Here is a 57671-nt window from a genome sequence, read left to right on the forward strand (position 1 = left end):
GCCGGAGGCCGCGGCCGCGGCCAGCAGCAGCGACCACAGCACGGTGGGAAGGCCGGCCGAGGGGCGGGCCCATTCGGACCAGAAGCCCATCAGGTCGGCGGTGAGACTCGTCAGATTCATGCGGGTAGGAAGAAGCTCATGGGCCGGCTGCGCCAGCGCGCCCGCAGCGCGCCGCGGATGCGGGCGCGGTCGGCGAGGCTCACGCTGTGCGCGCGCAGCGCCAGCCGGAATGCGAAATAGAAGCTCACGCTCACATTGAGCGCACCGATCACCGGGATCGCCGCCACCGCCCACCACAGCAGCGGCTGCTGCAGCACCGGCAGGCCGAGCGACACCACGGCCGCGCCGATCTGGCCGGCCGACAGCGTCACGTGGCGCACGTCGAGGCCGAGCCCGAAGAAGCCCGCGACCGCTGGCAGCAGTCCGAGCATCAGGCCCAGCGAAATGTTGGCGGCGAAACCGGAGATGTGGGTGCGCATGAAGTCGGCCCATCGACGGGCCCGGGCGGCGCCCAGGACGGCGCCGATGCGGGGGTTGTACCGCATGGCGGAGTCCAGCCGATGCAGGACAAAGGCGTTTTCTGCCCAGCCCGCGATCAGGCTGGAGGCGAACAGCAGCACGCCGGTGAAGGCCGCGAACAGCGCCGTGGGGCCCGCGAGCGACAGCGACTGCAGCACGGCGGCCGCATGCGCGGCATCGAGCAGCGGCTGGTGCAGCGCGAGCCGCCAGGCGATGGCGAGCGCGGCCACCGCCGGCACCACCACCAGCACGTTGCCCAGCACCGCCGCCACCTGCGAGCGCACCAGGTTGGCGACCTCGTCGACGAATTCGTCGAGGCCGCTGTCGGCGCGGATCTCGCGCAGCCGCGCGGCCAGCGCCGGCGCCGTCATGGCCGGCTGCTTGGTGGCGAGCGTGAGGTGCAGCAGCTGGATCGCGACGAAGCTGGCGGCATACATCACGCCCGAGCCCAGGCCGCTCCAGAAGGCCGACAGGCCCAGCGCGTAGATACCGAACTTCGCGAGCACCGTGAGCGAGGTCAGCGCGCCGCCGCCCGCGGCCTTGCGCACCATCTGCCGGTAGCTCGCGCGGTCGCGCGTGATGTAGTGCTCGCCGGTCTCGGCGCTGCGCTCGGTGACCTTGGCCGCGAGCATCGACGAGTTCGAGGCGATCAGCGCGCGGATGCTGTTGCGCTCGCTGCCGGCCTGCACCAGCCGGCCGACCAGCCGCGCGATGCTGACCGCGGGCGTGGGCGACATCAGGCCGTCGAGCAGCTCGCGGATGCGCAGCACCCGCTCGCGCATCTGCCGCACGCGGAACACCAGGCCGACCGAGATGCCGTTGTCTTCCAGGTGCGCGTAGACCGAGGCGGCGCTTGCGCGGCAGGCATCGAGCCGGTCGCGGAACGCGACGAAGGCCGCCTGCACCGCGGCCTCGTCGCGCGGGCGGTCCTCGAACAGCCGCTCGCGCAGTTCGTCGAGCTCGGCCATCAGCGCATGGAAGGGCCGGCTCTCCTCGGTGCTGCGCATGCGCAGCCGCAGTTCGGACGAGAAGCCCGCGGCCACCAGCTGGCTCGCGCAGTAGGTGATGGCATCCATCAGCGTGGCGCGCCAGCGCGGCACGGTGGTGCCGTCGTCGGCCGTTTCATCGGCCAGCAGCGCGCCGATGCGCACCAGCTGCGGCGCTTCCAGCAGCGCGATCCAGCGTGCATCGAAGTCGCCCGGCAGCACCATGCGGAACAGCTCCGAGGCGTCGGTGGTCTCGGGCGTGCCCGGCAGGATCTTGCGGCGCAGCCGCTCGTTGAACTCGCTGAGGAAGGCGGTGCGCGGCGCGAAGCCGTAGTCGGCCAGCAGCGTCGACAGGTCGACGTCGCGCGTGAAGGCACGCCACCAGGCGCGCACGCGCTCGCGCAGCTCGGGCCGCGCCTCGATGGCGTCGAGCAGCAGCTGCACGCGGCCCATGGCCGCCTGCGGCGAGGCACGGTCGCCGCGCAGCCAGTCGAACAGGTCGATGAGCCAGATGTGGCGCCGAGCCACGTCGGCGGAAGGATCGAGGCCGGCGAGCAGCCCCTGCAGGTCGCGCGAAGCGGCAGCCATGGGAGGAGGGAATCGAGAAGGGAAGAGGAGGGCGATGCCGCAGCGGGAGAAATTCCGTGCGGGTGCCCGAGCGGGAAAGGCTAGTGCAGCACGCGCGAGACCGGCGCGCCGCCGATGTCGGCCTCGAGCACGAACATCGGGATCGGCACGTCGAAGCGCTCGCCGTCCTCGGTCACCACGAGGTAGCTGCCATGCATGGTGCCGCTCGCGGCCTGCAGCCGGCAGCCGCTGGTGTAGCGGAAGCTCTCGCCCGGCGCCAGCAGCGGCTGCTGGCCGATCACGCCCAGGCCCTTGACCTCCTGCGCATGCCCCGAGGCGTCGTTGATCAGCCAGTGCCGCGCGATCACCTGGGCGCCGGTCGAGCCGGTGTTGGTGATCGTGATGGTGTAGGCGAAGGTGTAGATGCCTTCCTTCGGCGAGGACTGGTCGGCGAGGTAGCGCGGCTCGACCTCGATGGAAAGGGGGCTGTGTGACATGCGCGCGATGGTAACTGCTGGTTTTTGGCGCGGGGAGAGCTTCCCGGTGCCGGGCCGGCTTTCTTGCGGAAATGGCGATGAAGGGATATTCTGGTCGGTATGACCAGAATATCCCTTCCAGGCCATTGGCCGCTGCAGGACGCCAAGGCGCGCTTCAGCGAACTGGTGCGTCGTGTCCACAGCGAGGGGCCGCAGCACGTCACGGTCCATGGGCGCGACGAGGTCGTGGTGATCGCGGCCGAGGACTTCCAGCGCCTGCAGGGCGCGCGCACGGGCCAGGCGCTGGTCGACGTGCTGCAGGCCTCGCCGCATCGGGACATCGAGCTGTCGGTCGGCGCCTCCGAAGCCTCGCCGGTGCGCAGCGTCGAGCTGTGAATGCCGTGAGCGCCATGAGCGCCATGAGCGGCTTCCTGCTCGACACCAACGTGCTGTCCGAGCTGCGGCGCCCGCGCCCCGAGCCCCGGGTGGTCGCCTTCGTCGGCGCGCAGCCGCTCGAAAGCCTGTTCGTCAGCACCGTCACCTTCGCGGAGATCCGTTTCGGCATCGAGCTGGTGGCCGACATCCACAAGCGCGCCCAGCTCAACGACTGGCTGCAGCTGCAGCTGCAGCTGCGGCCGATGTTCGGCTACCGCGTGCTGCCGGTCAGCGAGGACGTGATGTTCAAGTGGCGGCTGATGGTCGAGCAGGGCCGCAAGGCCGGGCGCACCTTCTCGCAGCCCGACCTGATCATCGCCGCCACCGCCGCGCAGCACGGCCTCGCGGTGGTCTCGCGCGACGCGGCCGGCTATGCCGGCACCGGCGTGGCGCTGGTCGATCCCTGGCAGGCGTAGAAGTCCGGGAGCTCCGCTGCGCCTTTGGCCGGCTGCGACAATCGCCGCCCATGACCTTCCGCATCGCCCCCTCCATCCTTTCCGCCGACTTCGCCCAGCTCGGCCAAGAGCTCTCGGACGTGATCGCCGCGGGCGCGGACTGGATCCATTTCGACGTGATGGACAACCACTACGTGCCGAACCTGACCTTCGGTCCGATGATCTGCCAGGCGCTCAAGCCGCATGCGAAGACGGCCGACGGCACGCCGGTGCCGATCGACGTGCACCTGATGGTGCAGCCGGTCGACGCGCTCGCGGCCTCGTTCGCGCAGGCCGGGGCCGACTACATCAGCTTCCATCCCGACGCCACGCCGCACGTGCACCGCAGCATCCAGGCGATCCGCGCGGCCGGCTGCAAGCCGGGGCTGGTGTTCAACCCGGCGCGCGGGCTCGAGGTGCTCGACTGGGTGATCGACGACATCGACCTGATCCTGATCATGAGCGTCAACCCCGGCTTCGGCGGCCAGAGCTTCATCGACTCGGCGCTGCGCAAGATCGAGCAGGCGCGCAAGCGCATCGAGCAGAGCGGGCGCGACATCCGCCTCGAGGTCGACGGCGGCATCAAGGCCGACAACATCGCGCGCGTGGCCTCGGCCGGCGCCGACACCTTCGTGGCCGGCAGCGCGATCTTCAACGCCAAGGACTATGGCGCCGTGATCGCGCAGATGCGCACGCAGCTCGCGGGCGTGGCCGCCGCCTGAGCGGCAGCGGGCCTTCGAATCAGCGCCTGGCCTGCTCGCCGACCTTGTCGGCGCGCAGCCCCTGGTCGGTGTCGACCAAGCCGCGTTCCACATCGTCATGCGCGCGACGGCCACGTTCGGTCGGCTTGCCGTCGCGGGTCTGCTGGCTGTCCGAGGACTGGTCGCGTTCGTGCGGCAGCCGCGGCGACGATTCGCCGCCCTGTTCGATCTTGGTCTTGCCGCCGCCCGCGTCCTTCTGCGGATCGGCGGGCTGCTTTGGGGTCGGGGTGTTGTCCTTGGCCATGGGGGCTCCTTCGATCGTTGGTGGCCACCAGCTTGCGTGGCCGCCCGCGCGGGGCCGGTAGGACAGCCCAGGGCGCGGCTGTAGGCTGCGTGTCGATCGCGGGCGTGGCCTCGTGGCCGCGAGGATCGGTGCTATGAAAAGCGAAGCATCTTTGCACCTGTCAAGAGGCCTCCTCATAATCCCCGCATGGCTTCCTCTCCCTTCGACGCCGTCGCGCACGACAGCATTCGCCTCCACGCCTTCGCCTCCCTGAACCCCGGCCCCCGGCTGCTCGTGATGGGCGGCGTGCATGGCGACGAGACCAGCGGCACCGCCGGCATCGAGCGGGTGCTGGCCGAGTTCGCGGCGGGCGAGCTCGCGCTGCTGCGCGGCGAGCTCACGCTGGTGCCGGTGGCCAATCCGCTCGCGCGCCGGCGCCTGCAGCGCGAGGGCGAGCGCAACCTCAACCGGCTGTTCAAGCCCGCGGCCGAGCCGGCCGACTACGAGGCCCGCGTGACCAACGTGCTGGCGCCCGTGATCGCGCGCCACGAGGTGCTGCTCGACCTGCATTCGTTCCAGAGCGCGGGCGAGGCCTTCGCGATGATCGGCCCGCGCGACAACACCGGCACGCTCGAGCCCTTCGCGCGCGCCGCCGAGGAAGGCCAGCTCGCGCTGCACCTGGGCACGCCGATCGTGGTCGAGGGCTGGCTCGACATCTATGCCGCGGGCCTCGCGCAGCGCGGCGCCGCGGTCGACGAGGCCGCCATCGACTTCGGCCGCGGCACCAACGAATACATCCGCAGCTGCGGCGGCTACGGCGTCACGCTCGAATGCGGCCAGCACCAGGATCCGCAGGCGCCCGAGGTGGCCTGGCGCGCGATCCGCCGCACGCTGGCGCTGCTGGGCATGGCGGCGCTGCCGTCGGGCCTGTCGGCCGGCCCCGACGTGCCGCCGCGCCTGTTGCGCCTGGCCAGCGTGACCGACCGGCTGCACGCCGACGACCGCTTCGCGCGCGACTGGGCCACCTTCGATCCGGTGCGCCGCGGCGAGCTCATCGGCACGCGGCACGACGGCACGCCCGTGACCGCGCCCGACGACGGCTGCATCGTGTTCCCCAACGCGCTCGCGCTGCCGGACACCGAGTGGTTCTATTTCGCGCGGCCCAGCGAACGGCGGCTCGACGGCACGGCCTGAGCGCCAGGAATACACGGCGCGCCGTCGCGTTCCTACATCCGCGGCCCCGGGCGGGCACGACCATGGCGGACCAAGGAAACGAACCATGGCCGCCGACCGCAAGCAATCCACGCCGCGCATCACCCATGCCGACCGCCTCGTCGACGCGAAGAGCGGCATCACCAAGGGCGAGCTCGCCGCCTACTACGCGCGCGTCGCGCCGCTGATGCTGCCCCACCTGCGCGGCCGGCCGGTGGCGCTGGTGCGCGCGCCCGACGGCATCGCGGGCGAGCTGTTCTTCCAGAAGCATGCGCAGCACGGCGAGATGGCCGGCGTGGGCCTGCTCGACCCGGCGCTCGATCCCGGCCACGAGCCGCTGCTGCAAATCGACGTGGCCGAGGGCCTGCTCGGCGCGGCGCAGTTCAACGTGGTGGAGTTCCACACCTGGAACGCGCTCTCGCGCGCCTTCGCCCAGCCCGACCGCATGACCTTCGACCTCGACCCCGGCGAGGGCGTGGAATGGCCGCGCATGCAGGAAGCCGCGCTGCTGGTGCGCACCCTGCTCGACGAGCTCGGGCTGCCATCCTTCCTCAAGACCAGCGGCGGCAAGGGCCTGCACGTGGTGGTGCCGATCCGGCGCGCGCACGGCTGGGACGAGGTCAAGGGCTTCTCGCAGGCCATCGTGCAGCAGCTCGCGCGCAGCGTGCCCGAGCGCATCGTCGCCAAGAGCGGGCCGCGCAACCGCGTCGGCAAGATCTTTGCCGACTACCTGCGCAACGGTTTCGGCGCCACCACCATCAGCGCCTGGTCGGCGCGCGCGCGGCAGGGGCTGGGCGTGTCGGTGCCGCTGGACTGGGACGAGCTGTTCGAGGTCGACAGTTCCGACCACTGGACCGTGGCGACCATCGCCGAGCGGCTCGAGATCGGCAACGCGCCCTGGGCCGCGATGGAGCGCAGCCGCAAGGGGCTCGGCGACGCGATGCGCAGGCTCGGCTACCTGGTGAACTGAGCGCTGCCGCCCCGCGCAGGCGGCCGGTTCCCATTGCGCGACGTCACATCGAATTCATCGATGTGTAACTCCGATTCCATCGATTGGGCAAATGAACAGGTACTCCTAAAGTCCCCGTCCACGAGCCACCCACGATGAAATGCGGCGCTTCCCGCGGCGCCGGCCGGAGACAAAGAACACCATGGAGCGATCCTTCGCCGAAGAAGTCAAGCGCCTCTCGCTGGGCGCGAACGAGGAATTCCACGGCGAGGGCATCCTGGCCGTCACCAAGGCCCTGCTGCAATCGGGCGTGAGCTATATCGGCGGCTACCAGGGCGCGCCGGTCTCGCACCTGATCGACGTGCTCGGCGATGCGCGCGAGCTGCTCGACGAGCTCGGCATCTACTTCGAGAACAGTGCCTCCGAGGCCGGCGCGGCCGCGATGCTCGGCGCCTCCATCAACTACCCGGTGCGTGGCGCCGTCACGTGGAAGTCCACGGTGGGCACCAACGTCGCGTCCGATGCGCTGTCCAACCTCGCCTCGGCCGGCGTGCAGGGCGGCGCGCTGGTGATCCTCGGCGAGGACTACGGCGAGGGCTCGAGCATCATCCAGGAGCGCACCCACGCCTTCGCGATGAAGTCGCAGATGTGGCTGCTCGATCCGCGGCCCAACCTGGGCTCGATCGTCGACGCGGTGGAGCACGGCTTCGAGCTCTCCGAGGCGAGCCAGACGCCCGTCATGCTGCAGTTGCGCATCCGCGCTTGCCACGTGCACGGCAGCTTCATCTGCAAGGACAACCGCGCGCCGGCCATCTCCACGCGCGAGGCCATTTCGCAGCCGCGCTTCGACTTCGCCAACATCAACCTGCCGCCCTCGATCTACGCGCAGGAGCGCATGAAGATCGAGTCGCGCTGGCCGGCCGCGCTGGCCTACATCCGCGACGCGCGGCTCAACGAGCGCTTCGACGGCGACTGCGCCGACGTCGGCCTGGTGCTGCCGGGCGGCCTCTACAACGGCACCCTGCGCGCGCTGCAGCAGCTGGGCCTGGCCGATGCCTTCGGCAACAGCCGCATTCCGCTGCAGGTGCTCAACGTGGTCTACCCGATGGTGCCCGACGAGCTCATCGAATTCTGCCGCGGCAAGCGCGCGGTGCTGATGGTGGAAGAGGGGCAGCCCAACTACATGGAGGACGCGCTGCACGCGATGCTGCGCAAGGCCGGCTGCGACACGCGGCTGCACGGCAAGGACATCTTCCCGATGGCCGGCGAATACACCGGCGAGGTGCTGGTGCGCGGCCTGGCCGAGTTCATCCGCCAGGCGCGGCCCGAAGCGCTCGGCGACCAGGGCGCCGTGCGGGTGGCCGACAGCGCCGCGCCGCTGGCCGCGCTCAAGCCGCGCGCGGTCGAGGCGCTGGGCGTGCCCGTGCCGAGCCGGCCGCCGGGCTTCTGCATCGGCTGCCCCGAGCGCCCGGTGTTCGCCGCCATCAAGCTGATGCAGAAGGAACTCGGCAGCGTGCACGTCAGCGCCGACATCGGCTGCCACACCTTCGGCACCCTGCCGCCGTTCAACACCGGCAGCACGGTGCTCGGCTACGGCCTGGGCCTCGCGAGCTCCTCGGGGATCGCGCCGCTGATGGGCAACCGGGTCGTCAGCATCATGGGCGACGGTGGCTTCTGGCACAACGGCTTCACCAGCGGCGTGGTCAACGCGGTCTACAACGGCCAGGACTCGGTGCTCGTGATCCTGAAGAACGGCTACACCTCGGCCACCGGCACGCAGGCCATTCCCTCCTCGCCCACGCAGCCCGCGGCCAGGCCGCTGACCTTGGACATCGAGGCCGCGCTCAAGGGCGTGGGCGTGGGCTGGGTGCGCAAGGTGCGCAGCTACAGCGTGGCCGAGATGCGCGACACGCTGCAGGAGGCGATGACCACCGAGGAGGGCGGCCTCAAGGTCATCATCGCCGACGGCGAATGCCAGCTCGAGCGCCAGCGCCGCATCAAGCCCGTCACGGCCGCGAAGCTCAAGCGCGGCGAGCGCGTGGTGCGCACGCGCTTCGGCATCGACGACGACGTCTGCACCGGCGACCACTCGTGCATCCGGCTGTCGGGCTGCCCGTCGCTCACCATCAAGCCCAACCCGAGCGCGCTGCGCACCGATCCCGTGGCCACCGTCAACCAGGGCTGCGTGGGCTGCGGCCTGTGCGGCGAGAACGCGCACGCCGCGATCCTCTGCCCCTCGTTCTACAAGGCCGAGATCGTGCAGAACGCCGGCACCTGGGAGCGCCTGCTGCACCGGCTGCGCAGCGGCGTCATCGGCCTCATGGCCGGCAAGGCGCGCGACCGCGCGGAGGCGCTGGCGGCATGAACCACGACGCCTTCGAAGACGCACCGCGCATCGTGACCGTGCTGGTCGCCGCCATGGGCGGCGAGGGCGGCGGCGTGCTGGCCGACTGGCTGATCGCCGCGGCCACGGCCCAGGGCTTCCCGGTGCAGAGCACCTCGGTGCCCGGCGTGGCGCAGCGCACCGGCGCCACCAACTACTACATCGAGATCTACCCGGTCGAGGCCGCGCGGCTCGGCGGCGCGCGCCCGGTGTTCTCGCTGACGCCGAGCCCGGGCGACGTCGACATCGTCGCTGCCTCCGAGCTGATGGAGGCGGGGCGCGTGCTGCAGGGCGGCTTCGTGCATCCGCGGCGCACCACGTTGGTGGCATCGACGCACCGCGAGTTCGCGGTGGCCGAGAAGTCCGCCATGGGCGACGGCCGCTACGACGGCCGGCGCGTGAGCGAGGCCGCGCGCGAGCTCGCGCGGCACAGCCATCTGTTCGACATGCGCGCGCTGGCCTGGCGCCACGGCACGGTGATCAACACCGTGATGTTCGGCGCCATGGCCGGCAGCGGCGCGCTGCCGTTCTCGCGCGAGGCCTGCGAGCAGGCGATCCGCGCCTCGGGCAAGGCGGTGGAGGCCAGTCTCAAGGGCTTCGCGGCGGGCTTCGAGCAGGTGGCGCATCCCGCGCCGGAGGCCACCGCCAGTGCCGCCGCGGCGTCGCCGCGCACGCCCATCGAACCACGCATCGCCGCCATGCCCGAGCCGCTGCACGAGCTGCTGGGCCACGGCCTGCAGCAGGTGCTCGACTACCAGGACGCGCGCTACGGCGCGCTCTACCTGCAGCGCGTCGACGCGGTGCTCGCGCTCGAGCGGCCCTTCGGCGGCGAGCTGCCCGTGACGCGCGAGACCGCGCGCCATCTCGCGCTGTGGATGAGCTACGAGGACGTGATCCGCGTGGCCGACCTCAAGACGCGCGGCGAACGGTTGCAACGCGTGCGCGAGGAGGTGGGCGCGCGCCAGGGCGAGCCGCTGCGGCTGACCGAATACCTGAAGCCCGGTCTCGACGAGGTCTGCTCGCTGCTGCCGCCGCGCGCCTCGGCCTGGCTGCGCCGGCGCCTGGCCCACAAGGCGCACCGGCTCAACGTGGGCCTGCACATGCGCACCGACACCGTGCTGGGCTTCGCCATGCTGTGCGGCCTGCGCTCGCTGCGCGTGCTGCGTCGTGCCGGCGCGCGCTATGCGATCGAGCAGGCCATGATCGCGCGCTGGCTCGACACCGTGCGCGCCGCGCTCGCGCTGAGCCCGCGGCTGGCCTACGAGATCGCGCTGTGCGGCAACCTGGTCAAGGGCTACGGCGAGACCAGCGAGCGCGGCCACCGCAACCTCGGCGCGGTGCTCGACGACATGCAGGCCCAGTTCGCCGCGCCGCCCGGCGATGCCGCCGCGCTCGCGCAGGCGGCCGAGCGCGTGCGCGCCGCGCGCGAAGCCGCGCTGGCCGACCCCGAGGGCCGCACCCTGGCGCGCGCGCTGGGCCTGCCGCCGCCCGCGCCGCGCGTCCACCCCATCCACATCGTGCGGCGAAAGCCGGCGCGCTGAGGGCCCGCATCCCTTCCCCCAAAGAGAACGACGACAGGAGACAAGACGATGAGAAACAGCAAGACCTCCACCTCCCTCGGCCGCCGCGCCGTCAACGCGCTGCTGGCCGGCGCGCTGCTGCTGCCGCTGGCCGCGCAGGTCCATGCGGCCGGGCCGATCAAGATCGGCGCCGTGGTCTCGGCCACCGGCCCGGCCTCCTTCCTCGGCGATCCGCAGCAGAAGACGCTCGAGATGTACGTGCGCAAGATCAACGCGGCCGGCGGCGTGCTCGGCCGCAAGCTCGAGCTGGTGCTCTACGACGACGCCAGCGACGCGAACAAGGCCAACGCCTTCACGCGCCGCCTGATCATGCAGGACGAGGTCGACGCGATCCTCGGCGCCTCCACCACCGGCTCGACCATGGCGATGGTGCCGCAGGCCGAGGCCGCGAAGATGCCGCTGATCTCGCTGGCCGCCGCCTCGGTCATCGTCGAGCCGGTCAAGCCCTACGTGTTCAAGATGCCGCACTCCGACCGCATGGCGGCCGAGAAGGTGCTCGGCGAGATGAAGAAGCGCGGCTTCACGCAGTTCGCGCTGCTGTCGGACACCGGCGGCTTCGGCAAGTCGGGCCGCACCGAGACGCTCAAGCTCGCCGAGTCGCTGGGCCTGAAGGTGGTGGAGGACCAGACCTACGGCGAGAAGGACACCGACGTCACGCCGCAGCTCACGCGCATCAAGTCCTCGGGCGCGCAGGCCGTGTTCGTGTTCGGCACCGGCCAGGCGCCGGCCATCATCGCGCGCAACCACCAGCAGCTCGCGATGAAGCAGCCGCTCTACACCTCGCACGGCCAGGCCTCGACCGAGTTCATCCGCATCGCGGGCAAGTCCTCCGAAGGCATTCGCATGCCTTCGCCCGCGCTGCTGATCGCCCAGGCGTTGCCCGATGCCGATCCGCAGAAGAAGGTCAGCGTGTCGTATGCGAAGGACTACGAGTCGACCGCGAAGATGGACGTGTCGACCTTCGGCGGCTACGCGCACGACGCGCTGTACCTGCTGATCGACGCGATCCAGCGCGCCGGCGGCACCGACAAGCAGAAGCTGCGCGACGCCATCGAGGCCACGAAGGACTTCGTCGGCGTGAGCGGCATCTACCGCATGTCGGCCACCGACCACATGGGCCTGGACGTCTCCGCGTTCCGCATGGTCGAGATCAAGGACGGCAAGTTCGTGGAAGTCCGCTGAGTTCGCGCGCGTCACCGGAGAGCGCATGAAGCTCAATGCGAACGATCACCGCCGGAATGCCCGCCGGCGGCTGCCGCGCTTCGTCTTCGACTATGTCGACGGCGGCGCGGAGACCGAGGACTGCCTGCGGCGCAACGAGGCCGACCTGGCCGCGCTGCACCTGGTGCCGACCGCGCTGCGCGACACCCGCCATGCCGACCCCGGCATCACGGTGTTCGGCCGGCGCTGGGCCGCACCGCTGGGCGTGGCGCCCGTGGGCTTCTCGGGCCTGGTGCGCCCGCATGGCGACACCCTGCTGGCCTGCGCGGCCGCCGCCACCGGCGTGCCGCACGTGCTGTCGACGCCGTCGAACGACCGGCTCGAGGCGGTGCGCGAGGCCGCGCTGCGGCGCGACCCCGAGGCGCTGCAATGGATGCAGCTCTACGTGATGGGCGATCGCGCCATCGCCGAGCAGCTGGTGCGCCGCGCGCGCGCCGCCGGCTATTCGGCGCTGGTGCTGACGGTCGACGCGGCCGTGAGCGGCTATCGCGAGCGCGATGTGCGCAACGGCTTTCGGCTGCCGTTCCGCTTCACGCCCTCGACCCTGCTCGACCTCGCGCTGCATCCGCGCTGGTCGCTCGCGATGGCGATGCAGGGCCGCTCGCCCTCGTTCGTCAACCTGGCCGAAGCCGACGACGGCGCCACCTCGGCCCAGCTGCAGGCCGCGCTGCTGTCGCGCACCATGGACCGCACGCTGGCCTGGGAACACCTGGCCTGGCTGCGCCGGCTGTGGGACGGCCCGCTGCTGGTCAAGGGCCTGCTGCATCCGGGCGATGCCGCGCTGGCCGTGCGCCATGGCGCCGACGGCATCGTGGTGTCGAACCACGGCGGGCGCCAGCTCGACGCGGCGCCCTCGACCATCTCGGTGCTGCCGCGCATGGTCGATGCCGTGGCCGGGCGCATCCCGGTGTTCGTCGACGGCGGTTTCCGCCGCGGCAGCGACGTGGTCAAGGCGCTGGCCGCCGGCGCCACCGCGGCCTTCGTCGGCCGCGCCGCGGTCTGGGGCATGGCCTGCGACGGCGAGGCGGGCGCGCGCGGCGTGCTGGCCGGCCTGGTCGACGACATCGCCCGCACCCTGGTGCTGCTGGGCGCCGACCGCGTGGACGAGGTCGCGCCCCACCACCTGCTCGCCAACCTTCCCTTCCCCGGCACAGCCGGGCTTTCCCACGCCGGAGCACGCCATGGCTGACTTCATGCAATTCGTCTTCTCGGGACTCACCACCGGCGCGATCTACGCGCTGGCCGCGCTGGGCTTCTCGCTGATCTACAACGCCAGCGGCGTCATCAACTTCGCGCAGGGCGACTTCCTCATGCTCGGCGCCATGATCACGGCCGCGCTGCTCGGCGCCAGCCTGCCCTACGGCGTGGCCGTGGCCGGCGGCGTGCTGGCCACGGTGGTGGCGGGCCTGCTGCTGTACCGGCTGGCGATCAAGCCCGCGGGCGAGGCCAGCGTGGTGTCGCTGATCATCATCACCATCGGCGCCTCGATCTTCATCCAGGGCGTGGTGCAGATCGTGCTCGGCAAGAACCAGCAGACCCTGCCGGCCTTCAGCGGCGACGCGGCGCTGTCGATCCTCGGTGCCTACGTGCTGCCGCAGAGCCTGTGGGTGCTGGGCACGGCGGCGCTGCTGGTGGCGCTGTGCTTCGCCTTCTTCCGCTTCACCATGGTGGGCAAGGCCATGCTCGCGGTGGCGGCCAATGCGCTGGCCGCGCGCGCGGTCGGCATCCCGACCTCGCGCGTGCTGCAGCTCTCGTTCGGCCTCTCGGCGCTGCTGGGCGCCGTGGCCGGCGTGGTGGCCGCGCCGATCACCACCACGGTCTACGACATCGGCCTGATGCTGGGCATGAAGGGCTTCGTCGCGGCCACGCTGGGCGGGCTCGGCAGCGCCGGCGGCGCGGTGGTCGGCGGCCTCATCGTCGGCCTGCTCGAGGCGCTGATGGCGGGCTACGTCTCCTCGGCCTACAAGGACGCCGTGCCCTTCGTGCTGATCGTGTTCATCCTGCTGGTCATGCCGCACGGCCTGTTCGGCAGCAAGGGGGCGGAGCGCGTATGAAGGCGTCCTCGCGGGCGCTGCTGCGTCCCTCCCTGCTGCTGCTGGCCCTGGTGCTGGCGCTGCTGCCGCTGGCCATGCCCAACAACTACGTGATCGACGTCGCGGTGCGCATCGCGCTGGCGGCCATCGCCGCGATCGGCCTCAACCTGCTGATGGGCTTCGCGGGCCAGATCAGCATCGGCCACGCGGCCTTCGTCGCCATCGGCGCCTACGGCAGCGGCATCGTGACGGCGCGCTTCGGCTGGCCCGCGCTGCCGGCCATCTGCGCCGCGGCCGTGGGCGCGGCGCTGGTGGCCTGGCTGATCGCCAAGCCGATCCTGCGCCTCAAGGGCCATTCGCTGACCATGGCCACGCTCGGGCTGGGCGTGATCGTCAACATCGTGCTGATCAACGAGGTCGACTGGACCGGCGGCCCCGACGGCATGCCGGTGCCGCCGCTGGCGGTGGCCGGCTTCGCGTTCGCCAAGGTGCTGCACTGGTATGCGCTGGCGGCGGTGCTGCTGTGGCTCGCGGTGCTGCTGTCGCTCAACCTCTACGAGTCGCCGGCCGGGCGCGCGCTGCGCGGGCTCAACGGCTCCGAGGTGGCGGCGCGCGTGATGGGCGTGGACGTGGCGCGCTTCAAGGTGCGTGCCTTCGTGGTGTCGGCCGTGTTCGCCGCGGTCTCGGGCAGCCTCACGGCGCACTACCTGGGCTTCATCAGTCCCTCGCTGGCGGCCTTCACGCATTCGGTGGAGCTCGCGACCATGGTGGTGCTCGGCGGCATGGCCTCGACCTTCGGCGCGCTGCTCGGCGCCGCGCTGCTGACCGCGCTGCCGCAGCTGCTGGGCGGCCTGCACGGCTACGAGATGGTGTTCTTCGGCCTGGTGCTGATGCTCACCATGATGTTCCTGCCCAAGGGGCTGGTGCCCACGCTCGCGCTGCGGCTGCGCAGGAAGGGCTGAGCCATGCTCGAAGTGAGGAACCTCAGCAAGTCCTTCGGCGGCGTGCACGCCATGCAGGACGTGAGCTTCAGCGTGCGCGGCGGCTCGGTGCATTCGGTGATCGGGCCCAACGGCGCCGGCAAGACCACGCTGTTCAACCTGATCAGCGGCGTCTACGAGCCCACGCGCGGCGAGATCCTGCTCGACGGCGAGAACGTGGCGGGCATGGCGCCCGACCGGCTCGCGCGGCGCGGCATGAGCCGCACCTTCCAGAACCTGCAGGTGTGCATGAACATGACGGCCTGCGAGAACGTGATGCTCGGCGCGCACCTGCACACGCGCAGCTCGCTGCTGGGCGGCATGACCGGTGCCACGCGCCGTGCCGACGCCGCGCTGCGCGAGGAGGCGCTGCGGCTGATCGACTACGTGGGCGTGGGCCGCCACGCGCATGCCCATGCCACGCAGCTCTCGTTCGGCCTGCTCAAGCGGCTGGAGATCGCGCGCGCCCTCGCGAGCCGGCCGCGCCTGCTGCTGCTCGACGAGCCGGCCGCGGGCCTCAACGACACCGAGACCCACGAGATCACCGAACTGATCCGCAGCATCGCCGCCTCGGGCGTGACCGTGCTGCTGGTGGAACACGACATGAAGCTGGTGATGAACATCTCCGACCACCTGCTGGTGCTCGACTACGGCCGTAAGCTCGCCGAGGGCACCGCCGCCGAGGTGCGCGCCAACCCGCAGGTGATCGCGGCCTACCTCGGCACCGAGGCGGAGGCCTGCGCATGAGCGGCATCGCATTGGAGGTGAGCGGCCTGCGCGCCGGCTATGGCCGCATCGAGGCGCTGCACGGCATCGACCTGCAGGTCGGCGCGGGCGAGCTGGTGGCGCTGGTCGGCGCCAACGGCGCGGGCAAGACCACGCTGCTGCGCGCGGTCTCGGGGCTGATCCGCGGCAGCGCCGGCAGCGTGCGCCTGTTCGGCCGCGAGATCGCGCGCGACAGCGCCGACGCGCGCGTGCGCGCCGGCCTGGCGCAGGTGCTCGAGGGCCGGCAGGTGTTCGGCCCGCTGTCGGTGCAGGACAACCTGCTGCTGGGCGGCTACACGCGCGCCGAGCGCCGCGCGCAGCGGCTGGACGAGATGTACGCGCTGTTCCCGGTGCTCGGCGAGAAGCGCCTGCTGGCGGCCGGCACGCTCTCGGGCGGCCAGCAGCAGATGCTGGCGATCGCGCGCGCGCTGATGTGCGAGCCGCGCATGCTGCTGCTCGACGAACCCTCGATGGGGCTGGCGCCGCTGCTGGTGAAGGAGATCTTCGGCGTCATCGCACGGCTCAAGTCGCGCGGCATCCCGATCCTGCTGGTGGAGCAGAACGCGCACGCCGCGCTCTCGGTGGCCGACCGCGGCTACGTGCTCGAGACCGGCGCCATCGCGCTCGGCGGGCCGGCCGCGCAGCTGCTCGGCGACGAGCGCGTGAAGGCCGCCTACCTGGGCCTGTGATGGAACGCGCACGCATGAACTCCCTTCCCGACACCGGCCTGCGCGTGGCCGACGTGCAGGCGCGCTGCGTCAACGTGCCGCTCGAGCATCCGGTGCGCACCAGCGTGGGCGTGGTGGCGACCGCGCCGCTGGTGCTGGTCGACCTGCACGCGGACGACGGCACCGTCGGCCACGCCTACCTGTTCACCTACACGCCGCTCGCGCTGCGCGCCACGCGGCGCATGGTGCTGACCCTGGGCAGCGTGCTCAAGGGCCAGCCGCTGGCGCCCTTCGATCTCGACCAGCTGATGGCGCAGCGGCTGCGCCTGCTGGGCCGCACCGGCATCGCGCTGATGGCCGGCGCCGGGCTCGACATGGCGGCCTGGGACGCGCTGGCCCAGGCGCGCGGCGTGCCGCTGGTCGAGCTGCTGGGCGGCACGCGCCGCGCCATCGCGGCCTACGACAGCCACAGCATGGACGGCCTCGCGCTCGGCACGCGGCGCGCCGCGCTCGCGGTGGCGCACGGCTTTCGCGCCATCAAGACCAAGATCGGCCACGCCACGCTGGCCGAGGACCTCGAGGTGGTGCGTGCGCTGCGCGCCGTGGTCGGCGAGCGCGTCGAGCTTTTGGTGGACTACAACCAGGGCCTGAGCGTGCCCGAGGCGGTGCGGCGCATCCGCGCGCTCGAGGACGAGGGCATCGGCTGGGTCGAGGAGCCCACGCTGCAGGAGGACTACGCGGGCCATGCGCGCATCCGCGAACGCGTGGCGCTGCCGCTGCAGATGGGCGAGAACTGGTGCGGTCCCGACGAGATGGCCAAGGCGCTGCAGGCCGGCGCTTGCGACCTCGCGATGCCCGATGCGATGAAGATCGGCGGCGTGACCGGCTGGCTGCGCGCCGCCGCGCTGGCGCAGGCGCACGGCGTGCCGATGTCGAGCCACATCTTCCAGGAGGTCAGCGTGCACCTGATGGCGGTGACGCCGACGGCCCACCTGCTCGAGCGCATGGACCTGGCCGCGCCGGTGCTGGCGCGACCGCTGGTCTTCGAGGACGGCATGGCCACCGCGCCGGCCGAGCCCGGCACCGGCATCGCGTGGAACGAGGAGGCCGTGCGGCGCTATCTGGTCTAGAGCTTGCCGAGCGTGCGCACGATCTCGTCGACCAGCCAGCGGTGCGCCGCGCTGTACTCGTGGCGCGCATGCCAGTGCGCCTGCACCTGGAAGTCGGGCAGCGGCACGGGCAGCGGCAGCGCCTTGAGCCCGCCCTGGCGCACGTAGAGGTCGGCCACGCGCGAGGGCAGCAGCACCAGCAGGTCGCTCTGCGACAGCAGTTGCGGCAGCACGGTGAACTGCGGCACGCGCGCGACGATGTTGCGGTTGATGCCGCGCTCGGCCAGCATGTCCTCGATCAGGAAGTGGCCCGAGCGCGGCGACGACACCATCACGTGGCGCGCCGCCGAGAAGGCCGCGAGGCTCATGCGCTCCCCGATGCTCGGATGGCTGGCCGACATCAGGCACACGTAGTGCTCGCGGAACAGCAGCGCGCCGTGCATCGGCGAACCGAGCGAGGGGATGTTGCCGACCGCCATGTCCAGGCGCCCGGTCGACAGCTCCTCGCCCAGCGTGTCGGAGATCTGCGCGATCTCGATCTCGATGCGCGGCGCCACCTCCTGGAAGCGGCGCAGCAGCGGCGGCACGAAGTACAGCACGCCGATGTCGGACATCGCGAGCCGGAAGCGCCGCGTCGAGCGCAGCGGATCGAAGCTGGCGTTCTGCTCGAGCGTGCCCTCGACCATGGTCAGCGCCTCGCGAAAGCGCTGGAACAGCTGCTCGGCCATGCCCGTGGGCACCAGGCCGTCGCTGCCGCGCGAGAACAGCCGGTCGAGGTAGACCTTGCGCAGCTTCGCCAGCGCGTAGCTCACGGTCGATTGCGTGACGTCGAGCCGCTCGGCCGCATGGGTCACGCTGCGGGTTTCGTAGATCGCGACGAACACGCGAACGAGGTTCAGGTCGAGGTGGCTCATGCGCGGCTGGCGGTTCGTGGGGCGGCGCCTGAATGTGCCACAAGGCCGGCCCCGCGGGCGGCCCGGCGCTAGCGCTCTTCTTCGGTCGTCACGTCGAAGCGCGCCAGCGTGTGCGCGCCGAACATCATCGTGATCGGCACGTCGGCCGCGTCGCGCCCGCGCGCCACCGTCACGCGGCCGATGCGGCGCTGGTTGTGGCGCGCGTCGAAGGTGTGCCAGCGGTCGCCGAGGTAGACCTCGAACCAGGCGCTGAAGTCCATCGGCGAGCGCACCGGCGGCACGCCGATGTCGCCGAGGTAACCGGTCACGTAGCGCGCCGGGATGTTCATGCAGCGGCACAGCGTGATCGCCAGGTGCGCGAAGTCGCGGCACACGCCGGTGCCCTCGCGCAGGCCCTGCGCGGCGGTGCGCGTGGAGCGCGCATTGGCGTAGTCGAAGCGCAGGTGGCCGTGCACGAAATCCGAGATCGCCTGCACGCGCGACCAGCCCGGCGCCACGGTGCCGAAGCGGTCCCAGGCGAACTGCAGCAGCTCGCTGTCGACTTCGCAGTAGCGGCTGGGCAGCAGGAAGGCCAGCGTTTCCACCGGCAGCGCGGCGGGGTCGTGCTCGACGGCGCCGCGGTCCACCGGGTCGGGCGTGCCCGGGTCGGCGATCACGGCCTGGTTGCGCAGCCGCACGTTGGTCACGCCCGCGGGGATCTGCACGCGGGCGCAGGCGTTGCCGAAGGCGTCGAAGTAGTGGTCGGTGAACAGCGGCGGCTCGAGCGTGAGCTGCTCGCCGCCGCCGCGCAGGTCCGCCACCCGCGAGGGATGAACCTGCAGCATGTAGACCAGCGCGGTGGGCGCGATGGGGGCCGTGGCGAGCGCGAGCTCGATGTCGTAGCCAATCCGGATGAGCATGGGTTCTTTCGCGGGGGAGATTCCCCAACGCCGATCTTGGGGCCTGCGACCCCCGCGCGCGCGGGGTCAACGCGCGCATCGGTCGTAGGCCGTCGCGCTGTCGGTGCCTTCCTACCGCAGGGGCGCCCGCTCTCCCACAGACGGGGGCGGGGCGCCACTACGGGTTTCGCGCGGTGCCGACCCTACGCTTCGTTTCCGCTCGTATCCGAAGCTAGGCGGGGAGATGTCGCAAGTCCTGGCCAGCGATCTTTCGACAGGTCGCACGGGCGCGTTCAAACCGGTCTGCTGGAGGGAATCATGGAGTTTTCGTCGCTGTTCGACTCGTTCGCCACCAACTGGGGCGACGAGATCCTGATCTGGTCCGTTGCCGCCGTCGCCGGCTGCATCTGCCTGGTCGCCGTGGTGAATGTGCTGGACATGCTTCTCGACAACGGCGGCGCCGGATGAGCCTGAGCTCCCTTCACGACACCTTGAAAGCCCCTCGATGACGCCACAGAACAAGGCCGCCGCACGGCGCGCCAAGCCCGCCAAGACTTCCAAAGCGGGGGACGCCAGCGATGCCAAGCAGCAGCAGCTCGAGGGCTTCACGCTCGACCACGGGGCCGAGCTGACGACCAACCAGGGCCTGCGGATCCCCGACAACCACAACTCGCTGAAGGCCGGGCGGCGCGGACCCACGCTGCTCGAGGACTTCATCCTGCGCGAGAAGATCACGCACTTCGACCACGAGCGCATCCCCGAGCGCGTGGTGCATGCGCGCGGCGAGGCGGCGCACGGCTACTTCCAGGTCTACAAGTCGATGTCGCAGTTCACCAGCGCCGACTTCCTGCAGGACCCCGAGGCGAAGACGCCGGTGTTCGTGCGCTTCTCCACCGTGGCCGGCTCGCGCGGCTCGGCCGACACCGTGCGCGACGTGCGCGGCTTCGCCGTCAAGTTCTACACCCGCGAAGGCAACTACGACCTGGTGGGCAACAACGTGCCGGTTTTCTTCATCCAGGACGCGATGAAGTTCCCCGACCTGATCCACGCCGTGAAGCCCGAGCCGCACCACGAGATGCCGCAGGCCGCGAGCGCGCACGACACCTTCTGGGACTTCGCCTCGCTGATGCCCGAGACCACCCACATGCTGATGTGGGCCATGAGCGACCGCGCGATCCCGCGCAGCCTGCGCATGATGGAAGGCTTCGGCGTCCACACCTTCCGCCTGGTCAACGCGCGCGGCGAGAGCCACTTCGTCAAGTTCCACTGGAAGCCCAAGCTCGGCATCCACGGCCTGGCCTGGGACGAGGCGCAGAAGATCGCGGGCAAGGACCCCGACTTCCATCGCCGCGACCTCTGGGAGGCGATCGAGAACGGCGACTTCCCCGAATGGGAACTCGGCGTGCAGATGATCCCCGAGGGCAAGGAAGGCACGCTGGGCTTCGACCTGCTCGACCCCACCAAGCTGATCCCCGAGGAGATGGTGCCGGTGCAGAAGATCGGCCGCATGGTGCTCAACCGCAACCCCGACAACTTCTTCGCCGAGACCGAGCAGGTGGCGTTCCACCCGGGCCACCTGGTGCCGGGCATCGACTTCACCAACGACCCGTTGCTGCAGGGCCGGCTGTTCTCGTACACCGACACGCAGATCTCGCGGCTGGGCGGCGCCAACTTCCACGAGCTGCCGATCAACAAGGGCGTGTGCCCGTTCCACAACTTCCAGCGCGACGGCATGCACCGCCAGACCATCGCGCGCGGCCAGGTCGCCTACGAGCCCAACACCCTGGGCACGGGCGCCGAGTTCCGCGTGGACGGCGACAGCGCCGGCTTCCAGAGCTACCCCGACACCGACTACGAGGCGCCCAAGCTGCGCCGCCGCAGCCATACCTTCGACGACCACTTCACGCAGGCGCGCCTGTTCTTCGAGAGCCAGAGCGCGCCCGAGAAGGAGCACATCGTCGCGGCCTTCCGCTTCGAGCTGTCGAAGGTGGAGGTGCCGGCGATCCGCCAGCGCATGGTCGACAACCTCGCGCACGTCGACGAGAAGCTGGCGCGCCGCGTGGCGGAGCCGCTGGGCATCGGCGAGCCCGATGCGCGCGCCGCGGCCGGGCGCGCGGGCTTCCGCGAGCACCGCATCCACCTGCCGATCGAGGAATCGCCCGCGCTCAGCATGGCGGGCACCGGCGACGGTTCGATCCGCACGCGCAAGATCGCGATCCTCGTGGCCGACGGCATCGACTCGGCCTCGCTCAAGCCGATCCGCGAGGCGCTCGAGCAGGCCGGCGCGCAATGCAAGGTCGTGGGCCCGCGCCTGGGTTCGGTGGTCAGCGGCTCCAAGCGCCAGGTCGACACCGACGCCACCTTCGCCAACATGCCCTCGGTGATGTTCGACGCGGTGCTGGTGCCCGCGGGTGCCGAGGGCGCGCGCGCGCTCGCCGCCAGCGGCGACGCGGTGCACTTCGTGCTCGAGGCCTTCAAGCACTGCAAGGCCGTGTGCACGGTGGGCGAGGGCGTGCAACTGCTTTCCACCCTGGGCATCGCCGCCGACACGCCGGCCGACAGCCTGCCGCCGGGCGTGGTGGTGGCGGCCACGCCGGTCACCAACCTCGGCGACACCAGCGCCGCGCAGCAGATCGCGCAGGACTTCGTGGCCGCGATCGCGAAGCACCGGCACTGGGACCGGCCGAACATCGACGCCGTGCCGGCCTGAGCCCGCTCAGACCCGTGCCGAACGCCGCAGCTGCTTGAGCAGCAGGCCCAGGTACGGGTTCGGGTCGGCCTCGCGGTAGCCCAGGTGCAGCGCCGACACGGCGCTCTTCTCGCGCAGCCGCTGGTAGACCACGCCCTCGAGCCGGATCGACTCGGTGCCGCTGGGCACGATCGCGAGGCCCACGCCGGCGGACACCAGGCCGACGATGGTCGAGGCGTCGCGCGCCTCCTGCACCATGCGCGGGCGGAAGCCCGCCTTCGAGCACAGCTCCTGCACCTTCCAGTACAGCCCGATGCCCGAATGGCGCGGGTAGAGGATCAGCGGCTCGTCGCGCAGGTCGGCGATGCGCACCGGGGCCTGGCTCAGCGGATGCGTGGCCGGCACCGCCACCATCAGCGGCGCCTGGTACCAGGCCTCGATCGCGATGCCCGCGGGGATCGGCACGTTGGGATGGCGCAGGATGCCGAGGTCGAGCCGGTGGCCGTGCACCGCGTCGAGCTGGTCGAGGGAGGTCATCTCGTGCAGCGCCAGCGCGATGCGCGGATGCGCGGCCTGGAACTCGCGGATCGCGGCCGGCAGCGTGGCCGACAGCATCGACGAGGCGGTGTAGCCCAGCGCGATCTTGCCGATGCCGCCGGTGGCCGCGTCGCGCGCCTCGCCCTTGGCCGATTCGACCGAGGCGAGGATCGCCTGCGCGCGCTCGAGGAAGTGGCGCCCGGCCTGCGTGAGGTGCACGCGGCGCTTGTCGCGGTCGAGCAGGCGCACCTGCAGCTCCTCCTCGAGCAGGCGGATCTGCGTGCTCAGCGGCGGCTGCGCCATGTGCAGCCGCTGCGCCGCGCGCGTGAAGTTCAGCTCCTCCGCCACCGCCACGAAATAGCGCAGATGCCGTAGTTCCATCGATATCTCCTGCGTATGGAAATCTGTGACCAATCAGTATTTCCAAATATAAGGCCGACTGCCTACAGTCGCCGCCATGGAGACGAGAGACACCCCTTCGCCGGCCTCCGCCGGCAGCACCAGCCCCGTGATGCAGCGGCTCGCGCGCCGCCAGTGGGTGGCCGCGCTCGGCGTGCGCCATGCGCGCGGCGCCGAGATCGCGCGGCTGGCCAAGGCCAGCGGCCACCATGCGATCTGGGTCGACCTCGAGCACAGCGCGATGCCGATCGACGCGGCCGGCGCCATCTGCGCCACCGCGCTCGACATCGGCCTGGTGCCCTTCGTGCGTGTGCCCGAACGCGAATACGGCGTGATCGGCCGGCTGCTCGACGCGGGCGCGGCCGGCATCATCGTGCCGCGCGTGGAAACGGCCGAACAGGCGGCCGACGTGGTCGCGGCCTGCCGCTTCCCGCCCGAGGGCCACCGCTCGGCCATCGCCGCGCTGCCCGCCTTCGGCTACCGCCGGCTGCCTGCCGCCGAGCTGCGCGAACGCGCCAACCGCTCGACCGTGGTCAAGCTGCTGATCGAGAGCCCGCGCGGCATCGAGAACATCGAGGCCATCGCGCGCGTGCCGGGCGTGGACCTGCTGGCGATCGGCAGCAACGACCTCAGTGCCGAGATGAACCTCGCGGGCGGCCCCGCCGTGCATCCGCGGCTGCGCGAGGCGCACGACGCCGCGCTCGCGGCCTGCGCGCGCGCCGGCAAGCCGCTGGCCATCGGCGGCGTGGCCGACATCGCCTACGTGGCCGACTGCATCCGCCGCGGCGCCGCGCCCTTCCTCATGACCGGCATCGACACCGACCTGCTGCTCGCCGTGCTGCACGAGCGCGTGGCGCAGGCGCTCGATTCGGTGCGGCCGCTCGACGGCGCCGTGCTGCTGGACTGAGCTTCTTCGAATTTCCGATCCGACTTCTTCCATGACCGACCAGATCCTCGTTTCCAAGCCGATGCGCGATGCGCAGACCCTGACCCGCGCCGCCTTCGAGGTGCCCGTCGGTGCCTGCGACGCGCACGTGCATGTGTTCGGCCCCGAGGCGCGCTACCCGCATGTGCCCGCGCCGCACTACACGCTGCCCGACGGCGACCTGCCGCAGCTGCGCGCCGCGCTCGGCGTGCTCGGCCTCGAGCGCTTCGTGATCGTGCAGCCCAGCTTCTACGGCACCGACAACCGCTGCATGCTCGATGCGCTCGACCTCGCGGGCGATGCCGCGCGCGGCGTCGCGATGGTCGAGGACGGCACCTCGGCGGAGGAACTCGCCGCGATGCATGCGCGCGGCGTGCGCGCGCTGCGGCTCGACCTGTTCCTGCGCTCGGGCCTGCCCACGGCCGAGCTGCAGCGCTTCATCGCGCGCAGCGTGGAACGCACGCGCGCGCTCGGCTGGCATGTCCAGTTCTATACGCCGGGCTGGGTGGTGCGCGACCTGATCCCGTTCCTGCCCGAGATCGAGAGCGACTTCGTGATCGACCACATGGGCTACATGCTCGAGAGCGACGGCCTCACGCGCGCCGACTTCGACCGCCTGCTGCGTGCGGTGCACGACGGCCGTGGCTGGTTCAAGCTCTCGGGCCCGTACCGGCTCGCCAAGGACGGCAACTACGAGCGGCTGCGTCCGCTCGCGCAGGCCATCGTCGACGCGGTGCCCGAGCGCGTGATCTGGGGCAGCGACTGGCCGCACATCCCCGAGGGCGGGCGCGACACCGGCGAGCTGCTGAACCTGCTGGGCGACTGGATCCCCGATGCCGCCGCGCGCCGGCGCATCCTGGCCGACAACCCGGCGCGGCTGTTCGGGTTCTGAGACCATGGATGCCTCCACGATCGAAAGCCCGGCCATGCAACTGAACTGCATCCAGGAACTCGCCACCACCGGCGCGCGCGCGGTGGCCGGCTTCGTCCACGGCGGCACGCGCTACCTCGCGGTGCCGCAGCTGGCGCGCGACATCGAGGGCCAGCCCGCGAAGATGACGCTGGGCGACAGCGACCTCGAGATGCCCGTCTACCGCTGGGAGGGTGGGCGCTTCGTGCCGCATGCCAGCCTGCCGGTGCCCGGCGGCGAGGACGCCGAGTTCTTCCGCATCGGCGAACGCGCCTTCCTCGCCACCGCGAGCCTGCGCAGCGGGCGCGATCCCTACACGCTGGCCGTGCCGTCGACGATCTTCGAGCTGGTCGACGGCCGCTTCGAGCCCTTCCAGCGCATCGACGGCTTCGCGGCCAAGCAGTGGCACCACTTCGCGATCGGCGAGCGCCACTTCCTCGCGCTCGCGCAGGGCGTGACCCTGCCGGGCGAGCAGCCCGCGCAACCGGTGTCGTCGTGCCTCCTCGAATGGGACGGCACGCGCTTCGTGCCGTTCCAGGACGTGCCCTCGGCCTGGGGCTACAACTGGGCCTTCTTCGAGGTCGGTGGCGAACGGCTGCTGGCCCATGCCGACCATGCCGTGCCCTCGCTGCTGCTGCGCTGGAACGGCGAGCGCTTCGAGCTGTTCCAGCAGCTCGATGGCCGCAGCGGCCGCGCCTTCTGCTTCTTCGAGACCCAGGGCCAGGCCTGGCTGGCCTTCGCCAACCTGCATGGCGACACGCTGCTGTACCGCTGGCAGGACGGTGGCTTCGCGGTGCACCAGGTGCTCGCGGGCCTGGGCGGGCGCGAGTTCGCCTGGCGCGGCGATGCGCAGGGCGGGCACCTCGTGCTCGTCAACTTCCTGCACGGCACGCGCGAGGCGCCGATCCCCGAGCTCGAGTCGATCGTGTTCCGCATGGACGACGGCCGGCTGGTCGAGGCCGCGCGCTTCGCGACCTCGGGCGGCACCGACGCCGCCTTCTTCGAGGCCGACGGCGCGCTGCATCTCGCGGTGGCCAACAGCCTGAGCGCCGCGGTGCGCTTCGCGACGCCCAGCCGCATCTACCGCGTCGACGGCCTCGGCGCCTCCATCACGGGCTGACCCGCCATGGCCACCTACGCACCCCACGAAAGCCCCGAGCTGGTCCGCCTGTTCGAGACCTACACGGCCGGGCCCACGAGCATCGGCGCCACGCTGAGCGCGCGCACCGCCGCGGCCAGCGCGCACGATCCGCTGATCGTCGCGACCAGCACCGACATCGTGCTGTTCCCCGGCGGCGGCCGGCCGCCCGAGATCGAGGGCTTCCGCATGTCGACGCGTGGCTTCAAGGAGCTCGCGGGCATCTCGCACCACGGGCCCGCGGTGGCCTCGCTGCTGCGGCTGCGCGAGCTCGATCCAGAGGGCGAGCTCTGGCGCGCCGAGACGCGACGCCTGATCGACAGCACGCGTGCCGCGCGCGCCGCCAACTCCGAGGCGCTGTGGCGCGACACCGTCGCGGTGCCGGCCTACCGCGGCCGCGAGGCGCGCATCGCGCAACTGGTCGACTATTCGTGCGCGCTGACCGAGCGCTACCTCGAGCGCGCGCTGCGCGAGCCCGAGACCTTCACCGCCGCCGACATGCGCGAGCACTACATCGAGGCGCGCGGCGATGCCGTGGGCGCCACGGTGCCGATGAACGCCGTGATGATCGCCACCTTCTTCCTGGTCGGCATGGACACCGGCCACCGCGTGATCGGCTGGTTCGACCGCCATGCGATCGACTGGTCGCGCGCCATGGTGCTGATCGTCGGCCGCCAGGGCCGGCCCACGGCCGGCGTGACCTGGACCACCAACTCGGTCGCCGCCATGATCCTCGCGGCCTCGGGCCAGCGGCTCGCGCTCGACCGGCTCTACATCGCGCCGCACGGCCCGAGCTTCAAGGTGGCCGAGCTGCCCGACCTCGCGGCGGTGCGTGCCTTCGAGGAGCCGCTGCGCCAGATCTGGGCCCACACGCGCACCGTGAGCGAACTCGGGCCGCTGATGTACGAGGGCTATCCGCGCTTCGAGCCCGGCGCCGCGGGGCGGCCCCGCATCGACGCGCGGACCGAGTCGGTCGGCGAGATGCCTGCGATCGCGAGTCCCGACGACTGGTTCGCGCTCAACACGCGGCTGCGCGTGGTGCTCGAGGACCCGCGACAACTGCTCTCGGGCTGCGTGGTCGACTACGCGGTCGACCAGTTGCGCGCCAATGGCAACGAGCCCGCGCGGCTGGTGGTGCCGGGGCTGGACAACGTGAGCTATCCACCGCTGGCGCCACGCGCAGGCGGTTGAGCGGACGTGGCGGCCGGTGACGGCACGCCGGAGGCGGGACGACAAGAGAAGAAGCGCCAGACAGCAGGCATGCCGGCGGCTGCGCCGCGTGCATTCGATCCATAGAAAAGAGAACGGAGACAAGACACCATGAGAAAGCTCGCAACCCTGTGGGGCGCCGCCCTCGCACTGACGCTGGCCAGTGCCGGCGCGCAGGCGCAGTCCGGCGCCTGGCCCCAGCGCCCCATCAGGATCATCACGCCCACGCCGGCCGGCGTGGGCTCGGACGTGTTCGCGCGCGCCTACGCCGAGCGGCTCGGCCAGATGCTCAAGACACCGGTGGTGGTCGAGAACCGCCCCGGCGCGCTCGCGGCCATCGGCACCGACGCGGTCGCCAAGGCCGCGCCCGACGGCTACACCATCCTGTTCTCGACCAGCAACCCGTTCACCATGACGCCGTTCCTGCTGTCGAAGCTGCCCTACAACCCGCAGACCGACCTGGTGCCGGTCACGCAGGCGCTCAAGGGCGGCTCGTTCATCGTCGCCAACCCCTCGGTGCCGGCGAAGAACCTGGTGGAGCTGGTGGCGCTCGCGAAGAAGGACCCGGGCCGCGTGAGCTTCGCCTCCTACGGCTCGGGCAGCACCGCGCACCTGGGCTTCGAGCTGCTGCAGGACGCCGCGGGCATCGAACTGCTGCACGTGCCCTACAAGCAGAGCGCCATGCCCGACGTGATCGCGGGCCAGGTGATGCTGGGCTTCGAGCCGCCGATCTCGGCGCTGCCCAACATCCGCGCGGGCCGCGTCAAGCCCATCGCCTACACCGGCAGCCAGCGCAGCGCCGCGCTGCCCGACGTGCCCACGCTGGCCGAACGCTATCCGGGCCTGGAGGTGTTCACCTGGCTGGGCTTCTGGCTGCCCGCGAAGACACCGCCCGAGATCGTCGACCGCTTCAACCGCGAGATCCGCGCGGCCACGCAGTCGCCCGAGATGCAGCGGCTGATCGCCGAGGCCGGGCTCGAGCCGATGGGCACCACGCCCGAGGAGACGCGCGCCATCGTGCGGCGCGAGGCCGAGGCGATGGGCAAGCTCATCAAGGCCAAGAACATCCGCATCGACTGAGCGCCGGGGCCGGGCTTCGCCCCGCGCCACCTCGCACCCTTTTCCATTTCGACCGCGCCGCGCCGGCCCGAGGGCCGCAGCGCCGGCTTTCGCTCGCCCATTTTTCGGAGACACCCATGCGCATTCCCTTCGCGTTCCGCGCCGTCCTGGCCGCCCTGTTCCTTTCGTCCCTGCCGCTGCTCTCGCAGGCCCAGTCGAGCGTGCAGGTCTTCGGCACCGTCGACCTCAACTTCACCTACAGCAAGGCCGGCGGCAAGAGCGTGCGCGCCATGGACCAGGGCGGCAACATCTTCCCGAGCCGGCTGGGCTTTCGCGGCAGCGAGGACCTGGGCGGCGGGCTGGTCGCGAGCTTCTGGCTCGAGTCGGCGCTGCTGCCCGACACCGGCGAGTACCAGGGCGTCTACTGGCACCGGCGCTCCACGCTGAGCCTGTCGAGCCGCACCTGGGGCGAGCTGCGGCTGGGCCGCGACTACGTGCCCACCTTCTGGAACGTCTCGCAGTTCTCGCCCTTCGGCACGGTGGGCGTGGGCGGCTCGGCCGCGATGGTCGAGGGCTGGCCCATGGGCCTGGGCGGCGCGCGCACGCTGGTGCGGGTCGACAACTCGGTCGGCTACTTCCTGCCGCGCGACCTCGGCGGTTTCTACGGCCAGGCGATGTACGCGATGCCCGAGGGTGCCGAGGGCATGCGCTATGCGGGCGCGCGCCTGGGCTATGCCAACGGCCCGCTCGACATCGCGGCCGCCTACGGCCGCACGCCGGTCGCCAACGGGCAGGTCTACCGCACCGCGACCGTGGGCGGCACCTACGACTTCGGGCCGGTGAAGCTCTACGCCAACTACCACCGCCACCAGACGTACAACGACCGCCAGGTGCACGTGATGGTGGGCGCGAGCATGCCGGTGGGCCCGGGTGTCATCAAGCTGTCGGCCGCGCGTGCCAATCGCAGCGGCCCCGGCCTCGATGCCGACGACGCGACCCAGTTCGCGGTCGGCTACGTGCACTGGCTCAGCAAGCGCACGGCGGTCTACACGGCCTATTCGCGCATCCGCAACCGCGGCAACGCGGCCTACGTGGTGGCCGATTCCTCGCCCGCCGGCTCGCCGGGCATGCCCTCGAGCGGGCTGCAGTTCGGCATCTCGCACAACTTCTGAGACCCTTGCGTGACGCCTCCCATAGTCCATTTGCGCTAGACCGTATTGCGAATAGGCGGGGGTAGGGGCCGTCCCTAGACTTTCCCCACGAGGCCAGAACGGCGCGCACTTCCGCGGCGTCGATGCCCGCCAAGGCGGGCATGCCGGCCGCGCGCGGGGGTCCAATGGCGAGGTTTTCGAGAATGGGATGGGCGCTGGGATGGGCCGGCGTGGTGCTGCTGACGCAGCTGTCGCCGGCGCAGGCGCAGGAAGGCCCGAGCGCCGAGGCCGCGGCCAGCAAGATGGAGCAGGCCCGGCTCGCCGACACCGACACGCTGCTGGCGCTGACCAGCGAAGGCGCGGTGCTCTACGGCCAGGACAACGTCAAGCTCTCGGGCTACCAGTACTGCAGCCAGGCGGTGGCGCTGGCCGAGTCGGGCGAGTTCCGCCAGAGCGTGCGCGCCGCGAGCAAGGCGCTGCACCTGGCCAACACCACCAACGACCCGAACCTGCGCGCCATGGCCAACCGCGACCTGGCCATCGTCTACAGCTACTCGGGCCAGCTCGAGAAGGCCGAGCAGTTCGCCCGCGAGGCGCTCAAGAGCGAGGCGCGCGATCCCAAGCTGGTGGTGGGGCCGGTGCAGAAGGTGATCGGCGACGTGCGCACGCGCCGCGGCGACTACGAGGGCGCGATCCTCAGCTACGACGAGGCGCTGGCCAACAGCTCGCCGCGCTATGCGCCGCTGGTGCAGGCCTCGCTGGTCAATGCGCTGATCGAATCGGGCGCGCCGGCCAACACGCAGCGCGCCCGCGAGCTGTTCGGCACGCTGCCGCAACCGAAGGACGCACCGCTGGCCGCGCAGCTCGACCGCACGCGCGCCCGGCTGCTGCTGGCCGAGAACAAGCCCGCCGAGGCGCGCGACCTCTACCGCGCGCTGGCCGCGCGCCAGGTCGGCGCGGACAGCGGCTACTACCAGCTCTGGGCCTGGGACGGCGTGGCGCGCAGCGAGGTGGCGCTGGGCCAGAAGCAGGCCGCGGCCGAGGCCGTGGGCCGCGCGCTCGAGGGCGTGGACAAGGTGCGCGCGAAGTTTCGCAGCGAAGAATTCAAGATGGGGCTGTTCTCCGACCTGCAGTCGGTGTTCGAGCGCGGCGTGTCCATCTACAGCGACGCGGGCGACAGCGCCCGCGCCTTCGAGGTCAGCGAGCACAGCCGTTCGCGCGCGCTGCTCGACGCGGTGCGCGGGCGCGCCAAGCTCAGCGAGCAGGCCTCGGCCACGGTGGACCTCGCGACGCTGCAGCGCACGTTGGCGCCCGACGAGCGCGTGGTGCAGTTCCATTCGCTGCCCGACCGGTTGATGGTGTGGGTGGTGAGCCCCGCGGGCATCGAGAGCAAGACGATCCCGGTCAAGCGCGAGGAGCTGACCGAGCTGGTCGAGACCTTCCGCAACACCATCGTGCGCGGCCGCCGCACCGCGATCACCAATGCCGACAAGCTCGGCGCCGCGCTGCTCGGACCGCTGAACCTGCAGGCCGGCCAGCGGCTGGTGATCGTGCCGCACGGCCCGCTGCACTACCTGCCGTTCCAGGCACTGCGGCTGAACGGCCGCTACGTGATCGAGACGCACCCGGTGGCGGTGGCGCCCTCGATCAGCATTGCGGTGCAGCTCGCGCAGCGCACGCCGCGCGTGAACGCCACGCTCACGGCCTTCGGCAATCCGCGCATCGAGGACAAGTACGACCTGCCGGGTGCGGAGAGCGAGGTCAAGCAGCTCGCGCAGTACTTCCCGAGCAACAGCGTCTACATGGGCGCGGCCGCCACCAAGACGCAGTTCCGCGACGTGGCCGCGCGCTCGCCGCTGATGCACGTGGCGGCGCACGCGGAGGCCGACGAGGTCGATCCTCTGTACTCGCGCATCCTGCTGGCCAACGAGGGCGGCAAGCAGAACTTCCTCGAGGCGCACGAGATCCTCGAGATGCCGATGCAGGGCACGGCCCTGGTGACGCTGTCGGCCTGCGAGTCGGGCCTGGGCCGCATCGCGCAGGGCGACGAGGTGCTGGGCTTCACGCGCTCCTTCCTCTCGGCGGGCAGCTCGAGCCTGATCGCCTCGCTGTGGCCGGTGTCGGACGACGCGACGGCGGTGCTGATGAGCACGCTCTACGGCGAACTCGCGAAGGGCCGCGACCTGCAGAAGGCGATGCAGGCGGGGCAGCTCGCGGTGCTCAAGGATCCCAAGATGTCGCATCCCTTCTTCTGGGCGCCGTTCAATCTGATCGGCAACTGGCGTCTGACCGTGGGGAGCTGACATGCGGTGTGTTGTTTCATTGCATTGCCGTTCGGGGCGGGCGTGTGCCGATGGGGTACTCCCCTCCGCGAATGTCCCCCGGCCTTCGGCCTCCTCCTTGATTTCGCTGCGGGGAGTACCCCATCGACACACGCCGGACGCGCGGCGCCCGAGCGGCCGGCACCACCACTGCGCTCCTCGTGCACAGGGCAGCGGGTGCTTCCCGCAGCGAAATAAAGGAGGAGCCGAAGGCGGGGGACATTCGCGGAGGGAAGTACCCGCTGTCCTGTGCACGCGCCCCGAACGAACCGACCCCCAAAAACACCAGCAACCCGCAAGAAACAACGCGGTGGAGCCCTGAAATGCGCGCCCTTCAACGCTCTACACCGATCGCCCTCGCCGTGTCCGCCCTGTTCGGCGCCGCCTTGCTCGTGGCCGCCCAGCGTGCCCATGCCAACGAGGCCGAGGAGACCGCGCTGCTGCCCACGCAGGACCCTTGCGGCAGTTGCAACCGACCCATCGCCCAGGCCACCGGCGGTGTCGCGCCGCAGACCCTGCCCGCGCCGTCGCGCAACACCTCCGCCACCGGTGCCTTCAAGCTCAACGACCTGCGCCTCAATGGCGTGAAGGCGCTGAGCAACGAGGAACTGCAGTCGATCACCACGCCCTACATCGGCCGCGACGTCACGCTGGCCGACCTCGAGGAACTCGCGAAGGCGATCACCGCGCGCTACAAGGAGCGCGGCTACTTCCTCGCGCAGGCCGTGGTGCCCGTGCAGACCGTGCGCGACGGCATCGTCGAGATCAGCGTGATCGAGGGCCGGCTGGGTCGCGTCGACGTGCTGGTGGCGCCCGAGGCCCCGATGACCGAAGCGCGCGTGCGTGGCTTCCTCGCGCCACTGCAGCCGGGCGAGGCCGTCAACGCGCCCGCCTACGAGCGTGCCATGCTGCTGCTGTCGGACCAGCCCGGCGTCAAGGTCTCGTCGGCCTTGCAGGAAGGCACGCAGCCCGGCACCACCGATCTGTCGGTCGAGGTCGCGGCCGCGCCGCGCTGGGCCTTCACCGCCGAGGGCGACAACCACGGCACCAAGGAATCGGGCCGCTACCGGCTCGGCGGCACCGTGCGCTGGCTCAGCCCCTTCGGCATCGGCGACAACCTCGATGCGCGCGTCATGGTGTCCGACAGCAATGCGCTGCAGTACGGCCGCATCGCCTACGAGGCGCCGATCGGCACCAGCGGCCTGCGCGCCGGCATGGGCCTGGCGCGCGTGAGCTACGACCTCGGCGGCCAGTTCTCCGACCTCGACGCGCAGGGCCGCGCCGACGTGCTCGATTTTTCGCTCAACTATCCGCTGATCCGCCAGCGCCAGCAGAACCTGTTCCTGCGGCTGACCGCCGACCTCAAGGACCTCAAGGACGAGATCCGCGTCGTCGACTACGACGTCAAGAAGCGCGTGCGCGGCATCGGCCTGGGCTGGGCCTGGGAGCGGCGCGACGACGTCTTCGGCGGCGGCTACTGGGCCAGCACCGGCACCCTGTACCACGGCTCGCTGTCGATCCGCGACCCGCAGACCCTCGCGGCCGACCAGGCCTTCGGCGGCCGCCACACCGAGGGCGGCTTCACCAAGATGAGCTTCCAGCTCTCGCGGCTGCAGTCGATCGTGCCGCGCCATTCGCTGTACCTCGCGTTCGGCGGCCAATGGGCCAGCAAGAACCTCGATGCCTCCGAGAAGCTCGCGCTCGGCGGCGCGCGCGCCGTGCGTGCCTACCCCTCGGGCGAACTGCTGGCCGACCAGGGCGTGATCGGCACCGTCGAATGGCGCTGGTCGGTCAACGAGGAGTTCACGCCCTTCGTGTTCTACGACGCGGCGCGCGGCAAGCTCGCGCGCCATCCCTCGCCCTTCGACGGCGAGAACTCGCACAGCCTGCGCGGCTACGGCATCGGCATGAGCTGGTCGCGCCCCGGCAATTTCTCGATCAATGCGACGCTGGCCTGGCGTGACGGCACACCGCGGGCACAGACCGACGGCGGCGGCCACAACCCGCGGCTGTACGTCCAGGTTCAAAAGGCGTTCTGACCATGAAGCAACGCACGTCTCCTCTTCTTCGCGCCACCGCGCGCCGCCTGCGGCTGCGGCCGGTCGCGTTTTCGCTGATCTGCGCGGGCGCCGTGCCCGCGATGGCGCAGGTGCTGCCCACGGGCTTCCTGCCCTCGGCGCTGCCGGGCAACATGGTCTCGATGACCCAGGCCGGCAACATCATGAGCATCGTGCAGGGCAGCCAGCGCGGCATCGTCAACTGGACCACGTTCTCGATCGGCGCCAAGAACATCGTCAACATCCAGCAGCCCAACGCCTCGGCGATCCTGCTCAACCGCGTCACCGGCAACGAGCTCTCGACCATCGCGGGCCAGCTCAATGCCAACGGCCGCGTGTTCCTCATCAACCCCAACGGCGTGATGTTCGGTTCCGGTGCCAGCGTCAATGTCGGCGGCCTCGTGGCCTCGACGCTGGGCCTGACCACCAGCGACGCGAACTTCCTCGGTGGCACGACCAACTTCAGCTTCGAGCGGCTGAACGCCAACGCCAAGACGGTGGTGAACGAAGGCGGCATCACGGCCACCGGCGGCCCCGTGGTGCTGATGGGCGCGGGCGTGAGCAACACCGGCACCATCACGGCCGACGGTCAGACCGTGGCGCTGGTCTCGGGCCGCAAGATCACCTTCGACCTCGCGGGCGACGGCCTCACCAACATCGCGATCGCATCCGACTCGATGGCGACCAACGCCTCGGTCGGCAACACGGGCACCGTGCAGGCCGACGGCGGCAAGGTCGTGATGGTGGGCCAGTCGACCACCCTCGGCGAGCTGGTGGTGAACCAGGCCGGCGTGGTGCGCGCGCGTTCGCTCGGCACGAAGAACGGCGAGATCGTGCTCGGCGGCGGGGCCGACAACGAGGTGCGCGTGGGCGGCACGCTCGACGCGACCTCCACCGGCACGGCAGTCGGCGGCCGCATCTCGGTGGCCGCGGGCAATGTGCGCGTGGCCGACGGCACGCTCGACGCGAGCGGCGATGCCGGTGGCGGCTCGGTGCAGCTCACGGCGCTCCGGGGCCTGTCGATCTCGCCGGGCGCCACCGTGCGCGCCGACGGCCGCACCGGCAATGCCGCGGGCGGAGAGATCCGCGTCGAGCAAGCCACCTACGCCTCGCTGCCGGGCACCGGCAGCGAGGCACCGCCGGCCACCCGGCTCGGCCTGCACCTGTCGGGCACGCTGTCGGCCAAGGGCGCGGGCTCGGGCGCGGGCGGCAACATCACCACCAGCGCCGATGCGATCCAGGTCGGCAACGACCTCGCGCTGTCGGCCGCGGGCGGCGCGAACGGTGGCGCCAACGGCAAGTGGACGCTGAATTCCAACAAGCAGATCGTGGTGACGCCCGAGGCGCCGAACTACGACCCCGGCAGCTTTCCCAGCGCCGGCGGCATGGCCTCGAGCCCGATCAGCTCGCAGGCGCTGGGCCGCGCGCTCGGCCAGGGCACCGACGTCACGCTCGCGAGCAACGCGGCCAATGCAGAGGGCGGGCAGGAACGCTTCGGCGTGCTGTTCGACACCGCGGCCCAGGTGGTCAAGAGCGAGGGCGGCAATGCCTCGCTGCGCGTGGACTCGGCCACCGGCATCGCGATGCTCGACCGTTCGGCCCTCCAGTCGACGAGCGGCGCGTTGAACGTGGACTTCAATGTCGATGCCAACGGCACGGTGCCGGGCGCCGGCAACACCCCGATCGTGACCTCCGAAGGCGAGGGGGCGGCCCAGATCCAGATGACGAACGCGCGCATCGAGACCAACGGCGGCAACGTGCGCTTCTACGGGCAGGGCGATGCCGCCAACGGCCGTGCCATCGGCTATGCCTCCGAGTTCGGCGATTCGGGCGTGGGCGCCGGCATCGAGTTGCGCAACAGCCGCATCTCGACCTGCGGCGTCGATGCCGCGAGTTGCGCCCAGGGCGGCGTCATCAACCTGCGCGGCGAGGGCCGCACGCTGTTTTCGAGTTCCACGCTCAACGGCAGCTCGGGCGTGCTGATCTCGAGCTCCGAGCTCATCACCGGCAGCGGCACCATCACCGTCGACGGCGTCGGCGGGCTGGCCGCCAAGGGCGTGGAGATCGGGCGCGAGGCCGGCAGCGTGCCGGGCCCTCGCAGCCGCATCGCCTCCACCGGCGGGGACATCGCGCTGCGCGGCAGCACGCGCGGATGGACCACCGGCGATGCCGTGGGGCGGCTGCGCTTCAACGTCGCGGGCGCGGGTGTGCAGGCCAACGGCGTCGACATCGCCACCGGCGGCAACGTGCGCGTGGAAGGCCAGGGCGCCGACCTCGGAACGCTGCTGGGCACCGACGAATTCGCCAAGCTCTCGGCCTCGGCCACCATCAATGCCTCGCATGGCGTGCTGATCGGCGATACCGGCATCACGGCCGGCCAGGGGCGGCGCATCGACATCGTCGGCACCGCCGGCAGCGCGGGCGTGACCTACGACTTCAACGGCGTGCCGACCCCGCCGCCGGCCGGCATCGACGAAGGCGTCACGCCCGCGGCGGTGTGGATCCGTGCCAGCGGCGCCGGCCAGGGCCTGCGTGCCGAAGGCGGCCAGATCAACATCGTCGGCGGCAACGGGGACGTGCTGCTGCAGCGCGGCGCCCAGCCCGATGCGCTGCTGAGCACCGCGAGCAACAACGTCGCCGGCGGCTCCATCGCCGTCACCGGCCGCAACATCTACGGCGCCGGCCTCGCGGGCGCCACCGGCACGCTGGCCGACGCGAGCGGCGCGGGCACCGGCGGCGACATCCGCTTCGAATCGACGGTGAGCGACAAGACCGGCGGCATGCTCGCGCTGGCCACGGGCATGACCCTGCGCGCGGACAGCGCCTCGGCCAGCGGCAACGGCGGCAACATCCGGCTGCTCGCGGGCAACGGCCTGCGCGCGCACGGCACGCTGTCGGCGCGCGGCGGCGCCACGGGCGGCAACGGCGGCTTCATCGAGACCTCGGGCACGCAGCTCGACCTGACCGGCATCCGCGTCAACGCGGGCGCGCCGGCCGGCACCGCGGGGCAGTGGCTGATCGATCCCTATGCGGTCTCGATCGTGAACGGCACGGCCGCGGGCACGCTGCCGACCAACCCCTTCGATGCGGTCACCAACTCCGTCATCCAGGACGGCGACATCAATGCCGCGCTCAACGGCGGCGCGAGCGTGAAGATCACCACCGGCACCGGCGGGCCCGGTGCGGGCAGCATCTCGCTCGCGAACAACGTGCTGATCGACTACACCGCCGCCTTCGGTCCGCTGAGCTTCGAGCTGGCCTCGGGCAACAGCATCCAGGGCGGCCTGGGCACGGTGATCCGTTCGTCGGGCAAGGGCGGGCCGCTCACCGTGCTGTTCAACGCGGGCGTCAATCCCGACGGCACGCCTTCCGGCAGCAACGGCTCGATCAGCTACGACGGCACCATCGCCACGCGCGGCGGCAGCGTCACGATGAACGCGCGCGGCGACGGCAGCCCCACCAGCGGCTTCATCCGGATGAATGGCGCCTCGGTGCAGACCGATGGCGGCGCGGTCACGCTCTACAGCGGCCAGCCCGGCGCGCCCACCGGCTACGTCACGCTGATCGACAGCCAGATCGACACCCGCGTGGGCCAGACCGATGCCGGCGCGGGCGGCGCGGTGCAGATCGCCGGCGGCAACGTGACGCTGGCGGGCGCGCAGATCGCGACGTCGACCGGCAACGTCGACATCCGCGGCAGCTCGGCCGACTGGAACAGCGGCGTGGTCATCACCGACGGCCGCACGCCCTCGACCATCTCGACCACCAGCGGCAACGTGACGGTGCAGGGCGTCGCGCGACGCCAGGCCTCGTCGACCTTCGCGGCGGCGCACGGCGTGCTGGTCAACGGCGGCAGCAGCATCACCACCGGCAGCGGCAACATCGCGCTGCGCGGCTACAACTTCAACAACGACACCACCGTGCCCGCGGCCACGCCCGATTCGGGCGTGCGGCTGGAGAACGGCGCGCGCATCGTCACCACCGGCGGCGGCGACATCGAGATCACGGGCCGCTCGCAGAACGGCGGCACCGGCGTCTCGATCGAGGCCGGCGGCTCGCCGAGCCTGCCCGGCACGGCGCCCGTGGTGCAGGGCAGCCGCAACGTGGTGCTGCGCGCGGTCAACGACGGCAGCACCGACGCGATCGTGATCGGCACGCCGGTCAGCGCGGCCAACGCGATCAACCTGCGGCCCGGCGGCATGGACGCCAACTTCGCGGTGTCGGACAGCACCAATGCGCCGATCGTGCTCGGCGGCGCGGGCACCGGCGGCTACTCGGTGTCGAGCGCCGAGTTCGCGCGCCTCGCCGCACCCACCATCGTGGCGGGCAGCGCCACCCATGCGGCCGACATCACGGTGGCCGGCGCCATCGCCACGCCGGGCGCGCTCACCCTGCAGAACGACGCGGGCGGCAACATCGCGGTCAACGGCACGGTCGGCGCCTCGCAGCTGGGCCTGCTGTCCGACGGCCGCATCACGCAGTCGGCCGCGGGCGCGATCACCGCCACCGGGCTGCTCGCGCGCTCGAGCGGCGCGAGCGTGGACCTGCAGAACCCCGCGAACAACGTCGCCACCGTGAGCGGCGGCGCCGAGGGCGGCTTCGCCTACGTCGATGCGAACGCCGTGACCATCGGGACGCTGAGCGTCAACGGCTTCAACGCCGCGACCAACCAGCTCGCGCCCACGGCGACCACGTCGATGTCGGCCGGCACGGTGTTCGTGCGCACGCTCGCGGGCGACCTCACGCTGGGCACCAACGTCAATGCGAGCACCAGCGCCGACCTGGTGGCGGCGGCGCGCTTCCAGAACCCGGGTGCCTTCACCATCGGCGCCGGCACCTGGCGCGTCTGGGCCGACACCTGGATCGGCGAGACGCGCGGCGGCCTCGCGGGCTCGGGCCCGTTGCCCAACCTCTACCACTGCGCCTACCTGGGCCTGTGCACGGTGACGGTGCCGGCCACCGACAACCACTTCATCTACGCGCAGCAGCCGACCGCGATCGTGACCGTGGGCAATGCCGCGCGCCAGGAGGGCGCGCCCAACCCGACCTTCACCTACAGCGTCAGCGGGCTGATCCTCGGCGACAACGCCTCGAGCTTCAGCGGCACGCCGGGCACCAGCGCGAACACCGCGAGCCCGCCGGGCAACTACCCGATCGATGGCGCCTTCGCCTCGGCGGCCGGCTATGCAGTGCAGGTGGTGCCGGGCAACCTGCGCGTCGATCCGGGACCGCCGCCGCCGCCCGCGCCCCCACCGCCGCCGGTGGCGCCGCCGCCACCGCCGCCCTTCGTGTTCTTCGAGCGGCCCGAGCTGCCCTCGGTGGACGTGGTGCGCGACCAGCCCTCGACCTACCTCTACGACCGCAACATCGGCCAGGCGCCGATCTGCGTGGCGACCGGGCCGCTGGACGGCGACCGCGCGGCGCAGGGCGGCGACGTGCTGGCGCGCGAATGGTCGCGCGTGCGTTCGCGGCCGAACCTGCTGAGCTGCGTGAACACCGAGCGGCGCAACGGCTGCGCCGATTTCTGAGGGGCGCCAAGTCGATCGATCGCAACCGTTCGGGCTGAGCTTGTCGAAGCCTTGCGCAGCGCTTCGACAGGCTCAGCGTGAACGGTTGTTGGTTGCCTTATGCGGTTCAGCGCGCCGTGATGACGAACAGCTGCGCCATCAGGTCGGCCAGCAGCCGCAGCTGCGGATCGTCGGTCAGCGCCGCGTGGCGGTAGCCGGCCACATGGGCCTCGAGGCCGTCGATCGGGCCGGCGAAGAACAGCCGGCGCAGCGCGCCGCCGAGCGCGTCGTTCTCCGCCGCGCGCGGCCGATCGTCGATGGTGCTGTGCGCATGGCTCTCGAGCCGCGGCGTGGCGAGGAAGGGCGCGAGCACCGCGGCGCGCAGGCGGCCCTCGGCCACCCAGCGGTTCAAGGCCATGTCGAAGGCCTGCGCCGGGCCCTCGGCCAGCGCCTCGCGCAGCAGCGGCGGCAAGGCGCGCAAGCCCTTCGGCGTGGCGAGGTAGGCGACCGCGCCCCAGTTGTAGAGGCCACGCGCATCGAGCACCTCGATGCCGGCGATCGCATCGCGTGGCGCGGTGGGATCGGCGGGCAGCTGCTTCTTCAGCGCCTGCCACAGCGCAAGCAGGCTGTGGGCCGAGGTGTAGGGCAGGCATTCGAGGAACACCAGGTCCCAGTCGGCCAGCTGCGCGAGCGCCTCGGGCCGCAGCAGCGGCGGCAGCGCGCGGCTCAGCAATGCGTCATCTTCCAGCACCAGGAAGAAGTCATCGGGCGGCGCGCCATCGAGCGCGCGCGCATGCGAGAGAAAGCAGGCGCGTTCGCCCGCGCTGGTCGCGGCATCGGGGCCCGGCACTGGCAGCGTGGCCGCGTCGATCGCCTCGAAGCGCGCCACGCCTTCGATGCCGAGCGCGCGCAGCTGCGCTTCCATGGCCACGCGGCGATCGCCACTGCGTTGCAGATTGATGAAGCAACCGTTCATGATGCGGGGATGAAGCAGGTCCTGCCATTGTCTTCCTTGTCTTCCCCCATCGCGCCGATCGCCGGAGGGCGGACCGCATGATGCTCAGCGTGGTGCTGCCGTTCTACCGCAAGCGCGCGGAGTTCGAGCGCGTGGCCGCGCTCAACGCGCCGCATTGGTCGCGCCCCGGCATCGAGGTGGTGATCGCGCTCGACGAACCGGCCGAGGAACAGGGTCTGCTGCAATTGCTCGCGCGCTTCGGGACGGTGTGCTGGCGCGTGGTCGTCAACGACCGGCCGCATGACTGGCGCCCGCCCTGCCGCGCCATCAACGTCGGCGTGCGCCATGCGCGCGGCCGCTTCGTGCTCGTGCATTCGCCCGAGTCGGCCTATGTGGACGACGGGCCCGCGCTGGCCTTGCAGGCGGCGCTGTCGGTCGAGCGCGGCGTGGTGCTGGGCCGCGTGGGCTTCGCGCGCTTCGACGCGATCGACGGGCCACCGGCCACGTTGGCCGCGCTGTTCGCGCGCCAGGTGCCCGAGGCGCTGTTCCTGCGCACCTTCTATGGCTCGCTGTGCGGCCCGCGCGAGGCCTTCGAGGCGGTCGGCGGCTACGACGAGTCCTTCACCGGCTGGGGCGGCGACGACGATGATTTCCGCGTGCGGCTCGAGATGGCGGGCTGGCGGCTTTCGGCCTGCGCCGAACTGAAGCTGCTGCACCTGTCGTTCGAGACGCGCGACGGCGCCGAGCAGTTCGATCCCGACAACGACTGGCGCAAGTGCACGCCCGCGCAGGCGCGCGCGAACGGCGAGGACTGGGGGCGCGACTTCGCGCGCATCGCCCGCGATGACGCACCGCCGGTCGGTGCAGAAGCCGTGCCCGCGTGGGGGCAACCCGCGCCCGTGTTCGCGATGGGCTCGCGCCGCCAGTGCGAGCTCTGCGCGCGCATGCTGCACCACGAACCGGCGCCGCACTACTTCTGCCCGCGCTGCAGCGCCGCGCCGCCGAAGCCGCTGGCCTCGCGGTTGCGCATCGTCTGCGTGCTGCAGCTGCGCAACGAGGCGCGGCTGCTCGAGGGCTGCCTCGATCATCTGCGCGACCATGTCGACGGCTTCATCGCGCTCGACGACGGCTCGACCGACGACACCGCGCGGATCCTGCAACGCGAACCCAAGCTGCTCGAGCTGCTGTCGAACCCGCCGGGCGGCGACTGGAACGAAACGCAAAACAAGCGCCGGTCGCTCGAGTGCGCGCAGCGCCATGGCGCGGGCTGGGTGCTGGTCTGCGATGCCGACGAGCGCTACGAGAGCCTGTTCCTGCGGCACCTCGGCGCCATCGTCGATTCGCTGTCCGACACGCAACTGGGTTGCCTCTCGCTCGCCGTGCGCGAACTCTGGGACGCGCCCGACCGCTTCCGCGACGACGGCCCCTGGGGCGCCAAGTCGCGCGTGTGCCTGTTCCGGCTGCCGCGCGAGATCGCCTTCGACGCGGCGCCCGCGCTGCACGGTCCCTGGTATCCGGATGCGGTCGCGCAGCATGGCCGGATGTTCCGCAGCTACTTCCGGCTCTACCACCTGCACATGATCCGGCGCGAGGACCGCATCGCGCGGCGCGACCGCTACCGGCGCCTCGATCCCGGGCACCGCTGGCAGGCCATCGGCTACGACTACCTGGCCGAGGAGGGGCCGGGACTGCGGCTCGAGAAGATCGCGCCCGATCGCGGCTACGACCTGGGGACCTTGCCGGCCGATCTGCGTCAGGCCGACGGCCCGGCGCTGGCTGCGAGCGAGCGCGCGTAGTCGCCGCGGTAGGTGCGCGTGCCGGTGTGCGTGAGGCGCGAGCGCGTGTCGACGAAGACCTGGCCGCCGATCGATTGCCAGCGGCGGCAGAAGGCGAAGTCCTCGCTGAGGTAGCGGCCGTTGCCGGGCTCGGCCCAGACGTCGAAGAAGCGGTGGTGCGGCCAGGCCGCGGCCGTCTCGTCCTCCATGCGGTCGGGCGTGTAGCGCAGCTCGGGCAGGGCCTGAGCGAGCCGCTCGAACACGGCGCGCTCGATCAGCATGAAGCCGGTGGGCGCGTCGAGCACCTCGACGAAGCCGTCGGCATCGATGCGGCCGGCGACCTCGGGCCCCGTGAGGTTGACCGGGAACACCGCGTGCTTCGCCTCGAAGTCCTCGCGCGTGCTGCCCGCGGGCAGCGGCTGCGCGAGGCCGGCGCGCGGCCAGCCGTCGTTCTTCTGCGGATAGGCGCCGGCCACCACCGCGCGGCCGGCCAGCAGCAGGCGCAGCGCGGCCTCGGGCTCGAAGCCGATGTCGGCATCGATCCAGAACAGGTGGGTCCAGCGGCTGTCGGCCATGAACTCGGCCACCAGCCGGTTGCGCGCGCGCGGGATCAGGCTGTCGCCGTCGAGGAAGCGCGTCTGCATCGGGAAGCCGTGGCGCCACGCGAGATTGACCAGCCCGAGCAGGCTGCGCACGTAGTCGCTGGTCATCGCGCCGCTGTAGCTGGGCGTGGCGATGAAGGGGCGGATGTCTTTCAGGGCGTCGATGGGCAGCATCGTGGTGGAGCAATGGGCGTGTTCATGCGGGCTGCGCATGCCGCCGCGTCGACAGCAGGGCCCGAAGCTTCGCCGGTGCCACCGGCTTCGTCAACAGCGTCGCGCCGCTGTGGCGCAGCCGTTGCAGCGCATCGGGCCCGGTGGCGCCCGAGACCAGCACCGCGAGCGCCTCGGGCTGCAACCGCTTGGCGGCGTCGATCACGTCCATGCCGTCGGTGTCGCCGGGCAGCTGCAGGTCGCACAGCACGGCGTCGTAGGGAATGTCGCCGGTGCCCAGCCGCGCGATCGCCTCGGCGCCGGTGGCCACGCATTCGACCTGGCAGCCCCATTGCTCGAGCAGCGCGCGGCTGCCGTCGAGGATGGCCGGGTCGTCGTCCACCACCAGGCAGCGCAGGCCCGCGAGCGGCGCGGGCGCGGGCGGTGCCGGTTGCGGCGGCGCGATGTCGGCCGCATTGGCCGCGGGCAGGGTCAGCGCGAAGGTGCTGCCGGCGCCGAGCGCCGAGCGCAGCGCGATGCGCGTGCCCAGCAGGGTGGCGATGCGCGCGCAGATCGCGAGGCCGAGGCCGAAGCCGCGGCGGCGGTCGCGCTCGGTGTTCGCCACCTGGTAGAACTCCTCGAAGATGCGCTGCTGGTGGATCGGCGCGATGCCCACGCCGTCGTCGCGCACCTCGATGCGCACGCCGCGCCCGCCGTCGGGGCCGTTGCGCGCGCGGCGCGCGGCCACCAGCACGGTGCCGCCCGCGGGCGCGTGGCGCAGCGCATTGGTCACGAGGTTGCCGACGATGCGCTTGAGCAGCGCCGCGTCGCTGCGCACCGCGAGGCCGCGGTCGCTCCAGCGCAGCCGCACGCGCAGTTCGGTGGCGGTGGCCGCATGCTGGGCATCGAGCTGGTCGAACAGCGCGGCCAGCGAGACCTTGGCGATGGCCGGCGTGAGCACCTGCGCATCGAGCCGCGAGATCTCGAGCAGGTCGTCGAGCAGCACGCCCATGAACTCGGTGCTCTCCTGCAGCCGCAGCACGGCCGGGCGCTGCGCCTCGCTGGCGCCGGGCAGCAGGCCGTCGATGAACAGGCCCATGGCATGCAGCGGCTGGCGCAGGTCGTGGCTGGCCGCGGCCAGGAAGCGCGCGCGCGACAGCGCGGCCTGCTCGGCCTCGGCCATGCGCTGCAGCGCGACCGCGGTGGCCTCGCGCACGCGCTCCTCGCTGACCTGGCGGTTGTGCTGCAGCCGCTCGGCCAGGCGGTCGATGTCGTGCGCGAGCATGGCCAGCTCGTGCGTGCCGCGCGAGCCGCCCTCGACCACGCCGCAGCGCATCTCGAAATGGCCGGCCTCGAGCGCCGCCACGGTGCGCGACACGCGGCGCAGCGGCCGCGCCACCGTGCGCGCCATGTGGCGCACCGAGGCCCAGGCCGCGAGCAGCGCCACCATCGCGATGCCGATGCCCGCGAGCAGCGAGCGCGTGCGTTCGCGCGAATAGGCGGTGGTGTCGCGGAAGGTCTGGACCAGGCCGACCGGCGTCTCGCCCGCGGCGGTCGAGCCCGCGGGCGCGAAGGCGCTGGCGCGCGAGGCCTCGCGCAGCGTGACCGGCGCGGTGAACATGCGCAGCTGCGCGAGCGAGCCGGCCTTGGGCCCGGCCGTCACGTAGACGCCGGCGCTGTTGCTGATCTCCACGCGCATCACCTGGCCGCCGCGCAGCGCGGCATTGGCCACGTTCTGCAGCGCGGGCAGGTCGCCCGCATAGAGGCTCAGGTCGGACATCGCCGCCACCTGGCGCGCCACCGCCTGGCCCTCGGCGTCGAAGGCGGCCTCGAGCGTCTGCAGCCGGTTGTGGGTGAACCAGGCGGTGAGCGCGAGCGCCACCGCCACGCAGGGCACCACGCCGAGGCGGAACAGGTCGCGCTGCAGGTTGCCGCGCACCACCAGCGCGCCGGCGGCCAGGCCCGGCGTGGGTGCTTCGGCCGGCGCCGTGGCCGGGCTGGGGTCCGCGCCCTCGGGCGGCCGGGTGGCGCTCATCGCGTGACGGTGAGGCGCTCCGTCAGTTCGCGTTCCTCGGGCAGCCGCAGCCCGAGTCCGCGCGCGACGGTGGGGTTGATGCGCACGGTGGCGGGCGTCGCGGCCTCCACCAGCGGATTGCCGCCGCCGCCCGCGCTGCCGCTGCTCGCGACCTTCTGCGCCAGCAGCCGCGCCTGCTGCGCGAGCTGCGCGGGCGTGGAGACCGCGGCCGCGAGGCCGCCCGAACGCACCAGGCCTTCGCTGGCGCCGAACACCGGCAGGCCGGCGCCGGCACCGGCGCGCAGCACCGACAGCGTGGCGGCCTGGTTGTCGCCGATCAGGTCGGGCAGCACCATCAGCGCATCGCTGCGCGGCACCACGGCGCGCAGCGCGGTGGCGAGCGAGCGCGCGTCGGGCGCGTATTCCACCTGCAGGTCCCAGCCGCCGCCGGGCTGGGCCTGCGCGGCGCGCTGCAGGTCGCGCACCAGCGGTTCGGATTCGGGCGTGGCGACCACGCCGATGCGGTGGCGCTGCGCCGGCAGCACCGCGCCCACCAGCGCGAGCTGGTCGGCCATGGCCGGGTCGCGCAGCAGCACGCCGACGCGGCGGTCGGCGCGGCGCAGCGCGGGGCTGGTGCGCAGGCCTTCGTAGTCGAGCCGGCTCAGCATCGCGAGCACCAGCGGCTCCTGGCCCGGGCGCTCGATGGCGGCGCGCGCGGCCACCGCGCCCACCGCCATGGTCAGCGAGCCGCCCTCGGCGCTCGAGATCGAGGACCGCATGCTGCGCGTGCGCACGCCGACGTTGACGTCGCCGGGCTCGGCGGCCGCGCTGTCGGGCGCACCTGGAGAGAGCCGCACCAGCTCGAAGCGGCTCGCGGGGTCCAGCCCCTGGCGCAGCTGCTGCACGAACTCGGCATGCGCGGCGAGGTCGTCGCCCATCAGCACCGTGAAGCCGGCGGCCGGGCACAGCGTGGCGCCCAGCAGCGCGGCGCAGGCCAGCCACGCGCGGGCGTAACCGCGCAGCAACCGGGTCGTGCAGTGGATCGGGGGAGAGGTTTTCGCGGCGACGGACATGAAGGCTTCTGCCACAAGGGGCGATGGCTCAATGTACGGAAGGGCCCTGCTTCGCGCGATAAGGCGGAGGGCTTATGCCCGCGGCGCGCACCCTGCGGGGCTGTGAGGAAGTTCACGCGCCGACGGCCGCTTGGCCTATCTCCGATGGCGTATCGCCACCGAAGACCGTTGCCCGGAACGTGTTCTCAGGCCTGCACGGCCTGCATCGCGGCCGTGCGCTGCGCCAGGATCGCCTGGCGCAGCACGCGCGGCGACACCGGCTTGTAGAGCACGGTGATGCCCGCGCTCTGCACCTCTCGCAGGCGGTCGGGCTTGGTCTCGCCGGTGACCAGCAGGCGCGCGGTGCCGGTGCCGATGCCGCGCGGATGACGCTCGAGCGCGGCGATCACGTCGAGGCCGTTGTCGCCGCCCTGCAGCAGCAGGTCGCTGACCACCACGTCGGGCGGCACGGGCCAGGTGTCGGCCATGGCGAGCGCCTCGGCCCGGGTCTGCGCGGCCAGCACCGAGGCGCCCCAGTTCGACAGCACCACGGTCAGGCCTTCGAGGATGGTGCGCTCGTCGTCGATCACGAGGATGCGCAGGCCCTCGAGGCAGCGCTCGTCGTTCTCGGGCACGTGCGGCGCGGTCACGGCCGGCGCGGGCAATGCGGCCGGCGCCGAGCGCACCAGCACCCGCACGCAGGTGCCCTTGTTGAGGCGCGAGCTCAGCTCCACGCGCGTGTTGAGCAGCTCGGCCAGCCGCTGCACCGTGGCCAGGCCCAGGCCCATGCCGCGCGTGCCGCGCGAGGCCTGGCGGCCCGAGGGCTCGACCTGGTAGAACTCCTCGAACACCCGCGCCTGGTGCTGCTGCGCGATGCCCACGCCGGTGTCGACCACGTCGATGCGCACGCCGCGGCCGCGCTTGCGCGCGCCGATCAGCACGCCGCCCTCGAGCGTGTGGCGCAGCGAGTTCGACACCAGGTTGTTGAGGATGCGCGACAGCATCACGTAGTCGCAGCGCACCCACAGGTCGGTCTTGCGCGCCACCAGCCGCAGGCCCTGCTGCTCGGCCACCGGGCGGAAGTTGCGGCTGATCTCGTCGAACAGCCGGTCGAGCGGGAAGTCGACCCACTGCGGCTGCAGCACGCCGGCGTCGAGCTGCGAGAGGTTCAGCAGCTCGGAGAACAGCCGGTCGAGCGAGTCCACGCATTCGCGGATGTGGCCGATGCGCTGCAGCCGCAGCGGATCGGTCTCGCCGTTGGCCAGGCCGTCGGAGAACAGCGTGAGCGCATGCAGCGGCTGGCGCAGGTCGTGGCTGGCGGCGGCGAGCAGGCGCGTCTTGGCCTGGCTCGCGACCTCGAGCTGCTGGTTCTTGCGCGCCAGTTCGGCCGTGGCCTCGGTGATGCGGCTCTGCAGCAGCCGGTGGCTCTCGGCGAGCGCGCGCGCGGCCTCGTTGAAGCCGCGCTGCAGGTGCTGCACTTCGGAGGTGCCCTCGATCGTCACGCTCGCGGCCTCGCCGGCGCCGAGCCGGTCGACCGCCTTGCCGAGCGCGCGGATCGGCTCGCTGATGCGGCGTGCCGCCCACCAGCCGGCCAGGCCCACGCCGACCAGGCTGGCGCCGAGCACCAGCACCACGTTGAGCCAGACCGAGCGGCGCGCGTTCTGCACCGCGCCGAGGCTGATCTCGACCATCACCTTGCCGCTGGTGCGGCCGTCGTCGCCGACGATCGGCACCACCACCTGCAGGCCCTCGCCGCGCGCGCGGTCCATGGTCTCGGAGTTGGCCACGATCTCGCCGTCCTCCGACCAGATCTGCACCTGCTGCACGTGCGGCTGGTAGGTGCCCGACTGCGCGGTGCGCTGCAGCGCGCGCCGGTCCATGCGCACGATCGGCGCCTGCGCCACCGTGGCCACCTGCAGCGCCACCGTCTGCGCATTGGCGCGCATCAGCTCGGTGAGGTTGTCCAGGTGCTGGCGCGTGAGCACCGTGATCGCCACCAGCGTCGCCGCCATGGCCGGCAGCATCGCCAGCAGGATCAGCTGCTGCGCGAAGGTGAGCCGCGCCAGGCCGCGGACGACGGCGAAGTTCCAGTTCATGGACGCGGGAAATGCATGGCGGCCGAGCCTACGGAGGCCTTGCAGGGCAGGGAAGACGGGAAAAACATCACGAAAACTGCTTCTGGTTGATATCTAATGGCGTCCGCTTCGCCATGTTAGACCGGCCGGTTCGTCGCGGCCCTTCTCGTCCGTCCAAATATGCCGGCTTTCCTGCGCCGTTCCAAAGCCCCCTCCGAGGCCCGTGCCGCCGCCGAGCCCACCGGTATCCGTCGGCCCACTTGGTCGCGCTGGCTGGCGGCGGCGCTGTTCGGTGCGTTGCTGCCGCTGACGGCCGCGTCCCAGGTGCAGGCCCCGCCCTCGCTGCCCTCGGTCTCGACCATTCCCCCCTCGACCCAGTCCACGCCGGCCCAGGCCGTCAAGGGCGGCTTCACGGCCGCCGGCGGCCATGGCGCCGAGGCCGCGCCGATGCGCTTCGGCATCCTGCCGCTGGGCGGCGCCTTCGAATCGCGCAGCGACTGGGATCCGCTGCTGGCCGAGCTCAGCCGCGCGCTCGGCCGGCCGGTGGCGGTGCTCTCGGTCAATTCCTACGAGGCGCTCGAGCAGGCGATCCAGCGCGACGACGTCGACATGGCCTTCCTGTCGGGCAAGATGGCGCTCGACGCCGTGAGCCAGCGCCGCATGAAGGTGGTGGCGCAGGTGGTGCGGCACGACGGCCTGCCCGGCTACCGCGCGCTGCTGCTGGCGCGCAAGGCGCCGCCGTTCAACACGCTGGCGGGCCTCTTGGCCGACCCCGAGCGCTGGCGCCTCGCGCGCGGCGAGAAGCAGTCGGTGTCGGGCTTCATCGTGCCGCAGCTGCAATTCTTCCTGCCCAACCACATCGCCATGGAGACCCGCTTCGCGAGCGAGGTGGTGGGCACGCACCAGGTCACGGCGCTGGCCGTGGCGAACAACGAGGCCGACGTCGCCACCAACAACACGGCCGACTTCGAGCGCTTCAAGCTGCGCTTCCCGGCCGAGGCCGGCCGGCTGCAGGTGCTGTGGGAGTCGGAGCTGATCCCGCATGCGCAGATCGTGATGCGGCGCGACTATCCACCCGAGCTGCGCCAGCGCGTGCAGGCCTTCCTCGTGGCCTACGGCCGCGCCAAGGGGCCGCGCGGCGATGCCGAGCGCGTGGTGCTGAAGTCGCTGCACGACCTCGCGGGCTTCGTGCCGGCCGACAACAGCTCGCTGCTGCCCGCGGCCAAGCTGGCCTACCAGCTCGCGACCCAGAACGCCAAGACCGCGCAATGGGTCAACGACGCCGCGCGCCAGGCCCGCCTGCAGCGGCTGGACAGCGGCTATGCCGAGCAGGTCGGCGTGCTGAAGGACGTCTCGCCTTGATCGCCTGGCTGCGCGCCGCGTGGCTGGCGGTGCTGGTCGTGGCGGCCTGCGCCGCGGTGCCGGCCGCGCAGGCCACGCAGCCGGAGCCCGTCAAGGCGATCCGCTTCGGCGTGCTGCCGCTGGGCGGCGCGGTCGAGTCGCGCGCGCTGTGGACGCCGCTGCTGGCCGACCTCGGCCGCGCCATCGGCGTGCCGGTGAGCGCCTACTCGGTGTCCTCGTACGAGGAGCTCGACCGCGCCATCGGCCGCGACGAGATCGACATGGCCTTCCTGTCGGCCAAGATGGCGCTCGATGCCGTGACCCAGGGCCGCATGAAGGTGATCGCGCAGATCGCGCGCCGCCCCGGCATGCCCGAGCACCGCGCCGTGCTGCTGATGCGCAAGGCGCCACCCTTCAACAGCCTCGAGGCGCTGCTCGCCAAACCCGAGTCATGGCGGCTCGCGCGCGGCGACAGCCGCTCGGTGACCGGCTTCCAGGTGCCGCAGAGCGAGCTGTTCCTGCCCCACCACATCGCGATGGAGACGCGCTTTCGCAGCGAGATCGTCGACACCCACCAGGCCACCGCGCTGGCCGTGGCCAATGGCGATGCCGACGTCGCCACCAACAACAGCACCGACTTCGAGCGCTTCCGCGAGCAGTTCCCGGTCGAGGCCGAGCGGCTGCAGGTGGTGTGGGAATCGCAGCCGCCGCCGGGCGCGCCGATGGTGGTGCGGCGCGGCTGGCCGCCCGAGTTCCAGGCCCGGCTGCAGTCCTTCCTGACCAACTACGGCCAGGGCAAGGGGCCGCGCGCCGATGCCGAGCGCGAGGTGCTCAAGACCTTGCGTGCCGGCTTCGGCTATGCGGCGGCCGACGACAGTGCGCTGCTGCCGCAGGCCCGGCTCGACCGCCAGCTCGGCCGCCAGCGCGCGATGGCCGCGCAGTGGGTCAACGATGCCGCGCGCGAGCAGCGGCTGCAGCGCATCGAGAAGGTCTACGCCGACCAGGTGCGCATGCTCGGCGGCACGCCCGCGCGCTGACGCGCTTGGGCCGCGCGTCCGTTTCGCGGCGCCGTCCCCAACGCTTTCGAGCCCGCATCTACTCCCTTCGCCGTACGTCCTCGCGCGCCGCCTATGCCGTTAGCTAGGCCTTAAGGCGGATTTGCCCACGACTTCGCGCGCCGGAAACTCACCGCTTCTTACAGGCAGCCCTTGCCGTTGACGGAGTGCGAGCGGATGAGTTGGCGAACAAAAGTGGTCTGGAGCGAGGGGATGCTGCTGCAGCCCCAGCACCTGCAGCAGAGCGAACGACATGCCGATCACGCGCGGCACGTGCTGCTGCGCTCCACCACGCCCTATGCCTGGGGCTTCGCCGAACTGGAGATCGACCAGGCCGCGCTGACCTTGGGCAAGCTGGCGCTGGTGCGCGCGGTGGGCGTGTTCGGCGACGGCACGGTGTTCGACATGCCGGCGGTCGATCCGCTGCCCGAACCGATCGACATCCCCCAGACCATGCGCGACGAGGCCGTGGTGCTGGCGCTGCCGCTGCGCCGCGCCGGGGCCCGCGAGGCCGATGCCGAGGAGTACGAGGAGCTGGTGCGCCACCGCGTGCTCGAGTCCGACGTGCCCGACTCCAACACCGCGGGCGAGCGCACCGCGATGCTGCAGCTGGGCCAGCTCCACACGCGGCTGATGCGCGCCAGCGAGGCCACCGATGCCTGGACCACGCTGGGCGTGGCGCGCGTGGTCGAGCGCCGCGTCGACAACCAGGTGCAGCTCGAGCGCGCGATGCTGCCGCCGCTGCTCGACGTGGCGGGCCACGCGGTGATCCGTGCCTGGCTCGACGAGCTGCTGGGCCTGCTGCGCCAGCGCGGCGAGGCGCTGGCCGGGCGCATGACGCAGGGCGGCACCGGCGGCGTGGCCGAGATCGCCGACTTCATGCTGCTGCAGACCGTGAACCGCAACGAGGCGGTGTTCGCGCACCTCGCCAAGAGCGCGATGCTGCATCCGCAGCGCTTCTTCGAGCAGGCGCTGGGCCTGGCCGGCGACCTCGCGAGCTTCCGCGATTCGCGCCGCGTGGCGCGCTTCGGCCCCTACATCCACGACGACCTCGCGCTGAGCTTCCGGCCGCTGATGGACGACCTGCGCCGCAGCCTGTCGATGGTGCTCGAGCAGTCGGCGATCCGCATCGACCTGCACGACCGCAAGCATGGCGTGCGGGTGGCGGTGATCAGCGACGTCGAGCTGCAGCGCAACGCGGTCTTCGTGCTCGCGGTCAACGCCCACATGCCCAGCGAGGCGCTGCGCGCGCGCTTTCCGACGCAGGTCAAGATCGGCCCGGTCGAGCGCATCCGCGACCTCGTCAACCTCGCGCTGCCGGGCGTCACGCTGACGCCGATGCCGGTGGCGCCGCGCCAGATCCCGTTCCATGCGGGCGCGAACTACTTCGAGCTCGAGACCCGCAACAGCGACCTCTGGCGCCAGCTCGAGCAGTCGGGCGGCGTCGCGATGCACATCGCGGGCGACTTCCCGGGCCTCGACCTCGCGTTCTGGGCGATCCGTGGCTAGCCATCGGCACAGGACGGAAAAACCATGACCACACCCGACCCCTTCGCCGCCTTCGAGTCCGAGCGCACGGTCATCAAGCCCAAGCCGCGCACGCCGGCCAACGCGCCGGCGGCCTCGGCCGCGCCGGCTCCTTTCTTTCCCGCCACCGATCCCACGCCGGTGGCCGACCTCGGCGAGCTCGGCCTGCTCAATCCGCTGGTGTCGGCGGCCGGCAAGCTGCTGGTGCTGATCGGCAAGCTGCGCAACCTGGTGCAGCCGCCCAACGTGCCGGCGCTGCGCGCCTCGACCGCCGAGGCCGTCAACCAGTTCGACCAGAACGCGCGCCGCGCGGGCGTGAGCAACGAATCGGTGCTGGCCGCGCGCTACGTGCTGTGCACCGCGCTCGACGAGGCGGTGGCCAACACGCCCTGGGGCGTGCAGGCCGGCTGGAACAAGCAGAGCCTGCTGGTGCAGTTCCACAACGAGACCTGGGGCGGCGAGAAGGTGTTCCAGCTGCTGGCCAAGCTCGCGCAGGACGTGCCCACGCACCGCCAGCTGCTCGAGCTGATCTACAGCGTGCTGGCGCTCGGCTTCGAGGGCCGCTACCGCGTGGTCGACAACGGCCGCGCGCAGCTCGACTCGGTGCGCCAGCGGCTGGCCGACCTGATCGCCAAGGACCGCCCCGCGGTCGAGCCCGAGCTCTCGCCGCACTGGCGCGGGCAGGGCGCAGGCACGGTGCGGCTGCGCGAGTCGCTGCCGCTGTGGGTGTTCGCGGCCGGCTTCGCGCTGCTGCTCGCGCTGGCCTGGTTCGGGCTGCGGCTCACGCTCAACTACCGCTCCGACACCACCTACTCGGCGTTGTCGAGCCTGCGCGTGCCCAACATCCAGATCGCGCCGCCGGCCGCGCCGGCCAAGACGCCGCGGCTCGCGCGCTTCCTCGAGCCCGAGATCAAGCAGGGCCTGGTCACCGTGACCGACGAGGCCGACCGCAGCGTGGTGCGGCTGCGCGGCGACTCCTTCTTCAGCTCGGGCAGCGCCGACCCGATGGCGCAGTCGCTGCCGGTGCTGCGCCGCATCGGCCAGGCGCTGGCCGAGGTCAAGGGCGAAGTGCTGATCACCGGCCACTCCGACAACCAGCCGATCCGCTCGTTGCGCTATCCGTCGAACTGGCACCTGTCGGCCGCGCGCGCCGATGCCGTCAAGGGCGCGCTGTCGACGCTGGTCGATCCGGCGCGCATGCGTTCCGACGGCAAGGCCGATGCCGAGCCGGTCGCGCCCAACGACTCGCCCGCCAACCGCGCGCGCAACCGCCGCGTCGAGGTGGTGCTGCTGACCGAGCCCGAGCGCCTGGCGTCGGCGCCCGCCGCCGCCGCGCCGCCCGCGCCGTCGCCCGCCACGGGAGCGACCAAATGATCAAGAAAATCTTCGGCTTCCTGTTCAGCCCGTTGCTGCTGACGCTGCTCGCGCTGATCGTCGTCGCGCTGCTGATCTGGTGGATCGGCCCGCTGGTGAAGATCGGCGCGCTGGCGCCGCTCGAGAGCGAAACCACCCGCGCCATCGTCATCGGCGTGATCGTGCTGCTGGTGCTGCTGCGCGCCATCTACCGCCGCTGGCGCGCGCGCCGCGCCAGCCAGCACCTGACCGACGGCCTGATGAAGGCGCCCGCGGCCAAGGCCGGCACGCCGGTGGCCGGCGAGCAGCAGATCCTCGACACGCGCTTCAACGAGGCCGTGGCCACGCTCAAGCAGATGAAGCTGCACGCGGCCGGCAAGAAGCCCGGCTGGCGCGACTGGCTCTCGATCTCGGGCGGCAGCTATCTCTACGACCTGCCCTGGTACGTGTTCATCGGCGCGCCGGGCGCGGGCAAGACCACCGCGCTGGTCAACTCGGGCCTCTCGTTCCCGCTGGCCGAGAAGTTCGGCCCCGGCGCCATCCGCGGCGTGGGCGGCACGCGCAACTGCGACTGGTGGTTCACCGACGAGGCCGTGCTGATCGACACCGCGGGCCGCTACACCACGCAGGACAGCCACCAGTCGGAGGACAAGAACGCCTGGGAAGGCTTCCTCGGCCTGCTCAAGAAGGTGCGCCCGCGCCGGCCGCTCAACGGCGTGTTCCTCACGGTCAGCGTCGGCGACCTGCTGAGCCAGGGCCCGGAGGCGCGCTCGCAGCTCGCGGCCTCGATCCGCGCGCGCCTGCTCGAGCTCGACGGCAAGCTCACGACGCGGCTGCCGGTCTACGTGCTTGTCACCAAGAGCGACCTGCTGTACGGCTTCACCGACTACTTCGACGACCTCGGCAAGGAGCAGCGCGCGCAGGTGTTCGGCTTCACCCTGCCGCCCGAGGAGAACCAGCAGGTCGACGAGAAGGGCCTGTCGACCGCGTTCCAGCGCGAGTTCGCGCTGCTGCACCACCGCGTCAACGACGGCCTGATCGCGCGCATGCAGCGCGAGACCGACGGCACGCGGCGCGCCGCGATCTTCGGCTTCCCGGCGCAGTTCGGCTCCATCGGCCCGCTGCTGTCGGACCTGCTCGACCAGGTCTTCACCGGCTCGCGCTTCACCCAGCCGCCGTGGGTGCGCGGCGTCTACTTCACCAGCGGCACGCAGGAAGGCAGCCCGATCGACCGCGTGATGGGCAGCCTGTCGCGCAGCTTCGGCATCGAGCGCGCGATGCTCGCGCCGCAGAAGTCGAGCGGGCGCAGCTACTTCCTCACCACGCTGCTGCGCGAGGTGGTGTTCCCCGAGCAGCGCCTGGCCGGCGCCGACGTCAAGCTCGAGCGCCGCCGCCACACGCTGCGCTTCGCGGCCGTGGCCGCGATGACGCTGCTGACCGCGGGCCTGCTCGCGGCCTGGGGCTACAGCACGCTGCGCAACATGGACTACCTGAAGTCGGTCGAGGCGCGCGTCGAGCCGGCCAAGCAGAACCTGGCCGCGCTGCCGGCGCGGGTGCAGAACCTGGTCGAGGTGGCGCCGGTGCTGCAGAACCTGCGCGACATCTGGCGCACGCCCGAGAACCGCCTGGGCGACGAGCCGCTGGCCATGACCCTGGGCCTCTACCAGGGCGACAAGCTCGATGCCGCCGCCATGCTGGTGCACCAGCGCGCGCTCAACGAGGCCTTCCTGCCGCAGATCGCCAAGCGGCTCGAGGACCAGCTGCGCACCGCGCAGAAGGACAACCTCGAGTACACCTACGAGGCGCTCAAGAGCTACCTGATGCTCTACCAGCCCGAGCACTTCGATCCCGAGGCGCTCAAGGCCTGGATCACGCTCGACTGGTCGCGCAGCCTCGACCGCGGCATTCCCGAGGACCAGCGCAAGCAGCTCGAGGACCAGCTCGACGTGCTGATCGCGCAGGGCCCGCCGCGCTCGCCGCTCAAGGTCGACGAGAACCTGGTGCGCAGCGTGCGCGCGGTGCTCGCGAGCTATCCGCTCGAGCAGCGCGTGTTCAGCCGCCTGAAGCGCCAGCGCGCCTCGCGCGACATCCCGGCCTTCAGCGTCGCGCAGGCCACCGGTCCCTCGGGCCCGCTGGTGTTCGAGCGCATCAGCGGCAAGCCGTTGACCGAGGGCGTGCCCGGCATGTTCACCTACGACGGCTACCACAAGCGCTTCCAGAACGAGGTGGTGGTGCTGACCGGCCTGCTCGCGCAGGAGGACCCGTGGGTGCTGGGCCAGGACCGCAGCACCGCCGACCGGCTGCGCGACGCGGCCGCGCTCGGCGAGCTCACCGACCGCGTGCGCCGGCTCTACCTGGCCGAGTACGTCAAGCAGTGGGAGGCGCTGCTGGCCGACGTGCGGCTGATCCGCGTCACCGGCCTCGACAAGAACATCGAGACCGCGCGCATCCTCTCGGGCGTGGATTCGCCGCTCGCGAACTTCCTGCGCGCCGTGGTCAAGCAGACCACGCTGATTCCCGCCGCCGACGCCAACAAGGACGTGGTGAGCAAGGCCTCGGAGACCGTGCGCAACACGCGCAAGGGCCTGGAGGACCTGTTCGGCGGCGACCCCGGCCGCCAGGTCGCGCCGGGCAAGCGCATCGAGAGCATCGTCGACGACCGCTTCGAATCGCTGCGCCGCCTCGTCACCGCCGGCGGCCCGAACCAGCCGGCGCCGATCGACGACGCGCTCAAGCTGTTCAACGAGGTCTACGTCTACCTCAACGCCGTCGACACCGCGGTCAAGGGCCGCACCTCGCCGCCGCCCGGCGACGTGGCCGGCAAGCTCAAGTCCGATGCCGGCCGCCTGCCCGAGCCGGTGCGCAGCATGATCGAGAACCTGAGCCAGACCGGCGCCACGCAGGCCCAGGTGGCCGAGCGCGGCAACCTGAGCCAGGACCTGCGCCCCGTGGCCGAGTTCTGCGCGCGCGCCATCGCGGGCCGCTATCCCTTCGTGCAGAGCAGCAAGCGCGACGTGCTGCCCGAGGACTTCGGCCAGATGTTCGGCGCCGGCGGCCTGATGGACGACTTCTTCCAGAAGCGGCTGGCCGCCCTGGTCGACACCAGCACGCGGCCGTGGCGCTACAAGCCCGTGGCCGAGCGCGGCGCCATCACCACGCAGGCGCTGGCGCAGTTCGAGCGCGCGGCGCGCATCAAGGAGATCTTCTTCCGCGGCGGCGGGCGCGGCCCGTCGATGCGGCTCGACTTCAAGCCGGTGGAGATGGACGCGAGCATCACGCAGTTCATCCTCGACGTCGACGGCCAGCTCGTGAAGTACGCGCACGGCCCCGTGGTGCCGATGGCCGTGCAGTGGCCCGGCCCGAAGGGCAGCAACCAGGTGCGCGTGCAGGTGAGCCCGCCCTCGGCCACGGGCAGCTCGGGCTCGGCGGTCGATGGGCCGTGGGCGCTGTTCCGCACGCTCGACGACGGGCAGCTCGAGGCCGGCGACGCGCCCGAGAAGTTCTTCATCACCTTCCAGGTCGGCAACCGGCGCACCCGCTTCGAGGTGACGACCAACAGCGTGCAGCACCCGATCCGGTTGAAGGAACTGCGCGAGTTCTCGTGCCCGGAGGGCTTGTGAACCTTGCCTCGTCCCCGTTATTCGCTTCCACGCAATTGCCGGGATGGTTCGGCAAGTTGCCGGGGATGGGGGACTTCGCGCATCGCCGCTTGCCCGAATCGTTTCGGGAGGTGTGGGATGCGTGGCTGCAGCGCGGGCTCGCCCGGCTGCGGGATCGGCATGCGGATTGGACTTCGCATTACCTCGAGGCGCCGGTGTGGTGCTTCGTGCTGGGGCCTCGGGTGGCGGGGGAGCGGGGGTGGATCGGGGTGTTGATGCCATCGGTCGATGGGGTGGGGCGGTACTTTCCTTTCACCGTGGCTGTGGAGCTGGAAGACCCGCTGCTCTCTGAGCTCGAGGGGGCTGCGTTGGTGGCTGCCTTGCGGTGGTGGGGGGTGGCTACTCAGGCTGCTCTGGAAGGGTTGGAGCTGGATCTGGATGCGGCGCGGTTTGATGCTGCTTTGGCTCGGTTGTTTGTTGGTGCTGCTGGTTCGGATGCTTCGTCTTCTGGAGGTGCGTTGGCTTTGCCTTTGGAAGGGGCCTCTTTGTGGATTGGGGATCCTTCTGTTGAAAGCGGGCTGCGGATGGTTTGCGTGGGGTTGCCTCTGGATCTGCAGTTCGAGGCGCTGTTTCTTGGGGGAGGGGAGTGAGCTTTGTCTTCCTCTGATTGTTTTTTTGAGGGTGTCGGCCGGGAATTCGCCCCGGCGGGCGAGTCACTTTCTTTTGCTTCGCCAAAAGAAAGTAACCAAAGAAAAGGCGACCCCACTGTCTGTGTCCCTCCGCTTCGCTGCGGGCAACCTGCGGTGCTCGGCTACGGCGGGGGTCCGCAGAACTCGCTCCACTGCGTTCCGCTCAGACAGCTGCGGCCCTTATCCCGCCTACGCCTGCGCTCCTCGGCACAGCCAGAGGGGAGTGGTTCGGGCCATCGCTGCGCTCGGCCTCCAAAGCCCTTCGGGCCTTCGCTTCGCTCGGCCGCGGCCGCGGCCGCAGCCTCGGCTATCGGGCGTAACGGTCGTGCTCGCCCCCCCCACACAAGGACGCGCCATGGCGCGTTGACCCTGATCCCCTCTGGCTGCGCCGAGGAGCGCAGCGTTTCGCGGACAAGGGCTCGCAGCTGTTTGAGCGAAGCGAGTTCTGCGAGACCCCGCGAAACGCGAGCACCGCAGGTTGCCCGTAGC

At 71.5% G+C, this 57671-nt stretch carries 44 protein-coding genes (1 of these 44 only partly in view); 32 read left to right on the plus strand and 12 right to left on the minus strand.

Annotated features, from left to right (window positions below):
- The 3 genes from R0232_RS03675 to apaG form a co-directional block, all read right to left on the minus strand.
- Positions 1-120 carry the 5' portion of a cation:proton antiporter gene (locus R0232_RS03675; RefSeq protein ID WP_093350717.1) on the minus strand. It extends 1155 nt beyond the left edge of the window, so only the first 120 of its 1275 coding nucleotides appear in the window; the start codon lies at positions 118-120; its stop codon lies off the left edge, out of view.
- On the minus strand, positions 117-2093 hold the full coding sequence (locus R0232_RS03680; RefSeq protein ID WP_296799488.1) for a site-specific recombinase: 1977 nt from the start codon (positions 2091-2093) through the stop codon (positions 117-119). The genes R0232_RS03675 and R0232_RS03680 overlap by 4 nt, the downstream gene beginning before the upstream one ends.
- An 80-nt stretch (positions 2094-2173) precedes the next feature.
- Entirely contained in the window at positions 2174-2569 is a 396-nt protein-coding gene (apaG, locus tag R0232_RS03685; protein ID WP_057593319.1) for a Co2+/Mg2+ efflux protein ApaG, read from the minus strand.
- A 99-nt stretch (positions 2570-2668) separates the two neighbouring features.
- Between apaG and R0232_RS03690 the strand changes: the two genes are divergently transcribed.
- The 3 genes from R0232_RS03690 to rpe are packed head-to-tail and all read left to right on the plus strand — an operon-like array spanning position 2669 to position 4139.
- Positions 2669-2944, plus strand: a complete 276-nt coding sequence (locus R0232_RS03690; RefSeq protein WP_203204093.1) for a type II toxin-antitoxin system Phd/YefM family antitoxin — start codon at positions 2669-2671, stop codon at positions 2942-2944.
- A gap of 14 nt (positions 2945-2958) precedes the next feature.
- A complete protein-coding gene (locus tag R0232_RS03695) occupies positions 2959-3399 on the plus strand; it encodes a type II toxin-antitoxin system VapC family toxin (RefSeq protein ID WP_431511264.1) in 441 nt (146 codons plus the stop codon).
- Positions 3400-3449: 50 nt separating this feature from the next.
- A complete protein-coding gene (rpe, locus tag R0232_RS03700; protein WP_093350724.1) occupies positions 3450-4139 on the plus strand; it encodes a ribulose-phosphate 3-epimerase in 690 nt (229 codons plus the stop codon).
- A gap of 19 nt (positions 4140-4158) precedes the next feature.
- Here rpe and R0232_RS03705 read toward each other — a convergent pair whose 3' ends face one another.
- The gene (locus R0232_RS03705; protein WP_431511265.1) at positions 4159-4422 is read right to left on the minus strand and encodes a hypothetical protein; all 264 of its coding nucleotides are present in this window, start codon (positions 4420-4422) and stop codon (positions 4159-4161) included.
- Positions 4423-4608: 186 nt separating this feature from the next.
- Here R0232_RS03705 and R0232_RS03710 point away from each other — a divergent pair, with 186 nt between their 5' ends.
- The 11 genes from R0232_RS03710 to R0232_RS03760 all read left to right on the plus strand — a co-directional run bounded on the left by R0232_RS03710 (position 4609) and on the right by R0232_RS03760 (position 17322).
- Positions 4609-5595 (plus strand): succinylglutamate desuccinylase/aspartoacylase family protein, encoded by a 987-nt coding sequence (locus R0232_RS03710; protein WP_431511266.1) that lies wholly within the window; start codon positions 4609-4611, stop codon positions 5593-5595.
- A gap of 85 nt (positions 5596-5680) precedes the next feature.
- Positions 5681-6583: a non-homologous end-joining DNA ligase gene (gene ligD / locus R0232_RS03715; protein ID WP_431511267.1), complete on the plus strand. Its 903-nt coding sequence runs from the start codon at positions 5681-5683 to the stop codon at positions 6581-6583.
- A 181-nt stretch (positions 6584-6764) separates the two neighbouring features.
- A complete protein-coding gene (locus R0232_RS03720) occupies positions 6765-8927 on the plus strand; it encodes a thiamine pyrophosphate-dependent enzyme (protein ID WP_431511268.1) in 2163 nt (720 codons plus the stop codon).
- Positions 8924-10486, plus strand: coding sequence for an indolepyruvate oxidoreductase subunit beta family protein (locus R0232_RS03725; protein ID WP_431511269.1), 1563 nt, complete (start codon positions 8924-8926; stop codon positions 10484-10486). Before R0232_RS03720 ends, R0232_RS03725 begins: the two co-directional genes overlap by 4 nt.
- Positions 10487-10534: 48 nt before the next feature.
- A complete protein-coding gene (locus R0232_RS03730) occupies positions 10535-11707 on the plus strand; it encodes an ABC transporter substrate-binding protein (RefSeq protein ID WP_431511270.1) in 1173 nt (390 codons plus the stop codon).
- A 25-nt stretch (positions 11708-11732) separates the two neighbouring features.
- Positions 11733-12935: an alpha-hydroxy acid oxidase gene (locus R0232_RS03735; protein WP_431511271.1), complete on the plus strand. Its 1203-nt coding sequence runs from the start codon at positions 11733-11735 to the stop codon at positions 12933-12935.
- On the plus strand, positions 12928-13800 hold the full coding sequence (locus R0232_RS03740) for a branched-chain amino acid ABC transporter permease (RefSeq protein WP_093350744.1): 873 nt from the start codon (positions 12928-12930) through the stop codon (positions 13798-13800). Before R0232_RS03735 ends, R0232_RS03740 begins: the two co-directional genes overlap by 8 nt.
- Positions 13797-14741 (plus strand): branched-chain amino acid ABC transporter permease, encoded by a 945-nt coding sequence (locus R0232_RS03745; protein WP_057593306.1) that lies wholly within the window; start codon positions 13797-13799, stop codon positions 14739-14741. The genes R0232_RS03740 and R0232_RS03745 overlap by 4 nt, the downstream gene beginning before the upstream one ends.
- Before the next feature lie 3 nt (positions 14742-14744).
- Positions 14745-15506 carry an ABC transporter ATP-binding protein gene (locus R0232_RS03750; RefSeq protein ID WP_431511272.1) on the plus strand — a complete coding sequence of 254 codons (762 nt, stop codon included), beginning with the start codon at positions 14745-14747 and terminating at the stop codon, positions 15504-15506.
- On the plus strand, positions 15503-16213 hold the full coding sequence (locus R0232_RS03755; RefSeq protein ID WP_203204105.1) for an ABC transporter ATP-binding protein: 711 nt from the start codon (positions 15503-15505) through the stop codon (positions 16211-16213). Before R0232_RS03750 ends, R0232_RS03755 begins: the two co-directional genes overlap by 4 nt.
- Positions 16214-16227: 14 nt before the next feature.
- Positions 16228-17322: an enolase C-terminal domain-like protein gene (locus tag R0232_RS03760; protein ID WP_431511273.1), complete on the plus strand. Its 1095-nt coding sequence runs from the start codon at positions 16228-16230 to the stop codon at positions 17320-17322.
- On the opposite strand, the gene R0232_RS03765 is transcribed toward R0232_RS03760, so the two are convergent.
- Complete coding sequence (locus R0232_RS03765) at positions 17319-18215, minus strand: LysR family transcriptional regulator (RefSeq protein WP_296781686.1); 897 nt, start codon at positions 18213-18215, stop codon at positions 17319-17321. The two genes, R0232_RS03760 and R0232_RS03765, sit on opposite strands and share 4 nt — an antisense overlap.
- 68 nt (positions 18216-18283) lie before the next feature.
- A complete protein-coding gene (locus R0232_RS03770; protein WP_431511274.1) occupies positions 18284-19114 on the minus strand; it encodes a transglutaminase-like domain-containing protein in 831 nt (276 codons plus the stop codon).
- 297 nt (positions 19115-19411) lie between these two features.
- Here R0232_RS03770 and R0232_RS03775 point away from each other — a divergent pair, with 297 nt between their 5' ends.
- Entirely contained in the window at positions 19412-19561 is a 150-nt protein-coding gene (locus R0232_RS03775) for a hypothetical protein (protein ID WP_177239491.1), read from the plus strand.
- Positions 19562-19598: 37 nt separating this feature from the next.
- Positions 19599-21803, plus strand: a complete 2205-nt coding sequence (katE, locus tag R0232_RS03780; RefSeq protein ID WP_431511275.1) for a catalase HPII — start codon at positions 19599-19601, stop codon at positions 21801-21803.
- 6 nt (positions 21804-21809) lie between these two features.
- Here katE and R0232_RS03785 read toward each other — a convergent pair whose 3' ends face one another.
- A complete protein-coding gene (locus R0232_RS03785; RefSeq protein ID WP_203204111.1) occupies positions 21810-22700 on the minus strand; it encodes a LysR family transcriptional regulator in 891 nt (296 codons plus the stop codon).
- Between the two features lie 76 nt (positions 22701-22776).
- Between R0232_RS03785 and R0232_RS03790 the strand changes: the two genes are divergently transcribed.
- The 9 genes from R0232_RS03790 to R0232_RS03830 all read left to right on the plus strand — a co-directional run bounded on the left by R0232_RS03790 (position 22777) and on the right by R0232_RS03830 (position 39016).
- The gene (locus tag R0232_RS03790) at positions 22777-23625 is read left to right on the plus strand and encodes an HpcH/HpaI aldolase family protein (protein ID WP_431511276.1); all 849 of its coding nucleotides are present in this window, start codon (positions 22777-22779) and stop codon (positions 23623-23625) included.
- Positions 23626-23656: 31 nt separating this feature from the next.
- A complete protein-coding gene (locus R0232_RS03795; protein ID WP_431511277.1) occupies positions 23657-24535 on the plus strand; it encodes an amidohydrolase family protein in 879 nt (292 codons plus the stop codon).
- A 4-nt stretch (positions 24536-24539) separates the two neighbouring features.
- Positions 24540-25673, plus strand: coding sequence for a hypothetical protein (locus tag R0232_RS03800; protein WP_431511278.1), 1134 nt, complete (start codon positions 24540-24542; stop codon positions 25671-25673).
- A 6-nt stretch (positions 25674-25679) separates the two neighbouring features.
- Entirely contained in the window at positions 25680-26882 is a 1203-nt protein-coding gene (locus tag R0232_RS03805) for a DUF5624 domain-containing protein (RefSeq protein ID WP_431511279.1), read from the plus strand.
- Positions 26883-27011: 129 nt separating this feature from the next.
- Positions 27012-27980, plus strand: a complete 969-nt coding sequence (locus R0232_RS03810; RefSeq protein ID WP_208511901.1) for a Bug family tripartite tricarboxylate transporter substrate binding protein — start codon at positions 27012-27014, stop codon at positions 27978-27980.
- Positions 27981-28096: 116 nt separating this feature from the next.
- On the plus strand, positions 28097-29131 hold the full coding sequence (locus R0232_RS03815; protein ID WP_431511280.1) for a porin: 1035 nt from the start codon (positions 28097-28099) through the stop codon (positions 29129-29131).
- 182 nt (positions 29132-29313) lie between these two features.
- A complete protein-coding gene (locus R0232_RS03820) occupies positions 29314-31413 on the plus strand; it encodes a CHAT domain-containing protein (RefSeq protein ID WP_431511281.1) in 2100 nt (699 codons plus the stop codon).
- 380 nt (positions 31414-31793) lie between these two features.
- On the plus strand, positions 31794-33470 hold the full coding sequence (locus tag R0232_RS03825; RefSeq protein WP_431511282.1) for a ShlB/FhaC/HecB family hemolysin secretion/activation protein: 1677 nt from the start codon (positions 31794-31796) through the stop codon (positions 33468-33470).
- A 2-nt stretch (positions 33471-33472) separates the two neighbouring features.
- The gene (locus R0232_RS03830; RefSeq protein ID WP_431511283.1) at positions 33473-39016 is read left to right on the plus strand and encodes a filamentous hemagglutinin N-terminal domain-containing protein; all 5544 of its coding nucleotides are present in this window, start codon (positions 33473-33475) and stop codon (positions 39014-39016) included.
- A gap of 106 nt (positions 39017-39122) precedes the next feature.
- On the opposite strand, the gene R0232_RS03835 is transcribed toward R0232_RS03830, so the two are convergent.
- Entirely contained in the window at positions 39123-39971 is an 849-nt protein-coding gene (locus tag R0232_RS03835; protein WP_431511284.1) for a glycosyltransferase family 25 protein, read from the minus strand.
- Positions 39972-40048: 77 nt separating this feature from the next.
- On the opposite strand from R0232_RS03835, the gene R0232_RS03840 reads away from it, so the two are divergent.
- A complete protein-coding gene (locus tag R0232_RS03840) occupies positions 40049-41746 on the plus strand; it encodes a glycosyltransferase family 2 protein (RefSeq protein WP_431511285.1) in 1698 nt (565 codons plus the stop codon).
- Here R0232_RS03840 and R0232_RS03845 read toward each other — a convergent pair.
- The 4 genes from R0232_RS03845 to R0232_RS03860 form a co-directional block, all read right to left on the minus strand.
- The gene (locus R0232_RS03845; protein WP_093350963.1) at positions 41704-42501 is read right to left on the minus strand and encodes a hypothetical protein; all 798 of its coding nucleotides are present in this window, start codon (positions 42499-42501) and stop codon (positions 41704-41706) included. The two genes, R0232_RS03840 and R0232_RS03845, sit on opposite strands and share 43 nt — an antisense overlap.
- A gap of 22 nt (positions 42502-42523) precedes the next feature.
- On the minus strand, positions 42524-44512 hold the full coding sequence (locus R0232_RS03850) for a hybrid sensor histidine kinase/response regulator (RefSeq protein WP_093350789.1): 1989 nt from the start codon (positions 44510-44512) through the stop codon (positions 42524-42526).
- The gene (locus R0232_RS03855; protein ID WP_431511286.1) at positions 44509-45564 is read right to left on the minus strand and encodes an ABC transporter substrate binding protein; all 1056 of its coding nucleotides are present in this window, start codon (positions 45562-45564) and stop codon (positions 44509-44511) included. The genes R0232_RS03850 and R0232_RS03855 overlap by 4 nt, the downstream gene beginning before the upstream one ends.
- Before the next feature lie 185 nt (positions 45565-45749).
- Positions 45750-47639, minus strand: coding sequence for an ATP-binding protein (locus R0232_RS03860; protein WP_431511287.1), 1890 nt, complete (start codon positions 47637-47639; stop codon positions 45750-45752).
- A 159-nt stretch (positions 47640-47798) separates the two neighbouring features.
- Here R0232_RS03860 and phnD point away from each other — a divergent pair, with 159 nt between their 5' ends.
- From phnD to tagF, 6 genes are all read left to right on the plus strand, one after another.
- Positions 47799-48980 (plus strand): phosphate/phosphite/phosphonate ABC transporter substrate-binding protein, encoded by a 1182-nt coding sequence (gene phnD, locus R0232_RS03865; protein WP_431511288.1) that lies wholly within the window; start codon positions 47799-47801, stop codon positions 48978-48980.
- Complete coding sequence (locus R0232_RS03870) at positions 48977-49996, plus strand: phosphate/phosphite/phosphonate ABC transporter substrate-binding protein (RefSeq protein ID WP_431511289.1); 1020 nt, start codon at positions 48977-48979, stop codon at positions 49994-49996. Before phnD ends, R0232_RS03870 begins: the two co-directional genes overlap by 4 nt.
- Positions 49997-50191: 195 nt before the next feature.
- On the plus strand, positions 50192-51523 hold the full coding sequence (tssK, locus tag R0232_RS03875; RefSeq protein ID WP_093350799.1) for a type VI secretion system baseplate subunit TssK: 1332 nt from the start codon (positions 50192-50194) through the stop codon (positions 51521-51523).
- A gap of 24 nt (positions 51524-51547) precedes the next feature.
- A complete protein-coding gene (locus tag R0232_RS03880) occupies positions 51548-52915 on the plus strand; it encodes a DotU family type VI secretion system protein (protein WP_093350802.1) in 1368 nt (455 codons plus the stop codon).
- Positions 52912-56514 (plus strand): type VI secretion system membrane subunit TssM, encoded by a 3603-nt coding sequence (gene tssM, locus R0232_RS03885; protein WP_398497174.1) that lies wholly within the window; start codon positions 52912-52914, stop codon positions 56512-56514. Before R0232_RS03880 ends, tssM begins: the two co-directional genes overlap by 4 nt.
- A complete protein-coding gene (gene tagF / locus R0232_RS03890; RefSeq protein WP_431511290.1) occupies positions 56511-57143 on the plus strand; it encodes a type VI secretion system-associated protein TagF in 633 nt (210 codons plus the stop codon). The genes tssM and tagF overlap by 4 nt, the downstream gene beginning before the upstream one ends.
- Positions 57144-57671: the final 528 nt, after the last annotated feature.

The organism is Variovorax sp. DAIF25 (assembly GCF_050711835.1).
Classification (GTDB): domain Bacteria; phylum Pseudomonadota; class Gammaproteobacteria; order Burkholderiales; family Burkholderiaceae_C; genus Variovorax.

Bases quoted from the DNA above. Each gene is read 5' to 3' on its own strand.
- R0232_RS03840 (WP_431511285.1), top strand. From the start codon at position 40,049: ATGATGCTCAGCGTGGTGCTGCCGTTCTACCGCAAGCGCGCGGAGTTC.
- tssM (WP_398497174.1), top strand. From the start codon at position 52,912: ATGATCAAGAAAATCTTCGGCTTCCTGTTCAGCCCGTTGCTGCTGACG.
- R0232_RS03820 (WP_431511281.1), top strand. From the start codon at position 29,314: ATGGGATGGGCGCTGGGATGGGCCGGCGTGGTGCTGCTGACGCAGCTG.
- R0232_RS03710 (WP_431511266.1), top strand. From the start codon at position 4,609: ATGGCTTCCTCTCCCTTCGACGCCGTCGCGCACGACAGCATTCGCCTC.
- R0232_RS03855 (WP_431511286.1), bottom strand. From the start codon at position 45,564: ATGTCCGTCGCCGCGAAAACCTCTCCCCCGATCCACTGCACGACCCGG.
- R0232_RS03730 (WP_431511270.1), top strand. From the start codon at position 10,535: ATGAGAAACAGCAAGACCTCCACCTCCCTCGGCCGCCGCGCCGTCAAC.
- R0232_RS03765 (WP_296781686.1), bottom strand. From the start codon at position 18,215: ATGAGCCACCTCGACCTGAACCTCGTTCGCGTGTTCGTCGCGATCTAC.
- R0232_RS03750 (WP_431511272.1), top strand. From the start codon at position 14,745: ATGCTCGAAGTGAGGAACCTCAGCAAGTCCTTCGGCGGCGTGCACGCC.
- R0232_RS03680 (WP_296799488.1), bottom strand. From the start codon at position 2,093: ATGGCTGCCGCTTCGCGCGACCTGCAGGGGCTGCTCGCCGGCCTCGAT.
- R0232_RS03755 (WP_203204105.1), top strand. From the start codon at position 15,503: ATGAGCGGCATCGCATTGGAGGTGAGCGGCCTGCGCGCCGGCTATGGC.
- R0232_RS03850 (WP_093350789.1), bottom strand. From the start codon at position 44,512: ATGAGCGCCACCCGGCCGCCCGAGGGCGCGGACCCCAGCCCGGCCACG.
- R0232_RS03720 (WP_431511268.1), top strand. From the start codon at position 6,765: ATGGAGCGATCCTTCGCCGAAGAAGTCAAGCGCCTCTCGCTGGGCGCG.
- R0232_RS03770 (WP_431511274.1), bottom strand. From the start codon at position 19,114: ATGCTCATCCGGATTGGCTACGACATCGAGCTCGCGCTCGCCACGGCC.
- R0232_RS03860 (WP_431511287.1), bottom strand. From the start codon at position 47,639: ATGAACTGGAACTTCGCCGTCGTCCGCGGCCTGGCGCGGCTCACCTTC.
- R0232_RS03775 (WP_177239491.1), top strand. From the start codon at position 19,412: ATGGAGTTTTCGTCGCTGTTCGACTCGTTCGCCACCAACTGGGGCGAC.
- R0232_RS03810 (WP_208511901.1), top strand. From the start codon at position 27,012: ATGAGAAAGCTCGCAACCCTGTGGGGCGCCGCCCTCGCACTGACGCTG.
- R0232_RS03830 (WP_431511283.1), top strand. From the start codon at position 33,473: ATGAAGCAACGCACGTCTCCTCTTCTTCGCGCCACCGCGCGCCGCCTG.
- R0232_RS03695 (WP_431511264.1), top strand. From the start codon at position 2,959: ATGAGCGCCATGAGCGGCTTCCTGCTCGACACCAACGTGCTGTCCGAG.
- R0232_RS03760 (WP_431511273.1), top strand. From the start codon at position 16,228: ATGAACTCCCTTCCCGACACCGGCCTGCGCGTGGCCGACGTGCAGGCG.
- rpe (WP_093350724.1), top strand. From the start codon at position 3,450: ATGACCTTCCGCATCGCCCCCTCCATCCTTTCCGCCGACTTCGCCCAG.
- phnD (WP_431511288.1), top strand. From the start codon at position 47,799: ATGCCGGCTTTCCTGCGCCGTTCCAAAGCCCCCTCCGAGGCCCGTGCC.
- R0232_RS03795 (WP_431511277.1), top strand. From the start codon at position 23,657: ATGACCGACCAGATCCTCGTTTCCAAGCCGATGCGCGATGCGCAGACC.
- tssK (WP_093350799.1), top strand. From the start codon at position 50,192: ATGAGTTGGCGAACAAAAGTGGTCTGGAGCGAGGGGATGCTGCTGCAG.
- katE (WP_431511275.1), top strand. From the start codon at position 19,599: ATGACGCCACAGAACAAGGCCGCCGCACGGCGCGCCAAGCCCGCCAAG.
- ligD (WP_431511267.1), top strand. From the start codon at position 5,681: ATGGCCGCCGACCGCAAGCAATCCACGCCGCGCATCACCCATGCCGAC.
- R0232_RS03690 (WP_203204093.1), top strand. From the start codon at position 2,669: ATGACCAGAATATCCCTTCCAGGCCATTGGCCGCTGCAGGACGCCAAG.
- apaG (WP_057593319.1), bottom strand. From the start codon at position 2,569: ATGTCACACAGCCCCCTTTCCATCGAGGTCGAGCCGCGCTACCTCGCC.
- R0232_RS03705 (WP_431511265.1), bottom strand. From the start codon at position 4,422: ATGGCCAAGGACAACACCCCGACCCCAAAGCAGCCCGCCGATCCGCAG.
- R0232_RS03725 (WP_431511269.1), top strand. From the start codon at position 8,924: ATGAACCACGACGCCTTCGAAGACGCACCGCGCATCGTGACCGTGCTG.
- R0232_RS03845 (WP_093350963.1), bottom strand. From the start codon at position 42,501: ATGCTGCCCATCGACGCCCTGAAAGACATCCGCCCCTTCATCGCCACG.
- R0232_RS03815 (WP_431511280.1), top strand. From the start codon at position 28,097: ATGCGCATTCCCTTCGCGTTCCGCGCCGTCCTGGCCGCCCTGTTCCTT.
- R0232_RS03745 (WP_057593306.1), top strand. From the start codon at position 13,797: ATGAAGGCGTCCTCGCGGGCGCTGCTGCGTCCCTCCCTGCTGCTGCTG.
- R0232_RS03740 (WP_093350744.1), top strand. From the start codon at position 12,928: ATGGCTGACTTCATGCAATTCGTCTTCTCGGGACTCACCACCGGCGCG.
- R0232_RS03735 (WP_431511271.1), top strand. From the start codon at position 11,733: ATGAAGCTCAATGCGAACGATCACCGCCGGAATGCCCGCCGGCGGCTG.
- R0232_RS03835 (WP_431511284.1), bottom strand. From the start codon at position 39,971: ATGAACGGTTGCTTCATCAATCTGCAACGCAGTGGCGATCGCCGCGTG.
- R0232_RS03785 (WP_203204111.1), bottom strand. From the start codon at position 22,700: ATGGAACTACGGCATCTGCGCTATTTCGTGGCGGTGGCGGAGGAGCTG.
- R0232_RS03790 (WP_431511276.1), top strand. From the start codon at position 22,777: ATGGAGACGAGAGACACCCCTTCGCCGGCCTCCGCCGGCAGCACCAGC.
- R0232_RS03805 (WP_431511279.1), top strand. From the start codon at position 25,680: ATGGCCACCTACGCACCCCACGAAAGCCCCGAGCTGGTCCGCCTGTTC.
- R0232_RS03880 (WP_093350802.1), top strand. From the start codon at position 51,548: ATGACCACACCCGACCCCTTCGCCGCCTTCGAGTCCGAGCGCACGGTC.
- R0232_RS03800 (WP_431511278.1), top strand. From the start codon at position 24,540: ATGGATGCCTCCACGATCGAAAGCCCGGCCATGCAACTGAACTGCATC.